Source organism: Pseudemcibacter aquimaris (assembly GCF_028869115.1).
GTDB classification, from domain to species: Bacteria; Pseudomonadota; Alphaproteobacteria; order Sphingomonadales; family Emcibacteraceae; genus Pseudemcibacter; species Pseudemcibacter aquimaris.
The window spans coordinates 1,498,275-1,555,945 of the sequence record NZ_CP079800.1 but is presented as its reverse complement, the minus strand read 5'-3'; the positions used below and the strand labels follow the sequence as shown (position 1 = coordinate 1,555,945).

Sequence of the window (57,671 nt, the reverse complement as noted above, 5' to 3'; positions counted from 1 at the left end):
TTGCATCATCTGGTGTAAAGCCAAGTACAACGACATCTGCATCCGTATTAATCATGTTCCGCATAGTATCAACGGATACGAGTGGCACATCCCCATAAAGAACAAGTACACGCCCCGTAAAACCACTTAGGGCCTCGCGGCTCATTTGAACCGCGTGTCCAGTTCCAAGCTGCGGTTCCTGAACAACCACTTCAGCCTGATCACCAACAGAATTTTCAACTTGTTCCTTATCGGCGCCAACAACAATCACTTTTTTATCTGGATTAAGCACATCAACATTATCCAATAAATGATGCAGCATTGGTCTGCCGCCGATTGGATGAAGTACTTTATGCTTACTTGATTTCATTCGTGTTCCTTTGCCTGCGGCAAGGATCACAACAGCGATGTCATTATTGGACATTGGTTCTTATTATCCCCGTATTTTTTATTCTATGGCTTTTCATTTTGGCAACATAGTGCCATAACATTAACCAAGACTGAATATAATATAAAAATAATGGATTTAGTAATAAAAATGCTTAATAAAAAACCAAGTGCCATTCTTTTCGATCTTGATGGAACAGTTGCTGACACTGCACTTGATCTATCGGCCACATTAAATCACATTCTGAAGAAAAACAGCCGCGATGAAATCGAAGATCACCTAATCAGAAACATGGTTGGTCAAGGGGCAAAAGCATTGATCATGAAAGGCTTTAGCCATACCGGCGACGCGCCAGATGAAAATTGGCTTGAAGAATTATTTCATGAATATCTTGATTATTACTTAAATCACATTTCTGATAAAACAGTATTGTTCCCCGGTATTTTGGAAATGCTTGATATTTTAAAAGGGCAGAATATACCACTTGCGATCTGCACAAATAAAAACATCCAGCTAACCCATGCCTTACTCGATGATTTTAACATCAAACATTATTTTGATGCCGTGACGTGCGGTGATAGCTTTTCTTATAAAAAACCGGATCCAAGACATCTATTTTCCACATGCGAATTAATGAATGCTGATCCGAATGAAGCGATTATGGTTGGCGATAGCATTAATGACATATTAGCCGGTAACTCTGCAGGCATGCTTACCGTTGGTGTTACATTTGGTTATACTGAAACGCCGGTTACAGAGCTGGGGCCTGATATTGTTATCGAGCATTTTGATGAAATGATTGATGCAATCAATGCTCATAAAAGATAATATTTAGGCAAATATGAAACTTATGTTACAAACTCGACATTGGCATAGTCATTATATAGCATGTGCCAGTTTTTGAGATTAAAGAATGATGTTAACTAGAAAAATTAAAGCACTTCCCTATCTTATTCCGTTTTTTGTTGCGATATCCTATTTACATTATGATGGCAGCATAGATCTTCTTTCGGTGATTATACTTGTTGCAACAGCTTTATTTTCTCTTTTCTTTTTAAGTAAGAGTTCTTCCAGAAGAAATCCGGAAACATTGATCGAATATGAAAATTCACCATCAATTTTCGTTGATATTCTTGAAAACCTGGCCGATCCATTTTTAATTCTTGATGAAAATAAACTGATTATCATGGCGAATAAATCCGCGACCGAAGTTTTTGGTGCAGATATATTAAGGCAGGATGTATCCGATTACTTAAAAGATGCAGAAGCCCTAAATGCTATTACTAAAGCCATCGAAACCGGCAGCTCCAACACCATTGAGTATGCAACGCCAGGGCCAAAATCGAAAACATTCCTGTTAAGAATTCACGTACTGGAAAATGAATCTGATGATGATATGGATCCAATCAGAACATTATTCCTTGGAATTTATGACATCACAAGCGTACGAGAAGCAGAAAGAATGCGTGTCGACTTTGTTGCAAACGTAAGCCATGAATTAAGAACACCACTTGCCTCTATTCTTGGGTTTGTTGAAACATTGATGGGACCAGCAAAAGAAGATCCTGTTGCAGCAGAACGCTTCCTTACCATCATGCGCAATGAAGCCAATAGGATGACACGACTGATTGAAGACTTGTTATCCCTTAGCCATATTGAACGTGACGTTCATATTCCACCAGAAGAAAAAGTATCCCTGGTAAAAACCATTGAAAATGTGATCGAGACGCTCAACATCCGTCTTGATAAACGAGAAATTACAACCGTTTTTAATTTTGACCCTGACCTTGATGTAATTATTGCTGATCGCGATCAACTGACACAAGTGTTTCAAAACCTGATTGATAATGCCATTAAATATGGCAGTGAAAAATCAACTATAACTGTTGGCATCGCAAAAGTGGTCGATGTAAAAGACCAAAAAGAATACGCACAAATTGAAATCACAAACGAAGGACAAGGTATCGCCCCTGAACATATCGAACGTTTAACTGAACGCTTTTACCGTGTTGATACAGCAAGATCACGCAGTCTTGGCGGCACTGGTCTTGGCCTTGCAATTGTTAAACATATCATCCAACGACACGAAGGAAACCTTCACTTCCGCAGCAAAGTTGGTGAATATACGACGGCCATCGTTAACCTACCTGTTCAAAGAAATTAAACAAAACTGTCATATATCTGTAACAATGAAATGCCATATTCCGCTCAAGGTAACTTATAGTATTATAACTAATTTTGGTATATATTGAACGTAATGACAGCTAAAATACTTATTATTGAAGATGATCCTAGCATCACTGAACTTATCAGATACAACCTTGAGCAAGAAGGATATTCTGCTCATATTGAAATGGATGGTGAAGAAGGATTACTCAGTGCAACAGCAGAACTTCCTGATCTAATTTTATTGGACTGGATGCTTCCTAACCTTTCAGGCATTGAAATTTGCCGCCGTTTAAGACGCGACAAAAACACGCAAAATATTCCGATTATCATGCTTACGGCAAGAAGCGAAGAAACAGATAAAATTCGCGGACTTGATACTGGTGCGGATGATTATGTATCCAAACCATTTTCCCCGAAAGAATTAATCGCACGCGTTAAGGCAATCCTCCGTCGCATAAGACCTGCTTTAAGTGAACAGACGCTTGAATATGCAGGTATTATTATGGATCTTTCCTATAGAAAGATTATGCGTGATGGTGAACCGATTCATCTGGGCCCTACAGAATTTAATATTTTAAAGTTTTTCATGGAAAACCCACGCCGCGTGTTTTCACGTGAACAGCTGCTTGATATGGTTTGGGGTAATGATATTTATGTAGAATCAAGAACGGTTGACGTGCATATCAGACGCCTTAGAAAAGCATTGAACGTTAATGGAAAACAAAACATTATCAGAACGGTTCGTTCTGCTGGATACTCTCTAGACGAAGATACTTAAAAATTCAAAAAAAATGTTTAAACACTAAACTGAAGCCGGACTTTTCAACAGAAGAGTCCGGTTTTTCTATATCTACTAACTGACAACAATTTTCGGGAAAAGATAAGTTGGCTGGGGTGGCAGGGATCGAACCTGCGATCACGGGATCAAAACCCGGTGCCTTACCGCTTGGCTACACCCCAGCAATCAACTGTTTGCCTTAAGGTGGTGCGAACATAGTGATTTTCTTCACAACATGCAATACGTTTTTCACTAAAAATCACTTTTTTTTACTTTTAATTATTTTTGATTAAATTTGCCATTCCATCAGAAGAAATATCAAGGGAAACTCAACACCTTATGCACGGGATAAGCAGATCGTCAGCTTTACTTTTCGACCAAAGCGCTATTCGATAAATTTCTGCCAATCCCGGCGTACTTTATATTCCTGACCATATGTAATCGTTTCAAATAATGGATTATTGCGATCAAGTTTTTGCCCGCCGTTTTTACCAAGTCTTCTGAAATTAAACCTTGTTTTTTCACGGCTTTGCTTGAACCAGAAGAAATCAAATGGAACAACCATATATAACCCTTTATCAAAACTGCCTTCGCCAAAATCCTGCTCTGACATATCGGTTACAGTTGCAAAAGCACCAATGGTAATTCCATTATCAAACTCTCTCGCGACATCTAGTGTCGCACCCCAGTCTTTTGCAAGGTAACGCCCCGCACTTAGTTTTGTCGTAATATCATATTTCTTATTGATATAATAAAGGTTCGCGTGCCCAGTGACCGTTTCATAATTTCTCATCGAAAATAACTGGTCATAATCACGCTGTTTTACATAATTAATATCTATACCTAAAGAAATGCTGGCATTATAGGGACTATATAAAAACTCTCCACTGATACCACTATACATATCTTCCAAATGACCCGCTGTTACACGAGCATAAATATTCTTTAATGGATTAGATGTATATTCAACATTCAATCGCCTGATGGCTGTTGTTGCCTCTGCTGAATATTTGCCAATGTCACTGCGAACGTGCGGGACATTCGTGCTCTGCGTATCAGGAATTAGATCTAGATCACCGATTAAATGCTGCTTTCCTTCTGCATATAATTTTAATGACTGCGTTACATTAAAGCCAATAAAGGCTCTAAGATTTACGTCTGCTTTAAAATGATCATCTTTTGTTGAGCCGAAATGGGAAATAACTTCTGGAAAAATTCCATATTCAATGCTTTTGACTTGCTTAGCAGAAACATGGTTTGGCTCTTTAAAGCGAGCGTTTGCTAACGCCTCTTCTGGGCTTCCATTATATCCAGCAAGATTTTCGATATCTTTTCTTAATACAGAAACATTGGAAACCGTTACCCCGTCATTTTGAGTTACGATATTATATCTTTCGATATTATCTGGCATTGATATCGTTAGATAACGCCCTACGCGGCCAATATTTTTCGGAAGTTCAGTATATGGCCCCACACCTTTTACAATTGTAGCTTCATTACCAATAATTTCTACCGAGTGGGGTTTTAAATTGCGTTTAGAAAGTCCCGCTAAAACTTCATTATTTAAGAGGGTAGCATTTTCTGAACCAGCATTCTGCTCTCTTTGATAAAGGCTGCTGTTCTTAAATGTTTCTAGTGAACGCTGTCCAGGTGTGTCACTTCTATAAATCGTCACTCTATTTTCTGAACGATCACTAAACCTTAATGTGATGGCAGGATATTTTTCCAAGAGAGCGCCAAATAGCATTAGTTTGGAAACTTGCTCTTCACCGGATTTAAACAACGTTAAATATAAATGATCTTGATTAACTTCAAGCTTTTCAACCGTAAACCCAAGGCGGTTTAAGCGTTCAAAAATAATATCCTGATCATTATAATCTTTAAAATCTCTTGATGACGTTGGTGAATTGCTAATTTCACGTGTGCGGATTTCATCTGGGCGTTGTCCCTCAGCAAAACCCAATTTCATTGGTTTATGAAGATTTTGTTTTAAGGTCAGATTTAAGGAAAGCTGATTTCCATGTAATAAACCGCCACCGATTTCAAGCCATTCTTTCGCCTTATAATTAAAGCCGAAATTAAAGGCCGTTTTGCTAATATAATCTTCGAAACCATCTGTTTTGGATTTATCAAACGTGGAATATTCAACTTTTGCAGTTAATTTTTTTATCGGTGTATTATATTCTACCCCCCAGAAAAAACCCATCCGGTCACCGGAAAAATAATCATCGAACCGCAGTTTTTCTGAACCATTATCCACAAACTCTCTGTTATTAAACCTGTCACCGAATATTTTAAAAATATTATTTATTTTTGCCCGGTGCGCGAGATTTCCAAAACCAAATCCGGCGGTAATATCAAAATTTGAAATTCTTTTGCTAGCAACAATATATTCACCACTACTTAATCCATTGCCAAGTAAGTCTTGTAGGCCAATGGCTATTGCCGGTCTAATATCACCTTCATCAAGAATTCTAAGCTTAATATCAAGTGCTTTATCAATGTGAGCATTATCAAGATCGGTGTATCGTAACGTTGTTTCAAACCATGGGGTTGCCTGCCAATTTGCATAATAGGTTTTGTCACTATCAATTAACCCTGCACCAATGGAAATTTCACCATCAGACGCAAAGCGCGCATTTCTCATTTCAAGCAAACCTGCACCGCCATAAACACCACGTGTTCCATCATCTTCTGCATATGCATAATTTGAAAGAGAGGGTAAAAAGCATGAGCTCAAAAGGGCATATTTAAGTGTTTTATGCAAAATATGCCCCTTTAAAAGTTAAGCTATTAATTTCTGACAAGTACGGCAATGGATGCGGCAGAAACGGCAAGATTTCTGAAAATATCACCAATTTCACTAATCAATGTAATACCGTCATACGGACTTAGGTCCGTCGGAACGACAATAGCAGACCCCGGCGGCAGACTTAGATTTCTATCACCGCCCCAAGAAGCAAGGCTAATTGGCTTGGAAACGCCATTCGGATATACGACAAAGACGCGGTCTTCGTCAGCCGATTGTGTAAAGCCACCAACTTCCTGAAGGTAACTTTCTAATCCTTTACCAGGAATAAACTGAAGCGCACTTGGGTTTAATACGTCGCCAACCGTCACAATAAAGTTTGGACGCTTCGGCATATAAAGAGAATCTCCAGCCTCAAGAACAATATCCTTTACTGGATCTAATGAGAGAATAACAGGATCGGCTTCAATCACCACACGGCCAAGAAAATCTTGTTCGGCCATTTCCGCGACCATACGCTGCACCGCAACAACACCGTTAGCATCAATATTCTTTTTTACGAATGCAGAAACCATCGCAGATTGAAGTCTGTCCGCTGTTTGTTTCATTTCTGCGCGTTGCATATTTTTCACACGTTCACGGGTAAATATTGCGCCATATGGATATGCTTGTGCTGTAAGCCCACCTGCACGGCGGATAAGAGAAGATAATTTTTCACCTTTTCTAATGGTGTAAACTCCCGGTTCCATCACTTCACCGGTTAAAAGTACTGCGCCATCTTCAAAATTGGTATAAAGACTACTAACACGCATACCGCCGCCTGGGTTTAATTTGACCGTGCTTAAATCATTAATCGAGGCATCAACATAATCCCAATCAAGACGCCTGCTGTTATCAACTTCGTCAATTGAAAGTCTGCTGATTTCAATTTTGGAAAGATCCGCGTCATTTGATGGCCCGCCAACCGTGGACATCACCAGGTCAACACGTGTATCTGGGCTAATCGGTAAAACACCAGGAAGTCTGATCGCGCCTTCTACAGAGATAATATGTTCTAAAACAAACGGTAGTAGATTTTCTTCATCCACATATATTGCTGGACAAAAATTATTTACTCTAAAACGGCGATCTTCTTCCATCTGCGCTTCGAGTTCAGCATTACGAATAATATCCGCATTGGTGAAATCCGAAATTCCGGAAATGGTTTCAATTCTTCTATCCTGAAGACTTTCAAGTTCCATATTGTTAAGAACATCTGTTCTTGAGAGGGAATTATTATCAACGCCCAAACCGTTAGAAACACCTTCGCTTCCAACATAAACCGCTCTTGTGGCAGTTGCGAAACGATTAGATTTTGAAGAAGCTATCAGCCTAGCTAAACGGTCAACCGGTTTACAATAATAATTATTTACAGCACCATCTTGCAAGAACTCAAACTGATCATATTCATTATTATAAATTACAGAGCGAACAATATCCGAAGACAGGAATTCAATTTCATTTCGGCCAAAGATTATCACCTTATCTTCATCAACAAGATCGACATTTTCCTGATTATAAAGAACCCCATGCACATTAAACGATAGGAATTGTCGTGTATTGGTAACTTGATCAGTGCGAATAATTACGCCAAATAAAAGATGCGGGTTTTCGCCAAGATTTTTAACAGACCCTAGTAAATCTTTAACATTTGAATATTCTGATACTGAGCGAATACCAGGCGTTTTAACATGTCCTAGAAGCGTCACCCGCCCTTCTTCTGAATTATCAAACAGGTTGACAATAACCATCTCACCATTTGAAATGTTACCATTCAGATCCATTTTTTCATAAAGTTGGCGTCCGCTATCGTTATACCTGATATGAGTATATGCATTGCCTTTTGGTCTGATTGGACCACCCGCAAGATCAAGAGCTTCACTAGATGAAATAATTTTTTTTCCGTCCGGAAGTTCATAAATCGCCGGACGAATTACATTACCGCCAATTGCGACTGTCGAGCCAATTGTCGGCACAATAATGCGGTCGCCATCCTTAAGGTTTATGATAGAAGGATTAATACCATCAAGTATATCATATAAATCAATTGGTATTCTTTCATCACCGCGCTGCAAGGTAATATTTCTTAATGATCCTGTCTTTTTAACACCACCAACATGTAATAACACTTCAATTGGACTAGAAAGACTGGTTGTTCTGACAATCGACGGGTTATATACCTCGCCAACAACAAGAACAGAAATCTGTCTTAATGTTGCCAGTGACAAATATACTTCTGTGCCAATAAGACTTTCAGAAACTTGCTTTTTAATTTCATCTTTTAAGGCACCAAAAGTCATATTAGCAGCCAACAATGGCTGCAAGGTTGGAATAATCAAACGACCTTCACGGTCAACCTGCGTTTGGACTACCTCTTCTTTTGAACCTTTAAAACTGATAACAAACTGATCACCAACGCCAATAACATAACTATCTGGCACGGCACCAGTTATCATTTCATCCGGCATTGGAAGTCTGTCAAAAATATTATAACCAAATTGGGAAACAGTTGCATTCTCGCCACCTAAATTAGTTTGGCGAGCATTATACCCTTGTTCAATAACAGAAGGGCCTTGTGCCCGGCGCTCCATCAATTGCTGATTAAGTTTATCCATATAATCTTGCGCACGTAACTGGTCTAACGGCGATTGAATTCTAGTCGTCTGATTGCTGGCACCTGTTTGCTGTCTAATCTGATCAAATATATTTTGATCTAAAGATTGTGCAAAAACATTGCTTAAAAGCAACAAATAGCCAATTAAAATGAGAGCGATATTTCTTCCATATGCAAGAATATTGGACATATTGAATGTATTCCTGTTTTCCTTATTTTTCCGCGACGTTAGCAGAATTTATTCAAATCGTAAAATAAGATTTATTATTAAATAACCTTAGTCGATTTAACCCACCAATTATTTTTTTCTTTTATAATCAATTCATACGCATTGTGACAGTCTTTTTCTGAAGAATATATACCGAAGCAAGTTGCCCCGCTTCCGCTCATTCTACTTAGTAGCAATCCTTCGGTTGTATCAATCGCTGAAATCACATCTTGAATGACAGACTTTTTACTAACCGCAGCGCTTTGCAATGAATTATGGCTGTTATTTAATGCATCTAATATGAATGGTAAATGAACCTCATTTTTCGAAAAATGTCTTTCTTTATCAAATTCATGATTTTCAATTTTGTATTCTTTAAAAATTTCAGGCGTAGAAACCGATATACTTGGATTAACAAGCAATAAATAAAGATCATCTTTAATATCAAAGGGCACCAATTTTTCACCAATGCCACTCATGTGTGACGTTTGTCCCAATAAACAAACCGGTATATCCGCACCAAGTTTTAATCCAATTTCATTCAATCGTTCATCTGAAATCTCGAGATTAAATAATTCAATTATGAGTTTGATCGCGGCCGCAGCATCACTAGAACCGCCGCCGATCCCTGATGAAACCGGAAGATTTTTAACAAGATGGAATTTAAAATTCGGTTGAATTTTTGCTTCTTCGGCAATCAATTTCGCTGCCCTTAAAACAAGATTATCTTCATTTACTGTTAACCCATTTGAAAAAGGTCCTGTTATGTCTAATGAAAGACTATCCGACTTTTCAATATATAACTCATCACCAAATTCCGTAAAAACCACAAGACTATCCAAAAGATGATAGCCATCTTCCCGTCTTCCGGTGATTAACAAGTCTAAATTGATTTTTGCGGGTGCCAGCACAGTTTTCTCTTAAAAGTCCGGTTTTACATAACCATTTTCAATTTTGGACTTAATAACTTCCGCATCACTTTCATCGGGAGACAACGAAAGCGCGTGTCGCCATTGAAAACGAGCCTCGTTTTTACGGCCAACTGTCCAATATGCATCGCCTAAATGATCATTAATTGCCCAATCCTGCGTTTGAAGTTGCGCCGCACGTTCTAAAACTTCAACGGCTTCCTCCTCATCACCCATTTTATAAAGCGCCCAACCAAGACTATCCACGATATATCCATCATTGGGGCGAAGCTCCACGGCCCGGATTAGCATTTTTTTGGCAAGTTCATAATTAACGCCCTGATCCACCCATGAATAAGCAAGGTAATTTAATACCATTGGCTGTTCGGGCCTTAACTGAAGCGCTTTTTTAAAATCACTCTCCGCTTCCGGCCAACGTTTTTCCTGATCAAAAACAATACCGCGCGTATAATAAACAATCCAATCACGTTCAGTTTCATTTTCAATTGTTTCTATCACTTTTGTATAGGCAGGAATGGCTTCTGCAAATCGTTCATGAAGGCGGTAAAACTCTGCTATTGAATTTAACACTTCGCGATTGTTTGGATATTCTTTTTCAATTTCACGAAGCGCAGCAATCGTTTCTTCAGAACGGTCCATTTCATCAAATAGCCACGCACGCTGTAACTTTGATTGAAAATAAAGCGGGCTATCATTTTTAATACGAGCGAGCTGATCCGCCGCCCCATTATAATATTCATCGCTTTCAAAAATCTGCGCCTGCATAAAATGAGCAAGCGGAAATTCCGTTTTAAATACAAGTGCATATTGCAAGAAGTTCGTAGCTATTCCTTTTACATTATCCTGCATTAGAATTGTCGCGACGGTATAAAATAATTCAGCATAACCTTCTTCTAATGAACTAACCAAAGGTGTGGAAGCTTCATTGTTGTGCAAGGCATCAAGTTCTGATTTTAGATTTTCATTACCTGGCGCTGTTTCAATATATTGATTAAGGGCTAGTTCTGCCTCTTCCAATTTACCAAGTTTTCTTAAGATTTTTGAGTATGCCTCAACCGCACGAAGGTTCGTTAACCCTCGTTCCGCTAGGCCACGTGAATAATAGCTTTCCGCTTTTTCCAGTTCACCGATATATTCATAAATTAAGCCCATCTGAAAGAAATTAAAGAAGTTAAAACTGCCATCTTCTCCTTCATAACTTTCGGCGATTTTCGAGATTTCTTCAAAATTGCCCTGCTCTGCATAAATCCAGCTTTTAAAAATTGGCTTCACCAAATTCATGATACCCGTACTTGCAAGACCATCAATCGTTGGCAGCGCTTCCTCATAATTTTTATTTCTAACAAGATCAAAAAAATGAATTAAATTCGAAACATCGTTTTCTTCGTTTAATTCACGTAATTTATTGGCATTATCAAGCGCATCTTCAAACCTACCCGCAGCAACAAACACATTCATAGAAAATTGAAGTAGCTCAACATTTTCCGGATCAAGCCTTACCGCATGCAAGTAATTTTCCGCGGCAACATCATATTGATGATTAAAAAGTGCATGACGCGCGGTTAAATATTCACCAAACGGACGATCAGAATCATCAATTTGAAATTCCTGTGCAGTTAAGTATGTCGGAATAATAGCGATCAGAGCCGCTAAAAATATGGCAATTTTATTTTTCATTAAGTAACCAAATACCCTTGAGATTATTTCATTTTCGATATTATCGTAGTTTTTCTTAAAACCCAATAATGAAAAAAAGATTTACATATTCGGATAATTTGGTCCGCCGCCACCTTCCGGTGTGACCCAGTTAATATTCTGGCTTGGGTCTTTAATATCACAGGTTTTACAATGGACGCAGTTTTGCGAATTAATTTGTAATTTTACACCTTCGCCTTCGTCAAGAAATTCATATACGCCCGCAGGACAAAAACGTGCTTCCGGCCCATCATAAATTTTATGATTTACATTTACCGGAACACTGTCATCTTTCAAGGTCAAATGACACCGCTGGTCTTCTTCGTGATTTGTATTGGATAAAAAGACCGATGAAAGTTTATCAAATGTAATTTTACCATCGGGCTTTGGATAATCTATTTTTTCACATTCTGCCGCTGGCTTTAAACATTCGTGATCATTATCATGGCTAAACGTCCATGGAAGCAAGAAACCAAGACCGATATTATTCATCCACATATCAAATCCGGCGTACATTGTTCCCCAAAAGGCACCAAACTTATGAATAGCCGGTTTTGCGTTTCTAACACGTTTAAGGTCTTTATGTATCCAACTGTTATTAAAGGCTTCTTCGTAACCAGAAAGTTCGTTTCCACTTTCATTTTCCAACGCCTTAAAAGCTTCTTCAGCCGCTAACATGCCACTTTTCATAGCATTGTGGCTTCCTTTAATGCGCGGCACATTCACGAACCCTGCAGAACATCCAATTAATGCACCACCGGGGAATGATAACTTTGGTACTGATTGAAGCCCGCCTTCATTTATCGCGCGTGCGCCATATGAAATACGTTTACCGCCATCAAACATATCTTTTAATGCGGGATGGGTTTTATAGCGCTGCATTTCTTCAAATGGCGAAAGATACGGATTTGCATAGTCAAGTCCCACAACAAAACCAATAGCCACCTGATTATTATCTAGATGATAACAAAAACCACCACCAACAGTATCTGAATTAAGCGGCCAACCTTGCGTATGGATAACAAGACCTTGTTTGTGTTTTTCTGGATCAATTTCCCATAATTCTTTAATGCCTATGCCATATGTTTGTGGTTCACGTCCATTTCTAAGGTCATATTTATTGATAACTTCTTTGGACAATGATCCACGAACACCTTCTGCAAAAAATGTGTATTTCGCATGTAATTCCATGCCCGGCATATAGCTATCTTTTTGTGAACCATCGGCCGAAACCCCCATATCACCTGTTGCGATCCCCTTTACGGAACCATCATCATGATAAAGAACCTCTGCAGCGGCAAAGCCAGGAAAAATTTCAATCCCCATATTTTCCGCCTGTTCCGCAAGCCAGCGGCTTAAATTGCCAAGACTAACGATATAATTCCCTTTGTTGCTTAATAATGGCGGCATTAGAATATGCGGAAGTGATGTTTTGCCCGTCTCGCTCAATGCCCAATGTTGGTTATCGGTCACGGGAACTTCAAGCGGTGCGCCCTTTTCTTTCCAATCCGGGATTAATTCATTTAATGCAATCGGATCAATTACCGCGCCCGATAGAATATGTGCGCCAATTTCGGAACCTTTTTCAAGCACGCAAATAGAATAATCCTTGCCCTCTTTCTCGCATAACTGTTTGAAACGTATTGCAGATGACAAGCCCGCTGGTCCCCCACCCACAATAACGATGTCATATTCCATAAATTCACGTTCCATTTTTATGCTCCCGAAAATGAATGTTACTTATTGGTAACTTATTTTTATATGTATGGTCAATTAATCTATTTAAATTTACAAAATAAGTGGCTACTATTCTATAAAAAAATAATGAGGAATACATGAAATTCGAAGAAGCACAACGCCTGCCCTTAACGTCATTACCAACATCGTTTTATAAAATGGCGAATTTAACCAAACATCTTGGTGGTCCAGATATTTATGTTAAACGTGATGATGTCATGGACCTTGCCCATGGCGGCAATAAAACAAGAAAGCTCGAATATGTATTCGCGAATATGCTCGCGCAAGGATATGACACCGTAATTACGATGGGCGGCATTCAATCAAATCATGTCCGTCAAACCATTTCAGGTGCGGCGCGTCTTGGCATCGAAAGCCATGCGATCCTTAATATACCCGTTCCGGAATTAAAAGATGAGCTGGCCGCATCCGGTAATTATTTAATGGATGTTATTATGGACGGGAAAATCCATATTGTTGATGGCGATGATGATGCCTGTGTGCAAAAAATGCAGGATGTAAAGGATGCATTAACCGCAGATGGCAAAAAACCTTATCTTGTGCCCATGGGCGCGTCTGACGGGGTTGGAAGCCTTGGATATATGGCATGCGCCCGTGAAATGATGATCCAGTGGGAAAATATGGAAATCAATCCAAGCCACATTTTCGTTGGCACCGGAAGCTGCGGCACACATGGCGGTTTGCTCGCGGGACTACGGTATTTCGGTAACAAATCCACCAAAGTCGTCGGCGTATCCGTCAGCCAGCCAGAAGAACGAAAAATCGCCGATGTAAAAGATATTTTAAATCAAATTCATGATGTTATCGAATTGCCTGACGATTTAATCGCTGATGATGATATCATTGTTAAGGACGCCTATTATGGTAAGGCATATGCCTATCCCACCGATGAAGCCAATGATGCGGTTAAATTAATCGCGAAATTAGAAGGTATATTGCTTGACCCGGTATACACAGGAAAAACAATGGCAGGCATGATTGATTTAATTGAAAAAGGGGAACTTAAGGACGCAAAAGACATGGTCTTCCTCCATACCGGGGGTGCACCAGCATTACATCCATACGCAAAATATTTTTTATAAGGGATAATTAAATGAAACAAAATCGACGTGATATGCTTAAAACAGCAGGTCTTGCAACACTTGCCGCAACAACATTTTCCGCTAAGGCATTCGCAGAAACCAGCAAAAACTTTAATCAAATCCCGCGTATCAAGTTAACCACCCTGCCCACAGCGTGCAATAAAATGGAAAACTTGACCCAATTAATGGGTGGTCCTGATTTATATATTAAACGTGATGATGTCATGGAACTGGCGCATGGCGGCAATAAAACAAGAAAACTTGAATTTTCCCTCGCTGAAGCCGTTAAAAATGGTGCTAAGGCCGTAGTGACACAAGGCGGATTACAATCAAACCATGTGCGTCAAACCGTATCAGGGGCAAAAAAAATCGGCCTAGAAGTTCACGTCATTCTATCGAACCCAGTACCAGAAATGGAAGACAGACTAAAAGATAGTGGTAATTACCTTATGGACCGCTTAATGGGTGCGCATATTCATCTAGCGGGCGCAGAAGGTCGCGGTCCCGTCGTTGAAAAGGTTATTGCTGACCTAACTGCACAAGGTAAAAATCCATATAACATCCCATCCGGCGCATCAAACGCAATTGGTTCCATGGGGTATGTGGATGCTGCACGTGAACTTATTTCCCAGTGGAACGAGATGGGCATTTCCCCAAGTCATATTTTCACAGCAACAGGAAGCTGCGGGACCGCAGCAGGCCTATTAACCGGACTGCGATATTTTGGGAACAGAACAACGAAAGTGATCGCCATTTCCGTTGCCGCCCCTGCTGCACCACTTAAAAACCGCATTAGACAAATTGTCGACGAAGGATGCGAAATGCTTGGAACACCTGGGCTTGTTAAGGATGATGAAATTATCGTCGAAGATAAATATTACGGACAGGCTTACGGATACCCAACAGATGCAGGCATAGCCGCCCTTAAAATGATCGCTGAAAGCGAAGGCATCATCCTTGACCCGGTTTATACAAGCAAGGGCATGTCAGGCATGATTGATATGCTAAGAATGGAAAGATTGGAAAACGCACGCGATCTTGTATTCTTACACACTGGCGGCGCACCAGCAATTCACCCTTACAGGGATTATTTTAATGCTTAAATCATTTCTTACGGTTCTGGTTACTTTTTTCATTTCCCAACATGCAATTGCTGAAGGATTGAAAGTCGTTATTCTGGGTACAGGCACCCCAGTTATGAAACCAGAAAGATCAGGACCAGGCGTCGCAGTATTATCAGGCGGCAAAGCATATATCGTGGATAGTGGCGCCGGTATGGTTAGAAAAGCCATCGAAGCATCAAAAACACATCCGGAATTAAAAGCATCAAACCTTGATATGCTTTTTCTTACTCATCTTCATTCGGATCATACGGCTGGTCTATCCAATATGATTTTGGCACCGTGGGTATTAAGGCGTGAGCACCCCCTTAAACTATTCGGCCCGCCCGGTTCAAAACATATGGCAGATACCATAATTAGCGCCTATTCCGAAGACATTGATATGCGTATTAATGGTTCACAGCCAGCAAATCTTAATGGCTATAAAGTAGAAACAACTGAATTTTCGGCGTCCGGAACAATATTTGAGGACGACAATGTCATCGTTGAAGCCATCAAAGTCCCCCACGGTTCATGGGAACATGCATACGGTTACAAATTTACTGAAAAAAGCACAGGAAAAACAGCAGTGATATCCGGTGACACCGCATATAGCGAGGCAATCATTGATGCTGCCACCGACGCTGATATTCTTGTTCATGAAATTATATCAGAACGCGCTTTAAGCAAAAGATCAGAAGAATGGCAAATTTATCATAAATCTTTTCATACATTACCGTCGGAAATCGCGGATATTGCCAATAAAGCAAAGCCACGCGTTCTAGTGCTTTATCACCAACTTTACTGGGATGAGGAAGACAACCGCCTTGCCGAAGAAGTTATGGAAGCAGGCTATAATGGAAAAATCGTATCAGCAAATGATCTGGATGTATTTCAATGACCCATATCCGTGAAGCAACAGATGATGATTGGGAAAAAATTTGGCCAATATTTTTCGAAGTGGTGAATAAGGGCGATACTTATGCCTATAACCCCGACACACCAAAGCAAGAAGCTTTCTTCATCTGGTTAAAGCGCACAAAAAAGACTTATGTCTTTGAAGAAAATGGTGAAATACTCGGCACCTATTATATCACCACCAATTACACAAGACATGTGTGTAATTGTGGTTATATGGTGTCATCAGCGGCACGCGGTAAAGGGGTCGCCACCAAAATGTGCATCCATTCCCAAAACGAAGCCAGACGATTAGGTTATAAAGCCATGCAATTTAATTTTGTCATTTCCACCAATGTTGGTGCGATAAAATTATGGGAAAAACTGGGTTTTGATACAGTCGGCCGTGTGCCTAAGGCATTTAAACATCCCCGCGAAGGATTTGTGGACGCCCTTGTTATGTATAAATGGCTTGCGGATTAATGATTACCCAATAATAACAGATGCGGTTGTGCCCTTACCAAAATCACTTTTTAAATCAAACGTATGACCATGAAGCTCAACAATCTGTTTTACAATCGGTAAACCAAGCCCCGTTCCTGCCTTATTTTTCTGATTGATATCATGAACCTGACCAAATGGCGTAAGCACAGTTTCAATATCTTCTTTCTTAATACCCACCCCGTCATCAATGACAGATAGCATTACTTGCCCGGAAGGCGTTTTTTCAATGCGGCAAATGATTAAGCCATCTTTATTTGTAAATTTCACCGCATTGGAAAGCAGATTAATAAGCACGCGTTTATATGTGTTTTTATCACCATTAATTCTAACGTCATCTTCGTCCGTTAAATTTTCAAGTTTTAAAGTTATCCCTTTGCTTTCTGCCTGAATTTCCAGCATCATAATTGCCGTTTCTGCACATTCCGTTAGTGAAAATTCAGTATTGTTAAGCTCCCATTTCCCAGCCTCGATTTTCGACAAATCAAGAATATCATCAATCACTTTTTCAAGGTGTTTACCGCTATCTCTAATATCTGACAGATATTCAATATATTTGGGTTCTTTGATTTCACCATATACGCCACCGGACATTGTTTCTGAAAAACCGATAATCGCATTTAATGGTGTCCTTAATTCATGGGACATATTCGCAAGGAAGTTTGATTTGGCATTGTTCGCTTTTTCCGCATCCAATCTTGCGATTGTTTCTTTTTCACGCGAAAGCGCCAATTCAGACTGCGCCGCTTTACGCATGCGAATTTCTTGTTGCAAACTGTAATTACGATATAATATCGCCAATATAATGATTAAAACAAATGGCCCCCAGCGAACAACATAATCCCAACCATCGGTAATATTGTAATTTAGTGATAACCATTTGCGGGAAATTTCCGCCTTTTCAATTGGCGTAATGCTGCTCATTGCTTTTTGTAATGAACTTGCAAGTAATGGCAGATCTTTTCTCGCGGCCATTGCATTGGCACCACTATAAGGCGCACCGCCAACAACAACCAATTCATGAAGACCCGCTTCAGAAATATAATAAGCGGCGACAGATATATTCCCCACATAGGCATCGACATCACCATCAGCAACCATTTGTAAAGCTTCAACGGTTGTTTCTGCCTCAATAATATTGATTTCTGGATATTCTTGCCTGATTAATCTGGAAAGGGAAAAGCCCTTAACTTGGGAAATGGTACGCCCCGACAAGGCATCCATATTACCAAAAGATTCCCTGTCAATACGTGAGAAAATCACGATCGACACTTTAAAATAACTGTCTGTGAAAGAAAGAAATTCACGTCTATCCGGGGTATTATTGGCGCCGGAAACCATATGGGCTTCGCCCGCATGGATTTTTTCTAATCCCTCGGCCCAATTATTATTGCCAGCCCATTTGAATTGAACCCCAAGTCGTTCACCCATTAGTTTTAAATAATCACCCGCAATACCGCTGATTTCCCCGTTGGGGCCAATAAATTCCATTGGCTGCATGGTTGGGTCAGTTGCAACAAGAATTTCCGGGTTATCGCGTAACCAGTTTCTTTCTTCTTGAGTAAGGCTTAATGGAGTATCTTGTGCGTGTGTGGATAGGCTGCTTATGAAAAGCAGAAACAGAAAATATTTTACTATCTTAATATAACTAATCACACATACTCCTTACACTGTGCGAGAGCCTATCATTGAAAATACCAAAATGTCAAATGGCATACTTTCTCTTAGTTTTTATCCATAAATTCCATAAAGAAACACACCAACAAAATTCGCTGTTGCGTAACCAAATGTACCACAAAGAACCGCCGGCGTAACGAGGGTTTTCCACCCCATGGCCCCTGCCATTGCTGCCGCTGTCGGTGGGCCAAGAATACAGGCGTTTGACCCAACCAATGCTTCTGGCAATCCCAGCTTGAAAATTTTGGAAAGCGTTAAAATAACAATTAAATGCGTTGATAAAATGATAAATGCAAATAGCGCAAGCAACATTCCACTTTCAATCATAGTCATTATGTCAACGCTCGCCCCAACGGCGCCAAGGAACAAATACATAATCGCAATACCAATTGGGAAAGCTTCCGATAATTTCGCAATTTTTTCATGGGCCAATGTCGCCATTGCGACCGTAAGTGCCGTCAGAATTAAAAGCCTTATCGGAGGATAGCCAATAAAACCGGAAATAATATCACTTAATACAACGATAAAAAATGCAATCCCAAGTGAAAAGACAGCACGTTCAATGGCAAATGGCGGCTCTTCGGCGGCGGCGATTTCATCATCGTCATCATATTCCGTGCCCGCAGGATCATAATTAAATTTCTTTGCCATGAATTGCATGCTCGGGATCGCGATAAGCAATGCCATAAACGATACCCCCACAACATTATCCGCAGCAATACTGGCGGCCATAATGCTTTCTTCTTTAAAATCGATTGCATTAGCAACCCCAACGAAATTGGCGGAACCACCAATGAATGTTGCGCTAAAGATTCCGGCTAGTTCCGCTTCAAATTCACCAAGTGGCAACAACATCACCCCAATAACGGTGCCAAGCGTTGTACCAATCGCACCGAATATAAAGGCAATCAATGTCGGGCCGGATTCTTTAAATATTTTCTTTAGGTTCGCATTAAAGAGCAGCAGCACAATCGCAATTGGAACACCCACTGAATTTATGCTGTTAAATACACCGTTGCTCGCAGGAATGATTTTAAAATTGGCAAGCACTGCACCAAATGTAATAACCATGATCGTGCCGGAAATTTTTTGCCCAATGGTTGTTTTTTCAAGCCTAAATGCAAGTGCAACCATCAACAACATCACAGCCCAAAGTGCAAAATTATTATCAGCGGATATCAATGTCATTTTTTATTATTCCTCCCGAATTTTTATGTTGAAACCCTACTCAATATGATTACCATTTGCCAAGTAATTTATTTAGGAATGTATAAAAATGCTTATTGATATTAAAACTCACCAATTCCCCCTTAAATACCCATTTGTCATTACGGGATATACATTTAACACGGCTGACACGATACGCGTTACCCTTGAACAGGACGGCGTAAAAGGCCACGGTGAATCGTTAGGCATCTATTACGAAGATGAAACACCAGAAAGCATGACAAAGCAGATTGAAGACATCATTTTTGATAATATCACGCATGAACAAGTCAATGAATTTTTGCCACGTGGCGGCGCTAGAAACGCCATTGACTGCGCATTTTGGGATTTAAAATGCAAGCTTGCTGGTAAGAGTATTTTTGATCTGCTGAATATTAATCCGATAAAACCATTATCCACTGTTGCCACCGTTGGTATTGACACACCGGAAAATATGGCCGCACGTGCCGCTGAATATTCAAAATATCCAAATTTAAAAATCAAATTATCCGGTGATGCCCCGATTGAAAGATTAGAAGCCATCCGCGCGGCACGTCCAGATGCCACGCTCATTACCGATGTCAATCAGGGTTGGACATTCGAAGAATTAAAAGAATATATCCCGCATTGTAAAAAACTGGGACTGGCCATGATTGAACAACCCCTGGCCCGTGGTAAGGACGAAGAATTAGAAGGTTTTAAATCAGAAGTCCCCCTTGGCGCAGATGAAAGCTGCCTTGATAGCAGTGAATATGAGGTTAACGCCAGACGCTATGATGTGATTAACATCAAACTTGATAAATGTGGTGGCTTAACCGATGCGCTTGAAATTATCCGCCTTGCTAATCGTGACGGTAAAGGATTAATGGTTGGCAATATGACTGGATCATCGCTTTCCATGGCACCGAGTTTTGTTGTCGGTCAGCATTGCGACTTCATTGATCTGGACGGTCCATTATTCCTTAAAGATGATGTTGAAAATGGCCTTGAATATGCCGAAGGCGGGATCGTAAGCACCCCGACCCCGGCATTATGGGGATAGATTAAGAATAAGTTTTTACAATCTTATCAACTAGTTCCTGATAATAAGCCGGGCTGCCATGAATCCAGTCCGGTTCACCATCCTTAAAAATATGGATATCTTTGCTTAATCCTTTTGTTTTCTCACGCCATTCTCGGACATTGAATATTTTAACGCCAATTTTTTCCAGGAATTTATCATAGACGCTCTCATACAAGAACATATATGAATCCCTCTTTTCCATACCGGAAATATTCTTAAAAATTGGTGGATCAGGTAACGCAATCACTTTAAAGCCAGCCTCCACCAAATTTTGCAAAAATTGAATATGTTTATCATAACGCCCGGAAAAATATTTCAATGTTTCCTCCAGGTTAAACTCATCCCCTAAATTATTGGTTTTAAACCATCTAATGAGTTTTGCCATTGACCTATGTGTTTGATAGCCAACATTGGTAACGATGATTGGTTTTTTACCGGTTTGTTTTTCGGTATTTTTTACTGTTTCAATTGCATTTTCCCAAAAATGGCGCGCGCCCTTGTTTTCTAACATCACAATGTAGTCTTCATCGGTAAGGTGAAACAAACCATCTTCCCATGCAGAACCATTCATCAATGCACCACCACAGTGGCTGATATTTCTTTTGGCAAAACATTTCGACAAGAACCCCATATGACTATCGCCAATAAGGAAAAATTTCACAGGATCACTTGATACCGCACTATTTCTTTGGCCTTCAAGGGTTTCTTCTTCACAAACCGCATCGCCATTTAATTGAGAGCCACCGACATTTGGAGAGCCAAAAAATTCTGCTTCTTTTTGTTGTTTCTTTAGTGCCTTTTTGAATTCATATGGTGATATTCCGGCTTCAAAATGTGACATCACATATGAAACACCGTTTGGCGTTACACTACGTAAATTCTCTTCAAAGAAAATACCCTTGTTTGCAACCGAATTTATGATCTCATAAGACGGGAAATAATCAACATTCGAATGTTTTTCTTTCATTCTTTCTGCAACGCTTCGTAAAATGGACTTTGAATATGTAGTCGCACTTAGCACATGATTTTGCGATGCCGTCGCGGTAAGTGGAACCGGCGAAACGGTGAGCAGCACATTAATTTTACTGTTAACGGATTTTATAAGCTCAAGAACCTGTTCTAGTTCATCAATATTTTCTTCAAATGAATAATTTTTAAAAGAATATTTTTTCTTATCGAATTCACCACAAAGCGTACCCGGACACATTGGATAAACAACACCATCATTGTCAATCCAGCTTTCCGTTAAACCAAGTGTAAAAATAAAAACTTCTGCATTTTTTATGCTTTCAAGCATTTCACCAAATGCTTCTTCTCTGGATGCAACTAATGCATCTTTGCTCTCGTAGCCATCCTCGTTAAATACTGGACGAAGCAGATCAAACCACCGTCCATTTTCTTGATGCACTATATTAGAAAGGTCACATTTTCCAAGGGCCGCTTCCAATAATTCACGTAACAACGCACACGTATAAATATTTCCAAATGCAAATGAAAAGTTATGAAGACTATCCAACGAGGATGCATAAAATGAATACCCCTTATCACTTAACCATTTCCCCACGTGCTGTGCAAAACATGATCCGGCTGCAACAATATTAGATTGTTTTTTAATCTTGAATTTTGGCTTCCAGAGATCCTCGTAAAATTGTTGTGGTTGACGCTCTTTTACACCCGTTTTCCAAAATCTGTTGTCTGGTAAATTTGAGTAAGGGTTTTTCTTTTCTTTATTCTTATTTTTGCTCATTCTTTTTCCCGGATGGATATCTTTTATCCGGTTAATCTAATGCAAGAATATGACAAGAACAATTACGAATTGATGATAAAGAAATATTTTTACCACCCAAATAAAAAGGGGTGATTATCAACATAACCACCCCTAAATACATGTCATAAAAGAAAAATTAATCTTCCGTCTGTTTTCTCAAGCCATCAACAATGTCTTTAAGATCTGTGTTTAAGACATCAGATTGCGTTGATATATTTGAAACAACCCCTTCAATTTCATTACTGACTGTACTGTTTCTTCCGGTTAGTTCCTGAATTTTTTCAATGTTATTGGTTGTTTCAATCATACTGGTCGATGCGTTTTGCGCGCTTCTGGAAATTTCGCCAGCAACTGTATTTTGTTCCTGAATGGAATTTGAAATATTTACGGTGCTTTCGTTACTCTTGTTAATCAGGTTCGCAATTTCTTCGATTGATGTAACGGATTCTTTCACTGCATCCTGCATCGCCGTGATTTGTTTCGCAATATCTTCAGTCGCAGCAGCTGATTGTGTCGCAAGGTTTTTAACCTCACTCGCCACAACAGCAAACCCTTTACCTGCGTCACCCGCTCTTGCGGCCTCGATTGTTGCGTTAAGGGCTAACAAATTGGTTTGTTCCGATAGATCGGAAATAATCCCAAGAACATCATTAATTTTTGCTGCCTGATCTGACAGGTTTTGAATTGTCTGACTTGTTTTTTGCGCGAATTCAACGGCCTCCGATGAAAATTGGGTTGTTGTATCAACCTGACGGGTAATTTCCTGAATGGATGATGACAGTTCTTCAACCGCGGATGCAACAGATTGAATTTCGCCGGAACTTGCAGTTACAGCACGCACGGCTTCTTCTGAATGTTTTTGTTCAATGGTTGAAAGTTCGGAAAGCTCACCCGCACTTGTTTGCAAGCTTTGTGAATATTGCACCAAATTGTCCGACGCCGTTTGCAATGTTTTTTCAAGCTCATTCGCCATTGTGACAAGCTGTTCCTTGCGGTTTCTTTTCGCGCTATCCTGCATTTTATCTTGTTCAGACATCAAGCTGTCTGCTTGCGCTTGCGTTTCTTCAAGCTCAGTTAATGTCTGACTAATTTTTTGGCTTTGTTCTTCTGCAAGCTGCATTGCTTCTGTTGCTTTTTCCGCTTCTTCCTGCGCTGATTTAACGGCTTGTTCTGATAATCCGAAGGCTGCCTCTAACTGCATTGCCATATAATAAAGGAAACCTGTTTCAATAACGACAATCACCGCGTGAAGTACGACACGCAAGAAATCACCCCCATCGGGGAAAACCGCACTCGGCAAAATGAAATTAAGCAGTAAATGATGGACAGCAATTGTTCCTGCGGACACTAGAATTGCATCTTTATCACAATAAATCGCCGTCAGCGCCAGTGCCGCAAAAAATGACATATGAATATCAATTTGCCATGGATGACCGCTGTATAAATATAACCAGAATGCAATTAAAATTGGAAGCACAACCGCACTCATATAACGGTATGACCTTGACCCCGCCCCTTTTTTCCATGAAACATGTGTTGCGACAGATACAAGGATCGCCGCCACTGTAATGATTAACCAGTTTGACGCCCCAAGAATATAACCAGAAACAAAAATAACCCCCGTTAAAGCCCATATCGACATCAAAATATATTTTGAGACGGTTAATTGTAACTTCGTTAATTCATTCATGGAATTTCCTTTTTATTGTTAACGTTACGATTTTAAGAAAAGCATCCAGCCGACGCTATACCATCAATCACCACTAGGGCACCGAGGTCATATAAATTTTCAATTACCTGTTTCTGAGTATCCAGATCATCAACGATGAAGAGTGCAATGTTTTCAAACCCACCCTTGCCAGTGGCATAGCCGCCAGCTTCAATGGTTTTTAAAAAGACAGTTTCCGAAGATGTACCAGGTGGGAAGATCACGGCTAATTCCGTTTTCCCGTTTGGCGTAAAATTCATGATCAGTAAAAATATAAAGGAAAGAACCAAGCACATGGCTGCTGGTAGAAATTCCTTTAAACCCTCAGATTGTAATTTCAATATACTCTCCAACATTACAATTAAGTAACAAGTAGTTTAGAAAAGTTATAAATAAAATTAGTTACGAAAATATAAACAATTATGTAGCGAAATTATAAAATGTTTTTCTATTATATAGTATTTTGCAGATATTTTCATTTAATTACTGAAAAAATGTTCTAATAATAGAAATAGAGAAAAACAGAAAGTTCAAGGATTATATCTAGTTATGAAATCAGCCTGCAAAAATGTATTAACGATAACATCAATTTTACTATTGCTTCAGGGCTGTTCGTATTGGCCGTTCGGCGGTGAAGAACCACATATTACAGATAATAAGCTTCCATACTGGGCTAACTTGAATGCCCGCACCACAGAAGAGCTTAATATGATTGTCATTCACGCAACAGAATTAACCGACCTTGCTGAGGCTCGTGAATATGGTGAACGTGTTTTATACGAAGAAAGCGGCACTGGCGCATCCGGACATTATTACATCGATCGCGACGGAACGATCGAACAATATGTTCCCGACAACCGTATCGCCCATCACACATCCGGCTGGAATAGCAAAACATTAAGTGTGGAACTTATAAACCTTGGTCGTTATCCAAACTGGTACCATAGCGATCATCAGGTTATGCAGGAACCCTATACGGATGCACAGATTGACGCGCTGATTGCCCTAACCAATCGTTTGAAGGCGGAATATCCATCCATCAAATACACACAAGGGCACGAAGATCTGGATACACGAATGGTTCCCGCCGATAATGATCCAAACAAACAAGTACCAAGGAAAATGGACCCTGGGGCCCATTTTCCGTGGGATCGTTTCATTCAGGAAACTGGGCTTCGTAAAGAAACGCCACCAAAAGAGATGTAATCAAAACGCATATCCTGCGGATAAGCCAACCTGCATATAATGATCAACATCACTGAAATCAGATAAAAACCCATATCTCGCGTTTAATCCGACGATCCACTGACTATCCTTGAATTGATGATAAACACCCGCGCGTAATGAAAAATGATCTTCATCACGGCTATTGCTGCTTTTATTGCTGCTGCCGTCAGCGAATGTTTGATTAAAATTGGTTTTAAAATCAATTTTTCCGTATTCCGGACCGACTAGCAATGCCGTCCTGCTGCCATTTGAATGGTCGAACACGCCACCAACGAGTGCCGAAATACTGTATTTTTGAAATGATCTTTTATTTTCATAATCGTATGCCGGATGGGTTACCGTACCGTTATCAAAGGCATCAACGGAACCGCTTCCCGATACGCTTGGAAGACCAAAATCAATATTTGCACCGGCACCAATGGCGAGCCCTCGCCATATTTTTCGCATATAAACACCCTCTACCCCAAGGGTAAGGTTTGATGTGTGTTGATCATAAATGCTGGTTGTTCCACCAAGAAATACAAAATTCTTGTTATTTTCCTGCGCGAATGATTGTGTCACTGAAAACATAAGAACAATAAAAAAAGAAAAGATGGTTTTGTTCATAATAACTCCTTAAAAATTTAAACCGATCTTTCCCTGCCCCATGTTCAAAATTATCCATAGACCATTGAATAGCAACCATGTTACAGTACGTAACCGTTACTTACCGTTACATGAAATTTTTGAAAGAGCTTATTTTATGAAACAGAATAGAAACTCATTACTGATCATTCTTGTATCCCTCGTATTCGCGGGGCTTATAATTTTCGCGGATTATATGTTGGACGGCACCACATATAACGAAACAGTAAAATATATGCTTATTGCAGTATGGTTTGTTCCGTTTTCATGGCTTAGTTATAAATCAGGAAGCCAAAAAGAATAAAACTGGCAGGTTGAAATTACCCCTGCCAGTTCCTATAATTAATAAACCAAAGGATGGTTCATTGAACCGTTCGGGCGTTTATCACCGTGCAGGGTGATAAGCGCCTTTTTTATGAACAGTTGCAATCTTTGCAACATTTACAGTCACAACCATCACAATTACAGTTATCACAATCACAACAATTGTTATCGCAATTACAATTGCATTTTTTTTTGTCTTCTGTTGTCATTAATTTCTCCTATTGTTTGAACAACATGGTTTTTCAAGTCTGTCCGCAATATCACGCAAAAGCGCTGCGACATCAGACCTGTTTACGTGGTAAAAAACTTCTTTACCTCGTTTTTCAGCGGTTATAATCCCCGCATTCTTTAATGTGCTTAAATGACGGCTGACCACGGACATATCCACGGTACAACAACATGCGACCTCACCGACACTGCATGGACAGTCCCGGTCACACAACGTATTTAAAATTTTCATTCGGTTAGGATCGCCAAGCGCCTTAAACACTAATTCTTCATTCATGATATTACCTCAAATGCATATTTGCACAATAATGCAAATGAATAAATAAGTCAATACTAGATTCATCGTTAAATGAAAAATTCTATTCCAACTGGGAATTCATGAAATGGCCGCGTCTTGATTGGGCTTCGATGAAGATGCGTTTGATATCCGGATGCATTTCTTTGATTTGAATTTCGAAATCGGTGATGATTTGTTCCACATCGCCAGCGGAAATCTCGTCCCTGAAATCGATACTTAGGTTCAAAAGAATATCTGTCGGGCCAAAATGCATGGTCAGGACTTCGTTAACAGATTCAACGGCTGCGTGCTTTTCCATAAGATTTTCAATACTATCAATCACTTGTTGGTCGGCGGCCTCCCCAATCAGTAAGCCTTTACATTCAATGGCAAGGACCGCTGCCGTCGCCGCAAGGATAAGACCAATTACGATTGATGCAGCGCCGTCGGCCTCTGGAATACCGAAGAAATCACCGATAAACAGGCCGATAAGTGCAGTGAAAAGGCCAAGCATTGCAGCAGTATCTTCAAAAAGAATAGCAAACAAACTCGGGTCTTTACTGCGGATTACGGCATCAACCAAGCCGCGTTTACCGCGTCTTGCGTTAAATTCATCGTAAGCCATTTTCCATGGGTATGCTTCGAAACAGATCGCAACCGTCAGAACGATATAGTTGATGTGGATACTGCGGATTTCTTCGGGTTCCATAATTTTATGAAACCCTTCATATAATGACACGCCCGCGCCAACCGCGAAAATGAGCATCGCGACAACAAATGACCAGAAATAAAGTTCCTTGCCATAACCAAACGGGTGATCACGGTCTGCCTTACGGCTTGCTTTTTTAATACCGTAAAGCAAAAGAACCTGATTACCACAGTCAACAATACTGTGGATCGCTTCTGAAAACATTGCAGATGAATTGGTGTAAAGTGCCGCCCCAAGTTTTGTGACGAAGATCATGAAATTGCCGATAAGCGCGGCAAGAATGACCGTTTTCGACGAGTGTTTAGATGCCATTTAAAAAATAAATCCTTTAATTGCCGTAATTATAGCAACAAAAAAACATAATTATAGAAATAATATAATTAATTTTTAAATTCTCTGCTATATAATTACGTCATGAATAATTTGAATACATCTGAAGACCAAATTGATCCTGTTTCACTGCTGAAATGCTATGTGGAATGGGGGGTTGATGAAACCATTACGGAAGAACCGATTAACTGGTTCACTGAAACAGATAAAATTCAAATAAAACAACAAACTGCACAAGTTTCTTCACAAGTCAAAACACCCCAAAATGCGGCCGCGCAATCAGCACCGCTTGCATCACAAACGGAAACAATCGCCCTTGCGACTGAGGTCGCGAAAGCGTGCAATTCACTTGATGAATTAAAGAGTGCGATTCTTGAATTTGATGGATGCAGCCTTAAAAAAACGGCAACAAATACCGTCTTTTGCGATGGAAATGCCGAAAGTAAGGTAATGGTAATTGGTGAAGCACCCGGCGCAGACGAAGACCGCATTGGAAAACCATTCCTTGGTGAAGCCGGAAAGTTACTTGATAAAATGTTTGCGGCCATTGAAATGAGCCGTGAAAATGATTTTTACATCACCAATGTAGTACCGTGGCGCCCACCCGGCAACCGCAAACCAACGGACGCGGAATGTGATTTATGTTTACCGTTTTTAAAAAGACATATTGAATTGTTGCAGCCAAAAATCATCATTTCAATTGGTGGCACGTCCGCAAATGCGCTTTTGGGCACACAAACAGGCATCACAAAATTACGCGGCAAATGGCAGGAATATGATGTTTCCGGTACCAAGGTTCCAATCGTACCGATTTATCATCCGGCATACCTTATCCGTCAGCCACAGTTTAAAAAACAAACTTGGCATGACTTGCTCGATATTAAAGCAAAACTCAGGGAATTATAATATTGATAAAAAAGCTTCTCATTATTCTATTCACGCTGAATTTTAGTCACGTTTTCGCGCAAGACATGGACCTTTCGCCATTAAGCGCCGACGATGTTGAAAATTACGAAACGATTTTTTATGAACAAAATCGCGGTAATTGGAAAAAAGCGGACCGCGCCATAAAACGCGTGGAAAATAAAATACTGATGGGCCATGTTTATTATCAACGTTATATGCATGCGACCGCCTATATATCCAAATATTCTGAACTTAAAGAATGGATGTCCAATTATGGCGATCATCCTGGTGCGCAGCGCATTTATGACCTTGGTGTACGTAAAAACAAGGGCCGCCCGGGCGGCATGATGCGCCCCATGACCGGCAAGGCATACGCATTCCCGGCGGAAAAACCAACGCCCCCTTCCCGCGCCGATATTGAACGCGCAAAAATAGAAGCCGAAAAGAAAAAAGCCGCCATCCCGACCGAGGAACAAGAAAGAAAAAGACAAGAACGCCGTGATGTTGCCGAACTTAACCGTGTTATTGCACGTTATCTGCGTCAACAAAATCCGGAACGTGCGGAAAAGCGTCTTTGGGCCTTTAGCGAACGCGGCATATTAAGCGAGCGTGAAATTGATAATCATCTATCGAAAATTGCTAATACATATTTTCTATCGGGCCGTGATAGTAAGGCACTGGCGCTGGCACAAATCGGTTCTAGGTCACGACAATATATTTCACAGAATGACTGGATTGCGGGGCTTGCCGCATGGCGCCTTGGTGAATGTTCCATTGCCGCCGAACATTTTGAACATGTGGCAAAATCAAATGTTGCTGGTGACTGGACGGCGGCAGCTGGTGGTTTCTGGGCGGCGCGTTCTTACCTTGCATGCAGAAGACCCGCTGAAGTATCACGCATGTTAAAAATTGCGGCAGGTTTTGATAAAACATTTTACGGTATCCTTGCTGCACGTCAGCTTGGTGTTGATCCAAACTTTGATTGGTCCGCACCGGAATTTACAAACAGCGATTACCGCGAAATTGACGGTCTTTCCAGTGTTCACCGCGCCATTGCCCTTGCGCAAGTTGGTGAAAACACGCTTGCTGATCAGGAATTAAGCGTCGCCATGGAACAAACCCGCGATAGCCAGCATGGTGCGTTACTTGGCCTTGCGGCGCGTCTTGGGCTTGCAGCAACACAATTAAACATTGGCCGCATTGAAACGCAAAAACGCATCGCATCACTGGACAGTTCATTATACCCCATTCCATACATCACACCGGAAGGTGGCTACACGCTCGACCGTGCGCTTTTATTCGGCATGATCAGACAGGAAAGCGCCTTTAACAGCTGGGCGAAAAGCCGTGTTGGCGCACGTGGATTGATGCAGCTTATGATGGGTGCCGCGGGCGATATGTCACAGGATAGAAGATTACAGCGTATCAAGCTTGATGACCCGCGCTATAACATGTTCCTTGGGCAAAAATATATGAAAACGATGATGAGCAAACAATTCGCCGATGGTGATTTGTTTAAGGCCTTATCCGCATATAACGCTGGCCCGGGTAACATGCAAAAATGGGACAAAAACATTAATTTCCAGAATGACCCGCTTTTATATATTGAAAGCATCCCGTTCCGTGAAACCCGTCTTTATATTGAACGGGTATTATCAAACATGTGGATTTACCGCATGCGTATGGGGCAAGATATCCCATCCCTTGATGCCGTGGCATCGGGCGAATGGCCGAAATATTTGGGTCAGGATAATATTCAAACCGCGCAAAACAATAATTAATGCATAATCATAAAAAGATATAATCATGGCCATTGATGAAACAATTGAATTTCTTCCGTTAAATATTGCGATTTTGACATTATCTGACACCCGCACATTTGAAACTGATAAATCAGGTCAGGTGCTCGTGGATAAATTAACTGCAGCGGGCCACACATTAATCGACCGCGCGATTATTAAGGACGATAAAGACGATCTGCGCACGCAGCTTTCTGATTGGCTGGAAAATGATGATGTTCAGGTGATCATTTCAACGGGCGGCACCGGATTAACCGGCCGTGACATCACCCCGGAAATTTTCCATGAATTTTATGAAAAAGAAATCGAAGGGTTCGGCGAATATTTCCGCCATATCAGCATGGGGATCATCGGCACATCCACAATCCAAAGCCGCGCCACGGGCGGCGTTGCCAATGGAACATACATGTTTGCCGTTCCCGGTTCCCCCGGCGCCTGTAAAGACGCATGGAACCACATCTTTTCCGAACAATTAGACATCCGCTTCCGCCCCTGCAATTTCGCAGAAATGATGCCGAGACTTAAAGAAAGGTGATTTTGGCCATGAAAACGCGTTCCATTAATTCACCAAAAGCACAATTACCAGAAGGCGGATATTCACAAGCCGTAGAGGTCGTTGATGCGAAAAGAACACTTTATATAAGCGGGCAAATTCCTGTTAATGCGGATGGTAACGTACCGACGGATTTTGCGGGTCAAGCGCGCCTGACGTGGCAGAATATTGAACATCAATTAAATGAGGCGGGGATGACGTTCGATAATATCGTCAAACACACGACATTTCTGTCTTCCCGGGAATATCGCGATGAAAACAGCCGTGTTAGAAACGAAATGCTTGGGGACCGCACCCCTGCGCTGACTGTCATCATCGCTGATATTTATGACGAAGCATGGCTTCTTGAGGTTGAAGTGATTGCGTGTAAATAGTACTAATAATTTTCAATTCCGTAGAATTTTCCTATACTTAATTCTTTACTCAAATCAAGAATTACCTGAATTTGAGGTTCAACATCTTCATTGTTGCATAAATATAACTCCTCTAATGCTTCTGCACATGCCACTGCAGCACAAATACTTGAGTGAATGAAAGTGTTTTTTGCTTCATCTTCTTTCTTTTTTATATCCTTTCCTTCAGCAGAAATATACTTATTTAGTTGATCCAAAGCGACTCCTTCTTCGACTCTCATTTTAGCGTAAGCGTGTATCAATGATGATGAAACTTTGCTATTAAAAACGGGAATCTGTGAGGCATTAGATTGATATATTAAATCAGAAGAAATTTTGGTAGGAACATGCATTGTTTCTTTAGCATTCCTAAGAATAATATCAGGAGATAAATACGCTGCATAAAAACTTTGTGCATTTATTTTTAACTCTTGTCCAATTGCACTAATGAGATTTTGCTCAAATGCTTCTTGTTTGGCTCTATCCTCTTTTCTTGCAATTTTATGTTCGAAGATACTCCAAAACAATCCTAGCAATGCTATAACAACACCGTAAATTGCAATATTTTCCGACTCTTCTATTTCTAAAATCTTATGAATGACATCTAAATCCATGCCCCCTCCTGACATTAAATATCTATTTTATTAATGATGAATTCCCACTTTCGCGGGAATGACCATTCTATACTAATCATTCATATAAATGCTATCCATCAATTCATGACGGCCGCCGTTTTCATCACAGACGGCAAAAAAGCGTCCTTCGCCGCCACGCATGGCAACGCCGGCGTATCTTCCTTTTTTATCCAGCACATAAAATTGCAGGTTAAATCTGATCTCGCCTTTATCATTCATGTAACGTTCGTTGCCCATGCAGAAATCTTTAATGCGGTTCAGGGCATACATACCCGCATCTTTTGGATGCATTCCTTCACGCATTTTTTCGACGATCAGGAATGAACATAGGTGATAAAGGTTCATTTCCCCTAGTCCCGTTGAACCGGCGGCGCCGACCTCGTTATCAACATAAAGCCCTGCGCCAAGGATCGGGCTATCGCCAACACGGCCGGGAACCTTGAAACTACGGCCGGATGTGGTTGTGTTACCGCAAATTTCGCCCTTATGATTCATGGCGTTTGTGTTGATGGTGCCGTGGATATGTTCAATATCAATGCGCCCCTCTTCCGCCATTTGATAGGCAACATCGAAACCTTTCTTTTCAATAAAATCCAGATCAAGTTCGGCGAATGTTCTTGTGTCCCCCTCTTCTTCAACACGTTTTTTCCATTCAAGATAACGTTTGAATGAACGTTCACTGTTAAGGTCACCTTCGATTTTATGGCCATGTTCGCGGGCGAAATCCAATGCACCTTGCCCCGCGAGCAAATGATGGTTCGTTTTCATCATCACATCTTTGGCGACCCAGGATGGTGTGCGTACTCCTTGTATATAAGCAACACCACCGGCACGTTTTAACGGCCCATGCATACAGCAGGCATCAAGCGTCACATCACCATTAGCATCCGGAAGACCGCCATACCCCACCGATGTGTCCTCTTCTGAAATTTCGGGTAAGTTATTACAATGAATTGTCGCGTCCAGTACGTCCGCACCTTCCCCCATCATGCGAAATGCGATTTCAACCCCGGTTTCACCATTTTCATTTTTCAATCGGTGACCGTTATGCGCTCCGACCACAAGCGGTTTATAACTGCTCATGACCGCGGGGGCTTGTGCCTTGGCGGCGCTGGCGACAGTACCAACCGCAGCAACGGTTGCTGCAGCACCCAGTAGTTCTCTTCTATTCATTTCTGACATGATATTCTCTCCCGATTGTTATTTTGATCTAAACAGATTGTACCAAACGCATTCCCCTGTCAAATTTCACAATAAACCTTGCCCTGATCTTGAATCCCTGCTATGGCCTCTTTCATAAATTCAACTGTAATTTTTTACTCTAGGAAAGATACAATGATTCCACGTTATTCCCGCCAGGTAATGGCAGATATTTGGGAACCACAATCACGTTTTCAAATCTGGTTCGAAATCGAAGCACACGCCTGTGATGCCCTTGCTGAACTTGGTGTAATTCCAAAAGAAAGTGCAAAAACCATTTGGGAAAAGGGTAACTTCGACATCGACCGCATCGATGAAATTGAAAAAGAAGTAAAGCATGACGTGATTGCTTTCCTAACATCCCTTGCTGAATATATCGGCCCGGAAGCCCGCTTCGTTCACCAGGGCATGACATCATCAGACGTACTTGACACATGTCTTAATATTCAGCTTGTAAAAGCAGCGGACATTCTGATTGATGACGTTGAAAAATTACTTGAGGTTCTAAAGCGCCGCGCATACGAACACAAAATGGATGTTTGTATCGGCCGTTCACACGGTATCCACGCGGAACCGGTAACATTTGGCCTTAAAATGGCGGAAGCATACGCGGAATTTGACCGTAACTTAACCCGTCTTAAAAATGCCCGCGAAGAGATCGCAACATGTGCCATTTCCGGTGCGGTTGGTACATTCGCAAACATCGACCCACGTGTTGAAGAACATGTGGCAAAAGCAATGGGCCTTGCGGCTGAGCCGGTATCAACACAAGTTATCCCACGTGACCGTCATGCAATGTTCTTCTGCACACTTGGTGTTGTGGCATCATCCATTGAACGCCTTGCGGTTGAAGTGCGTCACTTACAACGTACAGAAGTTCTTGAAGCGGAAGAGTTTTTCTCAAAAGGTCAAAAGGGTTCAAGCGCAATGCCACATAAACGTAACCCGATCCTTACGGAAAACCTTACCGGTCTTGCCCGTCTTGTACGCGGTATGGCGATGCCTGCGATGGAAAACGTTGCCCTTTGGCATGAGCGTGACATTTCACATTCATCCGTTGAACGTATGATCGGCCCTGATGCAACAGTAACACTTGATTTCGCGCTTGCGCGTCTAACGGGTGTGATGGACAAACTTGTTGTTTATCCTGAAAACATGCAAGCCAACATGGATAAGCTTGGCGGCCTTCATAATTCGCAACGCGTACTGCTTGCATTAACACAGGCTGGCGTTAGCCGCGAAGACAGTTACCGTCTTGTGCAGCGCAACGCGATGAAGGTTTGGGAACAAGGCGCAGATTTCGCAGCCGAACTTAAAGCCGACCCAGAAGTTTCAGCGAAGCTATCCGACGCCGAAATCGACGACAAGTTTGACATGGGTTACCATACGAAGCACGTTGACACGATTTTCCGTCGCGTGTTTGGTGAGTAATACTTAATTATTCTGTCATTGCCCGACTTGATCGGGGTATGACAAAAGAGAGAATTAAAAGCGTGGCCATTCCGGTCACGCTTTTTTTCATTATCGAACCGTCACCCTCGGACTTGTTCCGAGGGTCTCGAGATACTCGGAACAAGTCCGAGTATGACAGTAAAGAACAACAAAAAAAACCGCCCTCAAATAAATGAGAGCGGCTTCTAAAATTCTTCTAAAATTTAAATCTTAAACTTCAGATTTAATCTGTTCGATTGCTTTTGACATCAGGTCTTCCATTTCGCGGCGAATTTGGTGTTCTGATTGTTCAACTTCGGCAGTTTCGAAATCGCCGGCGATTTTGCGGTATACGTCTTCTTCGCCTGCTTCTTCGAAATCACTTTCTACAACTTGTTTGGCGTATGCGTCGATTGCTTCGCCTTCCATTCCCATAAGCTTCGCAGCCCATTGGCCAAGAAGTTTATTGCGTCTTGCTGTTGCTTTGAACTCAAGCTCTTTATCATGGGAGAATTTATTTTCTGCGGCTTTTTCACGATCATCAAACTGTGACATCGATTTGTGCTCCTATAATGGCAAAATAATTTATTAATACATCATGCCTTTTACGGCATTTCGCGAATGATTTCCACGTTTTTTATATAATATAAAAAAAAATATTTTAAAGCCTCCTATCTGATTGTTTTTAAGCGCCACATGGGATAGATTGTCCTCGCTTGATTCTGCGTAAATTTAAAGCCTTAAGGACGAACATGTCACAAAAAGAAATGCTCTATGAAGGCAAGGCCAAAATTCTTTATAAAGGCCCGAAGCCAAACACCATCATTCAATATTTTAAAGACGATGCAACCGCATTCAACAATGTGAAAAAAGGAACAATTGCCGGTAAAGGTATCATCAATAATAAGGTTACTGAACTTATTATGATCCGCCTGTCGCAACTTGGAATTCCAACACATTTCATCGAACGTATGTCTGACCGCGAACAACTTTGTCATTCAGTGGATATTATTCCGCTTGAAGTCATCGTGCGTAACACGGTTGCCGGTTCAATGGCCAAAACATTTGGCATCGAAGAAGGCACGCGCCTTCCGAACCCGATTATTGAATTCTCGCTTAAAGATGATGATCTTGGCGATCCACTGATCCCGGAAAATCATATTCTTGCGCTTGAGCTTGCCCAAGAAGACGAGCTTATTGAAATCATGGATATGACAGCGAAAATCAACGTGTTCCTGCGTGGTTTGTTTGCTGCGATCGGTCTTGAACTGATTGATTTCAAACTTGAATTTGGCCGCTTGACCGACGGTGAAGATGGACATTTCATCGTTCTTGCTGATGAATTTAGCCCGGATAACTGCCGTCTTTGGGATTATGAGACTGGCGAAAAAATGGATAAAGACCGCTTCCGCCGTGATCTTGGCGGTGTTGAAGAAGCATACCAGGAAGTGGCACGCCGCCTTGGTATCTCTCTTGAAGTCGAAGACGAAGAATAAATTTTATTACTTATAGATAATTTGAAAAGGAAAAACCGTGAAAGCACGAGTTCATATTACCCTAAAAAATGGTGTTCTTGACCCACAAGGGAAAGCCATTCAACACGCACTCGATTCATTAGGATTTGATGGCGTAGATGATGTCCGTCAGGGCAAATACATCGAACTTGACCTTGCCGAAACTGATAAAGCCACAGCAGAAGCAAACGTTGAAGAGATGTGCAAAAAACTTCTCGCCAATATGGTTATTGAAAATTATTCAATTGATATTGAGTAATCGGGTCCACAAACAAGGATTTATAAAATGAAATCAGCTGTTGTTACCTTCCCTGCTTCCAACTGTAATCGGGATATGTTTGACGCGCTTGAAAAAATCACGGGCGAGCGCCCACACGAGATTTGGCACCAAGATACTGAAATTCCAAATGTTGATTTAATCGCCCTTCCAGGCGGTTTTTCTTTTGGTGATTACTTACGTTGTGGTGCAATGGCCGCACGTTCACCGGCGATCAAGGCCGTTGCCGCCCACGCGGAACGCGGCGGTAATGTTATCGGTGTTTGTAACGGTTTTCAGGTTTTAACTGAAATGGGTCTTCTTCCGGGTGCGCTTATGCGTAACCGTTCACTGAAATTCGTTTGTAAAACGGTTCAGTTAAAAGTGGAAAATGCCGACACAACATTCACAAATGCATATTCTAACGGTCAGGTGATTAACATTCCAGTTGCCCATCATGACGGAAACTATTTCGCCGATGATGAAACATTGGCCCGCCTTGAAGATAACGGCCAGATCGCATTTCGTTATGTGAATAAAGCGGGCGAAGCGACAGCGGACGCCAACCCGAACGGTTCACAGCACAACATCGCCGGTATTATGAATGAACGCGGTAATGTGCTTGGCATGATGCCTCACCCTGAAAGATTAATCGAAGACGAACAAGGTGGCCGTGACGGTCGCGGTTTCTTCGAAAGCATCATCAATTCATTAAATTAAGGGTAAGACTATGACTGAAATTATTTGGGAAAATAACCCTGAAATTACCGAAGATCTGGTGAAAGAACACGGTCTATCGGAAGATGAGCACCAATTGATGATCAAAATCCTTGACCGTGAGCCAACACTTACGGAACTTGGGATTTTCTCTGTTATGTGGAGTGAGCATTGCTCATACAAATCATCAAAACTGCATCTTAAAACATTACCGACCAAGGCCCCATGGGTTATTCATGGTCCTGGTGAAAATGCGGGTGTGATTGATATTGGTGATAACCAAGCGGCCATTTTCAAAATGGAAAGCCACAACCATCCATCATATATTGAACCATACCAAGGTGCAGCAACCGGTGTTGGCGGTATCCTTCGTGACGTATTCACAATGGGTGCACGTCCGATCGCCAATATGAATGCGCTTCGTTTTGGTCGTCCGGAACACCATAAAACACGCCATCTATTAAGTGGTGTTGTTGAAGGTATCGGCGGATACGGTAACTGTGTTGGTGTACCGACCGTTGGCGGTGAAACAAATTTCCATCCATCATATGATGGTAACATCCTTGTAAACGCGATGGCTGTTGGTCTTGCGGATCAGGATAAAATCTTCCTATCTGCGGCGGCGGGTGTTGGTAACCCTGTTATTTATGTGGGTTCAAAAACTGGTCGTGACGGTATTCACGGTGCGACAATGGCGTCTGCTGAATTCACAGAAGACAGTGAAGAAAAACGCCCTACAGTGCAAGTGGGTGACCCATTCACAGAAAAACTTCTGATCGAAGCCTGTCTTGAATTAATGTCAACAGACATGGTTGTTGCTATTCAGGATATGGGTGCAGCTGGTCTTACATCATCATCCGTTGAAATGGCATCTGGTGGCGGCGTTGGTTTCACCATTAACCTTGACGAGGTTCCACAACGCGAAGAAGGCATGACACCATACGAAATGATGCTTTCGGAAAGTCAGGAACGTATGCTTGTGGTTCTAAAACCTGATCGCGTTGAAGAAGCAAAAGCGATCTTCGTAAAATGGGATCTTGATTTTGCTGTGATTGGTGAAATTACGGATACGGGTAACCTTACGCTAAATTGGCAGGGTAAAACTGTTGCGGATATTCCGACACAGCCACTTGCTGATAATTCACCAGAATATGACCGCCCATGGGTTAAAACAGAACCTGCGGAAACAATTGACCCGGCATCTGTTGATGCCCCTGCGGATATGGGTGAAGCGCTTCTTAAAATTCTCGGGTCGGCGAATATGTCATCACGTGCATGGATTTGGGAACAATATGACCATCAGGTGATGGCGGATACAATCCAACTTCCGGGTGGTGATGCGGCGGTTGTTCGTGTTCACGAAACCCAAAAGGCACTTGCCATTTCAACTGACTGTACACCGCGTTATGTATATGCCGATCCGTTCGAGGGCGGCAAACAAGCGGTTGCGGAAACATGGCGTAATGTAACGGCCGTTGGTGCAACACCAATGGCGATTACAGATTGTCTTAACTTCGGTAATCCGGAACGTCCGGATATCATGGGCCAATTCGTTGGTGCCATTGATGGCCTGCGTGAAGCATGTACCGTTCTTGATTACCCAGTGATCAGTGGTAACGTTTCACTTTATAACGAAACCAATGGTAAGGGCATTCACCCGACACCGGCAATTGGTGGTGTTGGCCTGCTTAAAGATTTGAGCAAAATGGTAACAATCGCACCGAAAAATGATGGCGATCAAATCATGCTTGTGGGTGACAGCAACGGTCATATCGGCTGTTCACAGTATCTTACAATCATCGAAGGCCGCGAAGAAGGTGCACCACCACCTGTTGATCTTGAACTTGAAAAGAAGAACGGCGATTTCGTCCGTTCACAAATTCAAGACGAGAATGTAACAGCGTGTCATGATATTTCTGACGGTGGTCTTTTCGTTGCCCTTGCTGAAATGGCAATTTCATCTGGCAAAGGTATGTCTGTTGCAATTAACAACGGTGACATCCCTGCCCACGCATATGGTTTTGGTGAAGATCAGGCCCGTTATGTTCTTTCTGTACCTGCTGATAAAGCGGATGCAGTTAAGGCTGCAGCAGCAAATGCAGGCGTTTCAATTGAAACTCTTGGTACTGTTGGTGGTGATGCCCTTGATATTCAGGGCCAAATGACTATATCAGTAAGTGACATGCTTGACGTTCATGATGCATGGATGCCAAACTATATGTCCAAAGAAAATTAGGAGAAATTTATAATGGCGCTAACGTCACCAGAAATTGAAACAATGATTTTGGAAATTCTTCCTGATGCAAAGGTACAGGTACAAGATATGCGCGGTGACGGTAGTCAATTTGCCGCGCACGTCGTTTCAAAAGAGTTTGAAGGCAAAAACAGGGTACAACAACACCAAATGGTTTATAAGGCCTTAAAAGGTAAAGTTGGTGAAGAACTGCATGCATTATCATTGCAGACTTCTGTACCAGAATAATTACAGGGTATAAAAAGATGACAAATCCAGTATTTGACAGAATTAAAAATGATATCGAAAATAATGACGTTGTTCTTTATATGAAGGGCGATGCCATGTTCCCACAATGCGGATTTTCAGCAACAGTTGTTGAAATTCTGAATTACTTTAATGTGGAATATACAACACATAACGTTCTTCAGGACGAAAGTCTTCGTGAAGGTATTAAACAATTTTCCGATTGGCCAACAATCCCGCAACTTTATGTGAAGGGTGAATTTGTTGGCGGTTGCGACATCGTTCGTGAAATGGCCGCAAATGGTGAATTGGTTGCTCATTTCGAAAGCAACGGTATCGAGCCAAAAAATTAATTGATTTTATTAAATCAAAAATCAAGGCGCCCTACCCGGCGCCTTTTTTATGTTCAATTTAAAAACATCGATCGATGCGAGCAATGCGCCACCGACAATTAGCAGGCATGACGTCATCAAGCCCCACGTGAACACTGCATGTCCGGTTACGGTTAATATGATGGTGCTTAACAGTGGTGCCGCATATGAAAAAACACCAAGTAACCTGATATTTCCGTGTTTGGTGCCATAATCCCACGCGTAAAATGCAGCGCCCACAGGCCCCACACCAAGCGCAGCAATGGCAAGCCATTGATAAACATCCGGCGAAACCCATGTTTCCAATATCACATGACATATTCCACCAAGAAGTGCTGTCCCAAGACAAAAAAACGCCACCATTTCCGTGCCGACTTTATTGATCGTGCGGTTTAAGATGGAATAAACAGACCAAATTAATGCACTAAAAAAGGCCATTAAATACCCAACCGCAAAATCAGATGAAAATAAAAACTCACCCTTTGATATAAGCAGATAGGCAGCACCGGAAAATGCAAGCATCGCGCCACCAAGATGATACCAGCGTAGCTTGTCTTTAAGCACCAACGGCGACAAAAGCACGATTAACAGCGGCCACAGATACGCAATCAAGCTAGCATCCGCAACCGGTGCTTTACCAAGTGCGGTAAAATAGAAAAAATGATAGCCAAAAAGCCCACCAATACTGATCAGCCATACTTTCATTGGATGGGATTTAATATCATCAAGTACCACGCCTTTTTTAATAAGAAAGCCTAGTCCAACCAAACCGCCAATCAGAAATGTTAAAAACAATAACTGAAACGCGGGAATTGCACCGGTAATTGATGTAAATAACGCGAGCACCGACCATAAAAAAATCGCGATACTGCCGATTAATGTTGCCTTTAATTGCATGAAATATCCTTAATCAAAATTATGATTAAGTATTTCATTGATTTGGCATTATATCTTTACCCAAATTCCGGACTTTTTAACGCAAGCTCTTGTTTTCGCCATGCACCGGGTGAAATACCATGGTGCTGTTTGAAAGCACGACTAAATGATCCTTGATCAGCAAAGCCCACCTCATCCGCAATATGCGCGAGTGACATCCCCTTTAACATTAATTGCTTTGCCGCAGAAAGTTTGCGTTCCGTTACATATTTTTGTGGCGATGTTCCAAGTGTACTTTGAAAAACATGATGAAGCTGTGATGATGAAAGACAGGCCACATCCGCGAGATCCTTATTTGAAATCTGGGTCGCATAATTCATTTCGATATAATGGAGAACTTTTTTTAAACGCTCTGGAATATGATCAATACCATTATCAATTTCACTGGATAATGATTGAATAAAAAGCGACTGCCATAATCGTAATAATTTATCAGATTTCGCAACATGTGAATTAAACCTGGCATAATTCGTAAGGCTTAATGATGCTTCCGATAATTTTAAAAATGGTTTATCAACCGCGATTTGCCAAAGACGCTCTATTTCAGGGTCAGCCTGATTTTCAATATCCAATACCAAAAACCGATTATCATCATCCGCACGAAAAGAATGACGCTCCCCCTGCACCACGATACCAATCTCACGGCCAGCGATAATGCCTTGCCTACCTTCGATATCGATTTCAAGCCCACCCGTAAACGGAATAACCACTTGATGAAAATCATCATGTGTGTGGGTTTCAATCGTATCTTGATACTCTCTTATCGCGCAGGTCATGCAAAATTGCCTTAATTACTTCTTCAAAAGGTTGATACGCCCTGTTCCGTCAACATTAATTTTAAATATGGAATAATCATCTATTATCTGATGATATAGTAACCCGCTATCATCCGGTAGCCAAGCAGAACCGCCTATTCCATTACCTTCGGCTAGTTGATAGCTTTTTTGTGTGTTCACGTCCATGATCCATAATGATCTATCTTCCTGCGACCCATCAAGTGGGTAACGTTCATAAACCAGTTTACTATCATCATTGGAAAATGACGGCACACCAACACCCCAGCCAGTCGTTGCAGGAACCATCACCACACTTTCACCGCTATTCACATCAATTCTGTTGATGGTGCGCATATCATTTGGTCCTGTATCATATACAAGATAGTTGCCATCGTGGCTCCATTTCGGGTGAAATTCATTTTCAACTGTTTCTGTAATCCGTGTCAGGTCAGTTCCATCGCGTCTTATCATCCAGATATCAGTACCTTCATCGGTATTCAATATGAATGAAATTTTTTGGCCATCCGGTGACCAATATGTGTGCATAACGCGGTCACTGCTTTTAAATATTGTTTCTTGTTTTCCCGTAATCACATCACCAATAACAATTTTTGAACCATCTGGCACGCGAGCCGCAAATGCCAAACCCTTTCCATCGGGCGAATATGCCGGATTACTTCCCTCAAAATCATGAAACTGATTTAAGTCATTGGTTTCAAAGTCAATTTTTCTAATCTCTCGTACGGTAAAATCCGCATTAATATAATAATAAGCTGCGCTTTTACCATCCGGGGAAACTTGAGGGTGGATATGGTAATCTGTTGCATATGAGATGCTGATTTGAATTGTAAGAACCGCAATCCAAATTAAAAATATGCTTATCAGTTTGGAAATGGTTTTCATTGCCATTGCCCCTAACAAATGAATTCATTACGATTATAGCATCATAATCAAATCTGTATCTTAAAAACTTGAACGTGTTATTAAAACAAAATAAAACAGTTTTGATTTAACAATAATTATAAGGACTTAAAAATGATCGGTTACACAATGGTTGGTGTCAGCAGCATTGAAAAATCAAGCCAGTTTTACGACACACTTTTTGCTGAAATTGGTGCAAAACGACAGGTGGAACTTGATGATTTCGTTCTTTGGACAACGGGACAAGGAAAACCATCATTTGCAATCGGTGTTCCCTATAATGGAAACCCTGCGACCGTTGGCAATGGCGTTATGTTTGCCTTTCCCGTTGCAGCACGTGATGATGTTCACCGCATTTATGATTTGATGCTTGAAAATGGTGCCACTTGTGATGGCGGCCCTGGTGAGCGCGGCGGTAAATTTTATATGGCGTATTTCCGTGATCCGGATGGTAATAAACTTGCCATTTATAAATATGAGGGCGAAAATAAAGAAGCCTACGAATTCTTTTAAATCGCAAGGGAATAAAGACATAAAATGGATTTTAACATTACAACTGTTACCGATATTTTTTTCCGCGTCGCGGCGGTCGGTCAGTTATTTATGTTTTTTACCATTTTGATTAGGCCAAATAGCTTTAGCCGATATAAGAACATATTATTATTGGGTCTTTGTATTGCATCCTATTTATTGTTATCCGCACCAATTGCCGATGAACAATATGGTTTTTTACGTAATATCTTACTGATCTTTACTGATTACATGGCATTTGCCTTTTGGCTCGTTATATATCCATTGTTTAATCAGTTTCCCGCTAAGAAAATAATGAAATATTTATTCGCGGGGATCTTTGCCGGAAACATTATTTTCTTTGGTTTTACCGATGGTGATGGTTTTTATCATGTGATGGTTCACTGGATATCGTTATTTCTATTATTCCACTGTATTTACATGGCAATCAGCGGATTAAACGATGATCTTATGGATCAACGCAGAAAGTTTAGGGTTTGGTTCACTGGCATCACATGCTTAATCTTTTCAATCATTGCTTATAGCGAAATATTTGACGACAGCATACGTCATACACCAGCCTTTAGTGCATTGATTTCAATTGGTTTCTTTATTCTTATTGCCTATATGGGGCGGATATTGATTTCCCCGTCCCTTTCGGACATTCTTATTGTTCCAGATAGTAATAAGAACCCAAATATAAATGACATCCCCAATAAATATAAGGCGCACTATAACGCGTTAAATAAATTTATGAGTGAAGGCGGTTACCGCCAAGAAAACCTAAGCATTAAAAATCTTTCTTACACATTATCTATACCAGAACACCAGCTTCGTTATTTAATTAACAGTTGCCTTGGATACCGCAATTTTTCCACATATTTAAATGAATACCGCATTAAAGAAGCTTGCGAACGCTTAAAAGATGAAAATGAAGCATCAACACAAATTCTTACTATTGCGATGGATTTGGGGTATGGCTCTGTCGGATCATTTAACCGTGCCTTCCGTAATGAAACCGGAAAATCCCCTAGAGAATTCAAAGCAAAAGAATAATCATCCACTGATTATTTTCAAAAATTCACATTGATTTTCAAAAATGGTGAATATTTTTTATTTCTGAAAAGACTAGAGCGCATGTTTTTCACAATCTGATCATTATTTTTAACAGATGGATGAAACATGAAACCAATTTTAATTTTAAAAAAACACCCCATTAAATCGATTAGTTTATTTATTGCATTGATTTTGATGTGGTTCTTATCACCATTTTATATGTATGCCGCATATAATGGGTTTTTACCGATGCCGCCGTCACTGCATTTCGAAATTCCCGAAAACGCACCCAAAATGGAAAAATTTTCAAATGAAATTACAGCCGAACTGGGGGAAAACTGGATAGATTTATTAGAAGAGCACCGCCAGTCGATCAATGCGCCTTCCCTATCCGCATCAATATTCCATAAAAATGAGGTCATATGGTCTGGTGCAACAGGATGGGCCGATGTAGAGGCAGAAATACCAGCAACACCGAATACCAAGTATAGGATCGGCAGCACCGCGAAAGCTATTACATCAGCAGGACTAGCAAGGCTTGTTGACGAAGGCATCATTCAATTGGACGCACCAATTTCAAAATATATGAAAAATTTACCAAATCCGGATTGGGAAAACATAACACCACGACAACTGGCTTCACACATGGCGGGGCTTCCTGGATATTCTGATAATGGTGATCTCATTGGACTTTATAAATCAACATCACTTTCAACAAGATACGAAGATGTGATTGAAGCACTCGAAATTTTTGATGGTTCAGATTTAATGTTCGAACCCGGCACAAATTTTCATTACACAACCTTTAGCACAGTTTTACTGAGCGCCGTTATGCAATCCGCAACAAATAAACCGTATCTTGATGTAATGAAAACTCAAGTTTTTTCAGAATTAGAAATGCATAATACAGAAGCAGAATATGCAATCTCATCAAAAAATAAAGCAAAATTTTACTGGAATAATGATGGTGCATCTAATCAAGTGACAGAATGGGGAGATGTGGATTTAAGCCATAGGCTTGCAGGTGGTGGCTTTTTATCAACATCAACAGATTTAGTAAGACTTGCTGGTGGCTTTATGAATGGTGACTTTATTCAGGAAAAAACGAGAAATACATTCTGGACACCACAAAAACTGCCAAACGGTGAAGTGAATAACGAAAAATATGCGCTCGGTTGGCGTGTTTATAATGCCGTTCATGATGACTTAAATGGAACAATCGGCATAAATCATGGCGGCATTTCAAGAGGCGCACAATCATGGCTCGTTATTTATCCAGAACACGACCTTGCCATAGCAGTAAATATTAATTCAAAAACTGATGAATTTTGGGATTTTAGAAAGATCGCAGAACAATTAGCCGCAGATGTCGTCAACCAATAATAATTTCAAAATAATCAAGGCGCTTAAAAAAGCGCCTTTTTATTGATTATGCAATTTGTGCAATACACCTTTTAATTCAGGATTATTTGCACAAATATCCAAATAGCTTAGTTTCGGTAACAAACAAAGTTTTACACATTTTTCTTTATTATTACTATATTTACAATCAGTTAGGTCATCGCATTCATCGTGAAATGCATCAATCGCTTCGTTAATTTTTCCATCATGAAGCAATTCAAGCGTATGCCCACCAATATCCTTCTTACGCATGACGTCCTCGAATTTGTTAGTTAATATATAAAATATCATAACAAATTACACCTGTCACGCGAATTTCTTTTAGCAATAACTATTTTAAATAATTATAATTTACTTAATTAGTTCTACAAATGACCTGCGCTACCTGTAGATTTTTACGTAAATCATCGCCCAAATCATCAAAATCAGACTGATTAAGCATGGATTTTGGTGGTGTTGATAACTGATTATTCAATGTAATATCATTCTGATCTAACAACTGATTAATCGTTCTGGGTAATGACGAGAATGAACGCCCTCTTCTGACCGACCCGGCGATGTGTACGCCCACAACGCTACCGTCACTATTTAAAATTGGTCCGCCACTAATCCCACCTAGGCTTTCATTGCTGTCGGGTACTCTTATTTTCTCTGCCCAGACAAGAACGGGTTCTTTACCACGGTTTATACCAGTTGTTTTAATGATGCGTCTTCCGATTAATTTTGAATATACATCACCCGGTTCACCACGTGGAAAGCCAAAATGAAATCCTTCCTGATCATATTCCGGGGTTTCATAATTCACAGGAAACGCCCCGTATCCACCATCGGTTCTTAAAATAGCAACATCGGCGCGGCGGTGTTCTGATAATGCTTCAACGTTAAGTGCTCTTCTATGCGGGCGCAATAACATTAATTGATCACAGCCATGGGTGACATGCTTCGCCGTTACCCAAAGTCCACGATTATCAATAGAAAAGGCTGTGCCGGTATATTGCGCACTCGGCCTTTTAACATCTTCTGCAATTTCAATGGTTGGATCAAATGCTGATGGCGGTTCAAGCTCACCTCGCCCTTCCGGGTTTATATCGGGCATTGGTGGTGCCGATGGACCACCCGCAGGTGGCGGCGCAACACGCGGTTTTTTATAATCAGGGTCTTTTGAAAATTCCCCGATAGCAACCACAATAAACAATATAAGAAACGATAAAAAACTTCTCATTCAATTACCCGAAATCATAGCCCCCAGGAATATGTTCCATCATCGCGGCATATGATGGTCTTTGTTTCATCATGTCATACCAACGACAAATATTTTCATATTCGCTAATATCCAGGCTCGTATATTCATGAACCATAACCATGCCAAAGGCCACACAATCCGCAATCGTAATGTTATCGCCACAGATAAATTCAGTACTACCAAGTTTTTCATCAATGAATGGTAATTGACCATCAAGAGTTTCTTTTGCTTTTGCGATACTGTCTTTATTAGGTTCTGCCTTATGAAATGCTTTTTTGACAATTTCCTGATAAAAATATGTCGTGATGGTGTGCCCGGCGTGATAGCCGATAAAATCAATCATTTCATCGATTTTGGCGGCAGCTAATGGATCATCTGAATATAATTTTTTACCCCCAATATTTGCCAGATAACGACAAATATTATTACTTTCAACAATAGCAGTACCATTATGTTCTATGGCTGGAACCTTACCAAATGGGTGAATTTTTAAATATTCCGGCGATTTCATTTCCCCAGTGGTAAAATCAATCATCTTATATTCATAATCAAGGCCGATCTCTTCTGCTGCCATCACGACCTTCACAACATTGAATGTTTTATTTCCATAAATTGTCAGCATGGTTTTTCCTTAAAATTTATCTGAAATTGCCGCAGCATTCAGTAGCGCAATTGAAATTTTACCAGCAAAAAGCAAAATCGCAGCGCCGATTTCATCACGTTCAATACGTCCTTTTAAATCATCAATTACAAGGTTTGCAAAAAAGAATGCTAGGATTTGCACAACAAGAATAACAACGCCCCATATTAATATATCCCAAAGACTGATACTACCCTTAAGACATTCTGCAAGCGGGATCGCAAGACCCAGTATGGCCGCAGCAAGGGAAATCGCCGCCGCTTTATTTCCTTCACGTACAAGTTCAAGTTCATGGTAAGGTGTTATTTTCTCATAAATATAAACACTAACCCCAAGCATAATCATCGTTAGACCGAAATGCGAAATAAAATACGGAAATCCAATTATTAATGTATCAATGACAGCTTCCATGTTTCCTCCTTGTTTTTAAAAGAGTTTACGTAAAAAACACACATAAGCAACCACTTATCGTGGTGAATAAATAATTTCATAAATGCACGTCTAATTCGTAAAGCTTACTTGCCCCGCTCAACATATACTGCTAGCTTCAAAATCAAAAAGGATCAATATGACCACAAAGGGGAAATTCAGCACGCCAACCGCCATGGCAATTGTTGTCGCCAATATGATTGGCACTGGCATATTCACAAGTCTTGGTTTCCAGCTCGCCGATATTAGATCAGGTTTTGTCATTATGTCGCTATGGGCGATCGGTGGCCTCATGTCGCTTTGTGGGGCGTTATGTTATGCGGAACTTGGCTCCCGCCTTCCTCGTTCCGGCGGTGAATATAATTTTTTAAGTGAAATTTATCATCCTGGTGCGGGATTTGTATCTGGCTGGATTTCCGTAACTGTTGGGTTTGCCGCACCAACGGCACTTGCGGCCATGACATTCGGCGAATATTTAAGTTCTGTTTTCCCGTCGTTAAATTCTTTATGGCTCGCTACCATTCTTATCATCAGCATGACCGCCGTTCATTCAACCACCCATAAAAACAGCGGCGGATTGCAGGATTTCTTCACAACTGGCAAAATCTTGCTGATCATCGTATTTTCGGTAACGGCCTTAATGTTCGTGGAAACGCCACAGAACGTTAGCTATATGCCAAAATCATCTGACTTATCACTATTTACCGGCGGCGCATTTGCAGTCAGTTTGATTTATGTCGGTTATGCTTATACCGGTTGGAATGCGGCAACATATCTGACCAGTGAAATTGAAAACCCAAATAAATCATTACCCAAAGTGCTTATCGTCGGGACTGGCATTGTGATGCTGTGTTATTTGCTGCTGAATTATGTGTTTTTGACTGTTGCACCGATGGATGCAATGGCAGGTGAACTTGAAATCGGTTTTATCGCGGCCAATCATGCCTTTGGGGATGTCGGTGGAACGGTAATGGGATTATCATTATCATTACTGCTTATTTCAACCGTAAGTGCCATGCTGGTCGCGGCACCAAGGGTACTTCAAATGCTTGGCGAAGATTATGACGCCGTTAAGTTTTTAGGAAAGAAAAACGGGCACGGCATTCCTGCAACGGCAATTTGGTTACAATCAATTTTGGCTCTTATATTTTTATGGAGCGCCACTTTCGAAACAATTCTACTCTTTTCCGGCGCTACAATGGCGATCAATTCATTATTTGTAATAATTGGTGTCTTTATTCTGCGAAAAAGAAATAATGATGATTATGACGGTTTTAAAATACCGCTCTATCCATTGCCACCTGTCATTTTTATCGCGATAACCGTGGTAACACTTTTTTATCTAACCATTCAAAACACAGAAGAAATTCTCTTTTCTGTGGGCATTATTACGGCTGGATTGTTGCTTTATAAATTGGCGAGTATTTTTCCAAAAAATAAATGGGCAAGCGTTAAAAAGCCACTCGCCCATTCATTTAGATATTATTTTGAACGTACTTCGCTAAGGAAGCTGTCTACTTCATTTCTTAGTACTTTGGTTTGTTCTGCAAAATCTTCTGATGCACCAAGTACAGTTTGTGCGGCCTCACCTGTTTCAGAGGCGGACTGACTCACATCATTGATGTTTCTGCCAACCTCATCTGCACCAGTTGCTGCCTGAATTGCATTTTGTGAAATTTCATTTGTTGCTGATGATTGTTCCTCAACGGATGATTCAATACTTAATGAAATATCATTAATTTGATTAATGATGCTTGTGATTTCGTTCACTGCTGTGACCGCCCCTTTGGTTGCATCCTGCATCTCGGTAATTTGCGTTCTAATTTCATCAGTCGCATTGCCTGTTTGGGTCGCTAATGATTTTACCTCATTTGCCACCACTGCGAACCCTTTACCCGCTTCACCGGCACGTGCAGATTCAATCGTTGCATTAAGCGCAAGCAAGTTGGTTTGTTCCGCGATATCATTAATAAGTTGCACCACTTCACCAATTCGTTCCGATGTTTCTGTCAACTTATTCACACGGGTTAATGCTGATTCAGCTGTTTTTACCGCATTATTAGCAATTCCGGTTGATTCAGAAACTTGCCTTGTAATTTCTGCGATGGATGCTGACATTTCTTCTGATGCGCTTGCCACTGCCTGCACATTTGCACCAGCCTGTCTTGTTGCGCTGCTCGCGGCCATCGATTTATCTTGTGTGTCATCCGCAACTTTCGTCATATTTTTAGAAATAACATTCAGATTTTCAGTTGAACCGGATAAGCTATCCAAAATGCCAACCACACGATCTTCAAAACTTTGTGCAAGCTCAAGACGGTTTTGATATTGGGCTTCTTGCGCTTGTCTTTCTTGTTCTTCTTTATCGCGCGCTTGTTGTTTTTCAAGCTCTTCTGCCTCTAATCTTCTTTTTTCTTTTTCTTCTGCCGCGCGACGTTCATTCTTTTCGGCCTCTTCTGTCATTCGAATATTTTCTAGTGCAGATTCTTTAAAATGATTAAGCGCATTGGCCATGTTGCCAATTTCATTTTTGAAATGCATATATGGAATATCCAGATCCAGTTCCCCTTTGGCCACTGCCTGCATCCGTTTTCTTAAATTTCTTAATGGCGAAACAATTGAGCTGGCAATAATTACTGAGAAAACAATTGAAATACCCACCAACACTATAAGCGCCACAACACCAAACCAAAATGATGTTGATGCATCTGCTGATGCAGAAGATGATTGTTCAATAAGGTCGGTTGAAATTTTATCTTCTACCACTTTGATTTTATTGATTTTTGCCGTCATTACGCTGAACCATTCGGTTGTGCCAGAAGCACCACTTCCTGAAAGGTCATCTGGTGACGATGTGGCGTATTCTCTTAATTCGTTGTGACGATCAAGTTCCTGACCAACCACTGTTTGTGCATAAAAATCCTTTACTTCTTGCGATGCAAATGAATTAAATGAAGTCATGAACGCATCTTGTTTGGCAATTAATGAAATTAGATTTGCCAGTGCCACATCATTGAACCTTCCGGCTGCATAACTGCCTGTTCCAGCTGCGCGCTCAAGTCCTGCTATTTCTTTAGCCTCAAGTAATGAGGTATAAACCACAATGCTATTTAACATTTCATAATCAGTAGTAAGCTGGGCGGCTTCTTTAATTACCGATAAGGCGCTATTGATCGTTCCTGTATAATAACGGGCCATTTCCGGGGTTGATGCGTTTAATTCCGACACATCATTTCGAACATCAGAAAGCTTATTCAGGTTCGCTTGAACATTATTTAACAATATTGATAAATTTTCATCGAACCGTTCCACTGGAAAATTTGCAGCCGCCGCTTTAAAGCCTTGAATAACCGTGTCAGTGCTGCCCTTTTGCGTATTTAGGTTAGTTGCGAATTGAGAGGCACCGGATGAACCGATATACCCTGCTGATGCACCACGTTCTTTTTGTAATTCATGAATGACACTACCGACATATGGTGTAAATTCAGCGAGTGTCGACAAATCTTCCATTTCTGTTTTAGTTGTACTTAACTGCATCAGCATTGCCGCAGCAAATGCAACTAATGAAATTAACAACACCCCCATTAAACTGTTAATTCTACTGCCGATTGTGAACCGATTTAGAAAATCTGTCATGTTGAATTACCTATCCCTATTACTTAAAAAAACAACCAAATAAAATCGTAAGAAGGTTATAAAATAGAAATATTAATCTTCTCTTAAATGATGCTGATTTTCGGCATAAAAAAAGGCCGCCTATAAAGGCAGCCTTAATTAATTCTTTTGTTGCTAATTTAAATATTAGCGAGAGTAGAATTCCACCACTAGGTTTGGTTCCATTTGAACCGGGTATGGAATTTCATCCAATGTCGGGATACGTAGGAAAGTCACTTTATGACCTTCTGATTGGATGTACTCAGGAACTTCGCGTTCTGTGCTCTCAAGTCCTTGGATCACTAGTTGACCTTGACGTGATTTTTCACGGATCTCGATCACATCGCCTTCTTTAACCATGTAACTTGGGATGTTTACTTTTTTACCGTTTACAAGAACGTGACCGTGGTTCACGAATTGACGTGCAGAGAAAATAGTCGGCACGAATTTTGAACGGTAAACAACAGCGTCAAGACGACACTCAAGAAGACCAACAAAGATTTGACCTGTATCACCACGACGGCGAACAGCTTCTTTATAGATACGCTTAAATTGTTTTTCTGTGATATCACCATAGTGACCTTTAAGCTTCTGTTTAGCCATTAGCTGGATACCATAGTCAGAAAGCTTGGCACGACGACCTTGGCCGTGTTGGCCAGGACGGTATTCGCGTGTGTTTACTGGTGATTTTGGACGACCCCAGATGTTTTCACCCATACGGCGGTCGATTTTATACTTAGCTTGTGTACGTTTTGTCATTTTTCTTCCAAATCGCTTGTTTAAATTAAAGTTTTCTCAGCGCCGTAAATCGCAATATGTGGCGAAATACGCAACCGGGACTCTCACCCGGTCATTCGAGATGCGCGGAATATAGCTATTCTGTTGGCTTTGTCAAACTTAATCGTCACTTTTACCGGACTTTTTGGCAAGTTCCGCTTTTTCGGCTTGCCAACCCGGGCCGCCGCCTGTGGCAAGGGCCTTAATAACACCGCGCATGGTGCTGACTTCTTCGTGGGTCATCTCTGATCGAGTGAAAATATTACGCAAGTTTCTGCGCATTAATGAACGTCGTTGATCAGAACGGAAATAGCCCGCCTCTTCCAGTTCATGTTCAATATGATCAAATAATTTTTGTAGCTCCCCTGCAGTCGCCGGTTTCGTATCAAGACTTGGCGTATAGCTATCCGGAATATCAGAACCCGTTTGAAACCATTCATACGACATTAACCCCACAGCCGTCGCCAGATTAATGGATGCAAAGCTCGGGTTTAATGGAACTGACACAATCGCGGTTGAAAGCGCGATATCATCATTTTTAAGCCCCGCTTTTTCAGGACCAAACAAAAGGCCAACCTTTTCACCAACATCAACAGCACTGCGCATTCGGGCGCAACATTCTTTTGGCGTCACGACTTCTTTAATCATGTCACGTGGACGTGCCGTTGTGGCGTAAACATAAGTCAGGTCAGCAATGGCTTCTGCCGTCGTGTCATAAACACGAGTTTTTTCCAAAACGATATCCGCACCCGCCGCTGGTGCAACTGCCGCTTCATTGGGCCAACCATCACGCGGCGCCACTAGTCGCAGATCAGTAAGCCCGAAATTATACATCGCGCGCACAGCCTTACCGATATTTTCACCAAGCTGCGGTACCACCAAAATGATCGCAGGGCCATTTTCCTGTAATTTCGAAGGCTTTTTATGATCTGTCCCGGCCATGGATTAATTCTTTTCCCATGTGGTGCCTTCCGGCCCATCAAGAAGTGTAATACCCTCAGCGGCCAATTCATCACGAATTTCATCGGCGCGTGCCCAATTTTTATTGGCTTTGGCGTCTGCGCGTTCCTGAATTAGCGCATCAATATCAAAGTCGACATCTTGTGCTGCAAACCAATCATCATTTTGAAGCAGGCCAAGGAGTGCTGCGGATGCTTTAAGCGCACCAGCATTACTTTCATCTTTTGCAAGCTGGTTTAATTCCATAATCGCTTTTGGCGTATTTAAATCATCACGCATCGCTTCAAGAACAGCTTCTGCTGGTTCTGTTGCCTTAACACCTTCAACAGCGCGGTACCAACGATCAAGCTGTTTCTTTGCCTGATTAATAGCGTCACGGCTAAAATCCGCGGGTTGTCTATAATGACTAGTCAGAAGCGCCATACGAACTGCTTCCCCTTTACCCGGGAATTCTTCCAAAAGTTCATGAACCGTGATGAAATTACCAAGTGATTTTGACATTTTTTCACCGTCAACGGTCAAATAACCATTATGCATCCAATAATTGGCAAGGTTTGCGCCGCCATGTGAACATTTGCTTTGGGCGATTTCATTTTCGTGATGTGGGAAGATCAAATCCTGACCGCCACCATGAATATCGATTGTTTCACCAAAGTTTTTATGGATCATCGCGGAACATTCCGTATGCCAACCCGGACGACCACGGCCCCATGGGCTTTCCCAGCCTGGCTGTTCGTCGGTGGACGGTTTCCAGAGAACGAAATCGGCCCCCTCGCGTTTATAATCCGCGACATTCACACGCGCACCTGCAATCAGGTCGTTTACATCTTTACCGGAAAGTTCGCCGTAATCGGCCATTGTCGATACTTCGAATAGCACATGACCGTCGACCTCGTAAGCATGACCCTTTTTAATCAGATCACTGATCAGGTCGATCATTTCCTGAATATATTCGGTTGCTTTTGGGCGGATATCCGGAAGAAAGGCATTTAACGCGCCCATGTCTTCTTCGTAAATACGAGTGTATTTTTCCGTAATAGTGGAAATTTCATCGCCGGTTTCAAGGCTCGCTTCAATGATTTTATCATCAATATCGGTGATATTGCGTGCATATGTCACATTCGGATAATCATGTTTAAGCAAGCGATAAAGCGTATCAAACACAACAACCGGGCGGGCATTTCCCACATGGGCATAATTATACACCGTCGGTCCACACACATACATTTTGACGTGGTTTGGATCGATTGGATTAAATTCTTCCTTAACATTGTTAAGGGTGTTGTATATTTTAAGCTTGTTCGCCATTTAAACGTGCCTTCACGCGTTCTGCCCCAATCAGCGGCAATAATGTTCCCATTTCCGGACCGTGGTTTTGTCCTGTAACCGCCTGACGTAAAGGCATAAATAACTGTTTACCTTTGGCGCCGGTTTCTTCTTTAACCGAAGTTGTCCATGCTTTCCATGTGGTCCCGTCCCAATCGCCAGATGGCAGTAATGCTGCCGCTTTAGCGATAAAATCAGCATCTTCGATCACTGGCGTAACCGGACCATTGATAATGGTAAGCCAATCACTTACATCACCAACTTTGGTGATATTCGCACGAGCCATATCCCAGATGTCTTTTGTGCATGTTTCCGGAAGGCGGTCTTTAACCACATCAAATTCCGTCACATGCAGAATTTTCGCGTTTAATAGCTCAAGGTCGCGTGGGTCAAATTTCGCAGTAGCGCGGCTGAATTTGGAAAATTCAAAACCGTCAATTAACGGCTGAATATCCGTAAATGGCTCAATCGCATCCGATGAACCAAGACGCGCGAGTAGCGAAACAATGCTCATGGCTTCTAGGCCGTCATCTTCACGGTATGATTTGATGGATGCGGAACCAAGGCGTTTTGATAGCCCCTCACCCTTTGCACCCGTTAATAGTGAAAAATGCGCCATTTCAGGTGCTTTTGCGCCTAAAGCTTCGAAAACTTGCGTTTGAACAGCACTGTTTGCACTGTGATCTTCACCGCGCATGATGTGCGTAATGCCGAAATCGATATCATCCACAACGGACGGCAGCGTATAAAGGTAAGTCCCATCACCACGCACAAGGATCGGATCGGATAGCGCGCCGATATCAAAATTTTGATGACCTTTAACGCAATCTTCCCATTCTACTCTGCCCGGCACATTTAATTTAAAGCGCCAGTGTGGAGTGCGCCCTTCGGCCTCGTACTTCTCAATTTCTTCTGCGGTCAGCTTCAGCGCCGCACGATCATAAAGTGGTGGTTTACCTTGACCTAGTTGAATTTTACGTTTTAATTCAAGCTCTTGTGCTGTCTCGTAACATGGATAAAGACGTCCGTCAGCCTTTAATTTCTCAACGGCGGCGTCATATCGGTCAAAACGTTCTGATTGTTTTGCTGTCTCATCCCAATCAAGACCAAGCCATTTAAGATCATCATAAATGCCGTCTTCATATTCTTTTGTTGAACGTTCAAGATCGGTATCATCGATACGCAGAAAGAACACGCCACCCATTTTACGAGCATAAAGCCAGTTTGCGATCGCAGTACGAACGTTTCCTACGTGAAGTTTCCCTGTTGGACTTGGGGCAAATCTTACTTTTACGGACATTATTAGTTTACCTTCTTATCTCTGTAGCCATTTGTAATCGGATATCTGCGATCACGGCCAAAATTCTTATCTGATATTTTTACACCTGGTGGTGACTGTCTGCGTTTATATTCCGCGATATAAAGGAGATGCTGAATACGTGCAACTGTTTCCTGATCGTGACCGCGTTTAACAATATCTTTCTTGGTCATTTCTTTTTCAATCAGGCATTCCAGAATATCGTCTAAAACCTCATATGGCGGAAGACTGTCTTCATCCTTTTGATCCGGACGAAGTTCTGCTGTTGGTGGTTTTTCAATAATATTTGTCGGCATAATCTGACCACGCGGACCTAAACCACCATTTGGATGATTTTCATTACGCCAATGACAAAGTTTGAATACATCAAGCTTATAGATATCTTTTAACGCATTATATCCGCCACACATATCACCATAAAGGGTTGCGTAACCCACTGACATTTCAGATTTATTTCCGGTTGTTAGCACCATTTTACCGTGTTTATTACTAATCCCCATCAGGATGATTGCTCTGATCCTTGATTGAAGATTTTCTTCGGTCAAATCTGCTTCTGTTCCTGCAAATGATGCTTCTAATGTCTTATCGAATGCTTCAACCGCATCATTAATCGGAATATTATCAATTGAGCACCCCATCATGCGTGCTGCATCCGATGCATCAATCAGGCTTTCTTCGGATGTATATTTACTCGGCATCATCACAAGATGCACACGGTCCGCGCCCAACGCATCAACCGCGACAATGGCACTTAACGCGCTATCCACACCGCCAGACATCCCGATAATCACACCCGGAAAACGGTTTTTATTCACATAATCACGCACACCAATCATCATCGCCTGATAAATATCGGTTAAACGATCGTTCTTTTCTGCAACATCCATCGGTGAACATGCCCACTTGCCATTTTCACCTTTAAACCAATTGGTTACAGTCGTTTCTTCAACAAATGATTGTTGTCGCATTACGATGTTACCTGCTGTGTCCATGATGAAAGCCTCACCATCAAACACCAGTTCATCCTGACCACCAACCTGATTGGTATATATCAGCGGTAAACCAGATTGTGTGACACGATCTTTACCATTTGTAAGGCGGTCACCCGCTTTCGGTAAGTCATATGGGGAACCATTGAGAGAAACCAAAATATCGCTATGTTTATTGGTAAGATATTCCGTGACCTCTTCCCACCACAGATCTTCGCAAGTGAGAACGCCAAGCTTTACACCCTTAAATTCAACCGGTTCCGGGCATGGGCCGCGTGAAAAGACGCGCTTTTCATCAAAGACACCATAATTGGGCAGATCACGTTTATGACGGATCGCCGCAATGGTGCCATTATCAAGCATGATAGATGAATTATAAAGCTTGCCACCCTCAACCCATAATGAACTGATCAGCATCGCAGGGCCACCATCTTTGGTGACCTGCGCAAGTTCGA

The 57,671-nt window shown here is 41.3% G+C and carries 54 protein-coding genes, 1 tRNA gene and 1 pseudogene (2 of these 56 cut by a window edge); 25 read left to right on the top strand and 31 right to left on the bottom strand.

The genetic code is table 11. The annotated features are described in order from the left end of the window. Window positions 1–403, bottom strand: partial view of a bifunctional UDP-N-acetylglucosamine diphosphorylase/glucosamine-1-phosphate N-acetyltransferase GlmU gene (gene glmU, locus KW060_RS07475; RefSeq protein ID WP_249034188.1) — the beginning only. 932 nt of this gene lie to the left of the window's left edge; the window shows 403 of its 1,335 coding nt (coding positions 1–403); it begins with the start codon at window positions 401–403; its stop codon lies off the left edge, out of view. Between the two features lie 114 nt (window positions 404–517). Between glmU and KW060_RS07470 the strand changes: the two genes are divergently transcribed. The 3 genes from KW060_RS07470 (at window position 518) to phoB (ending at window position 3,314) form a co-directional block, all read left to right on the top strand. Beyond that, complete coding sequence (locus KW060_RS07470) at window positions 518–1,195, top strand: HAD family hydrolase (RefSeq protein ID WP_249034187.1); 678 nt, start codon at window positions 518–520, stop codon at window positions 1,193–1,195. Window positions 1,196–1,280: 85 nt separating this feature from the next. Then, the gene (locus KW060_RS07465) at window positions 1,281–2,531 is read left to right on the top strand and encodes a sensor histidine kinase (RefSeq protein WP_249034186.1); all 1,251 of its coding nucleotides are present in this window, start codon (window positions 1,281–1,283) and stop codon (window positions 2,529–2,531) included. Window positions 2,532–2,624: 93 nt separating this feature from the next. Further along, on the top strand, window positions 2,625–3,314 hold the full coding sequence (gene phoB, locus KW060_RS07460; RefSeq protein ID WP_249034185.1) for a phosphate regulon transcriptional regulator PhoB: 690 nt from the start codon (window positions 2,625–2,627) through the stop codon (window positions 3,312–3,314). Between the two features lie 108 nt (window positions 3,315–3,422). Here phoB and KW060_RS07455 read toward each other — a convergent pair. The 6 genes from KW060_RS07455 to KW060_RS07430 form a co-directional block, all read right to left on the bottom strand. Further along, a tRNA-Gln gene (locus KW060_RS07455) sits at window positions 3,423–3,496 on the bottom strand. Window positions 3,497–3,699: 203 nt separating this feature from the next. After that, complete coding sequence (locus KW060_RS07450; protein ID WP_249034184.1) at window positions 3,700–6,081, bottom strand: YjbH domain-containing protein; 2,382 nt, start codon at window positions 6,079–6,081, stop codon at window positions 3,700–3,702. 26 nt (window positions 6,082–6,107) lie between these two features. Then, window positions 6,108–8,906 carry an SLBB domain-containing protein gene (locus KW060_RS07445; RefSeq protein ID WP_249034183.1) on the bottom strand — a complete coding sequence of 933 codons (2,799 nt, stop codon included), beginning with the start codon at window positions 8,904–8,906 and terminating at the stop codon, window positions 6,108–6,110. A gap of 77 nt (window positions 8,907–8,983) precedes the next feature. Beyond that, entirely contained in the window at window positions 8,984–9,835 is an 852-nt protein-coding gene (locus KW060_RS07440) for a 4-(cytidine 5'-diphospho)-2-C-methyl-D-erythritol kinase (RefSeq protein ID WP_249034182.1), read from the bottom strand. 9 nt (window positions 9,836–9,844) lie between these two features. Then, window positions 9,845–11,530 carry a tetratricopeptide repeat protein gene (locus tag KW060_RS07435; RefSeq protein WP_249034181.1) on the bottom strand — a complete coding sequence of 562 codons (1,686 nt, stop codon included), beginning with the start codon at window positions 11,528–11,530 and terminating at the stop codon, window positions 9,845–9,847. A gap of 81 nt (window positions 11,531–11,611) precedes the next feature. Then, complete coding sequence (locus KW060_RS07430; RefSeq protein WP_249034180.1) at window positions 11,612–13,261, bottom strand: electron transfer flavoprotein-ubiquinone oxidoreductase; 1,650 nt, start codon at window positions 13,259–13,261, stop codon at window positions 11,612–11,614. Between the two features lie 122 nt (window positions 13,262–13,383). On the opposite strand from KW060_RS07430, the gene KW060_RS07425 reads away from it, so the two are divergent. From KW060_RS07425 to KW060_RS07410, 4 genes are read left to right on the top strand one after another with little or no spacing between them, the layout of a single operon-like run. Further along, entirely contained in the window at window positions 13,384–14,388 is a 1,005-nt protein-coding gene (locus tag KW060_RS07425; RefSeq protein ID WP_249034179.1) for a D-cysteine desulfhydrase family protein, read from the top strand. Between the two features lie 11 nt (window positions 14,389–14,399). Next, window positions 14,400–15,491 (top strand): D-cysteine desulfhydrase family protein, encoded by a 1,092-nt coding sequence (locus tag KW060_RS07420; RefSeq protein ID WP_249034178.1) that lies wholly within the window; start codon window positions 14,400–14,402, stop codon window positions 15,489–15,491. After that, window positions 15,484–16,389 (top strand): MBL fold metallo-hydrolase, encoded by a 906-nt coding sequence (locus KW060_RS07415; protein ID WP_249034177.1) that lies wholly within the window; start codon window positions 15,484–15,486, stop codon window positions 16,387–16,389. Before KW060_RS07420 ends, KW060_RS07415 begins: the two co-directional genes overlap by 8 nt. Continuing rightward, window positions 16,386–16,868 (top strand): GNAT family N-acetyltransferase, encoded by a 483-nt coding sequence (locus KW060_RS07410; RefSeq protein ID WP_249034176.1) that lies wholly within the window; start codon window positions 16,386–16,388, stop codon window positions 16,866–16,868. Before KW060_RS07415 ends, KW060_RS07410 begins: the two co-directional genes overlap by 4 nt. A 3-nt stretch (window positions 16,869–16,871) precedes the next feature. On the opposite strand, the gene KW060_RS07405 is transcribed toward KW060_RS07410, so the two are convergent. Together KW060_RS07405 and KW060_RS07400 are read right to left on the bottom strand one after the other, a co-directional pair. Continuing rightward, window positions 16,872–18,542, bottom strand: a complete 1,671-nt coding sequence (locus KW060_RS07405; RefSeq protein WP_249034175.1) for an ATP-binding protein — start codon at window positions 18,540–18,542, stop codon at window positions 16,872–16,874. 75 nt (window positions 18,543–18,617) lie between these two features. Then, window positions 18,618–19,751 carry a DUF819 family protein gene (locus KW060_RS07400; protein ID WP_249034174.1) on the bottom strand — a complete coding sequence of 378 codons (1,134 nt, stop codon included), beginning with the start codon at window positions 19,749–19,751 and terminating at the stop codon, window positions 18,618–18,620. Window positions 19,752–19,839: 88 nt separating this feature from the next. On the opposite strand from KW060_RS07400, the gene KW060_RS07395 reads away from it, so the two are divergent. After that, window positions 19,840–20,811, top strand: coding sequence for a dipeptide epimerase (locus tag KW060_RS07395; protein WP_249034173.1), 972 nt, complete (start codon window positions 19,840–19,842; stop codon window positions 20,809–20,811). A gap of 1 nt (window position 20,812) precedes the next feature. Here the strand turns inward: KW060_RS07395 and KW060_RS07390 are convergent, their stop codons facing one another. From KW060_RS07390 to KW060_RS07380, 3 genes are all read right to left on the bottom strand, one after another. Next, complete coding sequence (locus KW060_RS07390) at window positions 20,813–22,579, bottom strand: GSCFA domain-containing protein (protein WP_249034172.1); 1,767 nt, start codon at window positions 22,577–22,579, stop codon at window positions 20,813–20,815. Window positions 22,580–22,736: 157 nt separating this feature from the next. Further along, window positions 22,737–24,290: a methyl-accepting chemotaxis protein gene (locus tag KW060_RS07385; RefSeq protein WP_249034171.1), complete on the bottom strand. Its 1,554-nt coding sequence runs from the start codon at window positions 24,288–24,290 to the stop codon at window positions 22,737–22,739. Window positions 24,291–24,322: 32 nt separating this feature from the next. Next, window positions 24,323–24,649: a hypothetical protein gene (locus tag KW060_RS07380; protein WP_249034170.1), complete on the bottom strand. Its 327-nt coding sequence runs from the start codon at window positions 24,647–24,649 to the stop codon at window positions 24,323–24,325. Window positions 24,650–24,857: 208 nt separating this feature from the next. On the opposite strand from KW060_RS07380, the gene KW060_RS07375 reads away from it, so the two are divergent. Further along, on the top strand, window positions 24,858–25,514 hold the full coding sequence (locus tag KW060_RS07375; RefSeq protein ID WP_249034169.1) for an N-acetylmuramoyl-L-alanine amidase: 657 nt from the start codon (window positions 24,858–24,860) through the stop codon (window positions 25,512–25,514). Here the strand turns inward: KW060_RS07375 and KW060_RS07370 are convergent, their stop codons facing one another. Further along, window positions 25,515–26,141: a porin family protein gene (locus KW060_RS07370; protein WP_249034168.1), complete on the bottom strand. Its 627-nt coding sequence runs from the start codon at window positions 26,139–26,141 to the stop codon at window positions 25,515–25,517. Between the two features lie 136 nt (window positions 26,142–26,277). On the opposite strand from KW060_RS07370, the gene KW060_RS07365 reads away from it, so the two are divergent. After that, the gene (locus KW060_RS07365) at window positions 26,278–26,463 is read left to right on the top strand and encodes a hypothetical protein (protein WP_249034167.1); all 186 of its coding nucleotides are present in this window, start codon (window positions 26,278–26,280) and stop codon (window positions 26,461–26,463) included. Window positions 26,464–26,691: 228 nt separating this feature from the next. Here the strand turns inward: KW060_RS07365 and KW060_RS07360 are convergent, their stop codons facing one another. Continuing rightward, complete coding sequence (locus tag KW060_RS07360; protein ID WP_249034166.1) at window positions 26,692–26,988, bottom strand: ArsR/SmtB family transcription factor; 297 nt, start codon at window positions 26,986–26,988, stop codon at window positions 26,692–26,694. A gap of 82 nt (window positions 26,989–27,070) precedes the next feature. Continuing rightward, complete coding sequence (locus KW060_RS07355) at window positions 27,071–28,009, bottom strand: cation diffusion facilitator family transporter (protein ID WP_249034165.1); 939 nt, start codon at window positions 28,007–28,009, stop codon at window positions 27,071–27,073. 102 nt (window positions 28,010–28,111) lie between these two features. Here KW060_RS07355 and KW060_RS07350 point away from each other — a divergent pair, with 102 nt between their 5' ends. The 4 genes from KW060_RS07350 to KW060_RS07335 are packed head-to-tail and all read left to right on the top strand — an operon-like array spanning window position 28,112 to window position 31,659. Continuing rightward, entirely contained in the window at window positions 28,112–28,933 is an 822-nt protein-coding gene (locus KW060_RS07350) for a uracil-DNA glycosylase (RefSeq protein WP_249034164.1), read from the top strand. Between the two features lie 2 nt (window positions 28,934–28,935). Beyond that, window positions 28,936–30,714 carry a lytic transglycosylase domain-containing protein gene (locus KW060_RS07345; protein WP_249034163.1) on the top strand — a complete coding sequence of 593 codons (1,779 nt, stop codon included), beginning with the start codon at window positions 28,936–28,938 and terminating at the stop codon, window positions 30,712–30,714. A gap of 22 nt (window positions 30,715–30,736) precedes the next feature. Then, window positions 30,737–31,267: a molybdenum cofactor biosynthesis protein B gene (moaB, locus tag KW060_RS07340; RefSeq protein WP_420833182.1), complete on the top strand. Its 531-nt coding sequence runs from the start codon at window positions 30,737–30,739 to the stop codon at window positions 31,265–31,267. 8 nt (window positions 31,268–31,275) lie between these two features. Further along, entirely contained in the window at window positions 31,276–31,659 is a 384-nt protein-coding gene (locus KW060_RS07335; RefSeq protein ID WP_249034161.1) for a RidA family protein, read from the top strand. Window positions 31,660–31,661: 2 nt separating this feature from the next. Here KW060_RS07335 and KW060_RS07330 read toward each other — a convergent pair whose 3' ends face one another. Further along, window positions 31,662–32,291, bottom strand: a complete 630-nt coding sequence (locus KW060_RS07330; protein WP_249034160.1) for a hypothetical protein — start codon at window positions 32,289–32,291, stop codon at window positions 31,662–31,664. Window positions 32,292–32,363: 72 nt separating this feature from the next. Beyond that, window positions 32,364–33,494, bottom strand: a complete 1,131-nt coding sequence (locus KW060_RS07325) for a glycosylasparaginase (RefSeq protein WP_249034159.1) — start codon at window positions 33,492–33,494, stop codon at window positions 32,364–32,366. 153 nt (window positions 33,495–33,647) lie between these two features. On the opposite strand from KW060_RS07325, the gene purB reads away from it, so the two are divergent. Further along, window positions 33,648–34,943: an adenylosuccinate lyase gene (gene purB, locus KW060_RS07320; protein WP_249034158.1), complete on the top strand. Its 1,296-nt coding sequence runs from the start codon at window positions 33,648–33,650 to the stop codon at window positions 34,941–34,943. 231 nt (window positions 34,944–35,174) lie between these two features. On the opposite strand, the gene KW060_RS07315 is transcribed toward purB, so the two are convergent. Next, a complete protein-coding gene (locus tag KW060_RS07315; protein ID WP_249034157.1) occupies window positions 35,175–35,498 on the bottom strand; it encodes a DUF1476 domain-containing protein in 324 nt (107 codons plus the stop codon). Between the two features lie 197 nt (window positions 35,499–35,695). Between KW060_RS07315 and purC the strand changes: the two genes are divergently transcribed. The 6 genes from purC to grxD are packed head-to-tail and all read left to right on the top strand — an operon-like array spanning window position 35,696 to window position 40,262. Continuing rightward, window positions 35,696–36,439 carry a phosphoribosylaminoimidazolesuccinocarboxamide synthase gene (gene purC / locus KW060_RS07310; protein WP_249034156.1) on the top strand — a complete coding sequence of 248 codons (744 nt, stop codon included), beginning with the start codon at window positions 35,696–35,698 and terminating at the stop codon, window positions 36,437–36,439. 37 nt (window positions 36,440–36,476) lie between these two features. Further along, window positions 36,477–36,716, top strand: a complete 240-nt coding sequence (gene purS, locus KW060_RS07305) for a phosphoribosylformylglycinamidine synthase subunit PurS (protein ID WP_249034155.1) — start codon at window positions 36,477–36,479, stop codon at window positions 36,714–36,716. A gap of 27 nt (window positions 36,717–36,743) precedes the next feature. Continuing rightward, the gene (purQ, locus tag KW060_RS07300) at window positions 36,744–37,433 is read left to right on the top strand and encodes a phosphoribosylformylglycinamidine synthase subunit PurQ (RefSeq protein WP_249034154.1); all 690 of its coding nucleotides are present in this window, start codon (window positions 36,744–36,746) and stop codon (window positions 37,431–37,433) included. Window positions 37,434–37,443: 10 nt separating this feature from the next. Next, a complete protein-coding gene (gene purL, locus KW060_RS07295) occupies window positions 37,444–39,666 on the top strand; it encodes a phosphoribosylformylglycinamidine synthase subunit PurL (RefSeq protein WP_249034153.1) in 2,223 nt (740 codons plus the stop codon). A 12-nt stretch (window positions 39,667–39,678) separates the two neighbouring features. Next, window positions 39,679–39,912 (top strand): BolA/IbaG family iron-sulfur metabolism protein, encoded by a 234-nt coding sequence (locus KW060_RS07290; protein WP_249034152.1) that lies wholly within the window; start codon window positions 39,679–39,681, stop codon window positions 39,910–39,912. Window positions 39,913–39,929: 17 nt separating this feature from the next. Then, on the top strand, window positions 39,930–40,262 hold the full coding sequence (gene grxD, locus KW060_RS07285; RefSeq protein ID WP_249034151.1) for a Grx4 family monothiol glutaredoxin: 333 nt from the start codon (window positions 39,930–39,932) through the stop codon (window positions 40,260–40,262). A 21-nt stretch (window positions 40,263–40,283) separates the two neighbouring features. Here grxD and yddG read toward each other — a convergent pair whose 3' ends face one another. From yddG to KW060_RS07270, 3 genes are read right to left on the bottom strand one after another with little or no spacing between them, the layout of a single operon-like run. Continuing rightward, window positions 40,284–41,177 carry an aromatic amino acid exporter YddG gene (yddG, locus tag KW060_RS07280; RefSeq protein ID WP_249034150.1) on the bottom strand — a complete coding sequence of 298 codons (894 nt, stop codon included), beginning with the start codon at window positions 41,175–41,177 and terminating at the stop codon, window positions 40,284–40,286. 56 nt (window positions 41,178–41,233) lie between these two features. After that, window positions 41,234–41,992, bottom strand: a complete 759-nt coding sequence (locus KW060_RS07275; protein WP_249034149.1) for an AraC family transcriptional regulator — start codon at window positions 41,990–41,992, stop codon at window positions 41,234–41,236. A gap of 15 nt (window positions 41,993–42,007) precedes the next feature. Then, window positions 42,008–42,895 (bottom strand): TolB-like translocation protein, encoded by an 888-nt coding sequence (locus KW060_RS07270; protein WP_249034148.1) that lies wholly within the window; start codon window positions 42,893–42,895, stop codon window positions 42,008–42,010. A 132-nt stretch (window positions 42,896–43,027) separates the two neighbouring features. On the opposite strand from KW060_RS07270, the gene KW060_RS07265 reads away from it, so the two are divergent. The 3 genes from KW060_RS07265 (at window position 43,028) to KW060_RS07255 (ending at window position 45,862) form a co-directional block, all read left to right on the top strand. Next, a complete protein-coding gene (locus tag KW060_RS07265) occupies window positions 43,028–43,426 on the top strand; it encodes a VOC family protein (RefSeq protein ID WP_249034147.1) in 399 nt (132 codons plus the stop codon). A 24-nt stretch (window positions 43,427–43,450) separates the two neighbouring features. After that, window positions 43,451–44,479, top strand: a complete 1,029-nt coding sequence (locus KW060_RS07260; protein ID WP_249034146.1) for a helix-turn-helix domain-containing protein — start codon at window positions 43,451–43,453, stop codon at window positions 44,477–44,479. A gap of 126 nt (window positions 44,480–44,605) precedes the next feature. After that, the gene (locus tag KW060_RS07255) at window positions 44,606–45,862 is read left to right on the top strand and encodes a serine hydrolase domain-containing protein (RefSeq protein ID WP_249034145.1); all 1,257 of its coding nucleotides are present in this window, start codon (window positions 44,606–44,608) and stop codon (window positions 45,860–45,862) included. A gap of 39 nt (window positions 45,863–45,901) precedes the next feature. Here the strand turns inward: KW060_RS07255 and KW060_RS07250 are convergent, their stop codons facing one another. From KW060_RS07250 to KW060_RS07235, 4 genes are all read right to left on the bottom strand, one after another. Next, the gene (locus KW060_RS07250) at window positions 45,902–46,132 is read right to left on the bottom strand and encodes a hypothetical protein (RefSeq protein WP_249034144.1); all 231 of its coding nucleotides are present in this window, start codon (window positions 46,130–46,132) and stop codon (window positions 45,902–45,904) included. Window positions 46,133–46,235: 103 nt separating this feature from the next. Next, window positions 46,236–47,102 carry a S1 family peptidase gene (locus tag KW060_RS07245; RefSeq protein ID WP_249034143.1) on the bottom strand — a complete coding sequence of 289 codons (867 nt, stop codon included), beginning with the start codon at window positions 47,100–47,102 and terminating at the stop codon, window positions 46,236–46,238. A gap of 4 nt (window positions 47,103–47,106) precedes the next feature. Beyond that, window positions 47,107–47,745 carry a glutathione S-transferase family protein gene (locus KW060_RS07240; RefSeq protein WP_249034142.1) on the bottom strand — a complete coding sequence of 213 codons (639 nt, stop codon included), beginning with the start codon at window positions 47,743–47,745 and terminating at the stop codon, window positions 47,107–47,109. 9 nt (window positions 47,746–47,754) lie between these two features. Next, window positions 47,755–48,174, bottom strand: coding sequence for a DUF350 domain-containing protein (locus tag KW060_RS07235; RefSeq protein ID WP_249034141.1), 420 nt, complete (start codon window positions 48,172–48,174; stop codon window positions 47,755–47,757). 157 nt (window positions 48,175–48,331) lie between these two features. Between KW060_RS07235 and KW060_RS07230 the strand changes: the two genes are divergently transcribed. Next, on the top strand, window positions 48,332–49,801 hold the full coding sequence (locus KW060_RS07230; RefSeq protein WP_249034140.1) for an APC family permease: 1,470 nt from the start codon (window positions 48,332–48,334) through the stop codon (window positions 49,799–49,801). Between the two features lie 44 nt (window positions 49,802–49,845). Here the strand turns inward: KW060_RS07230 and KW060_RS07225 are convergent. The 6 genes and pseudogenes from KW060_RS07225 to KW060_RS07200 form a co-directional block, all read right to left on the bottom strand. Further along, a pseudogene (locus KW060_RS07225) lies at window positions 49,846–51,702 on the bottom strand (nitrate- and nitrite sensing domain-containing protein); the annotation flags it as partial. A 291-nt stretch (window positions 51,703–51,993) separates the two neighbouring features. Beyond that, complete coding sequence (rpsD, locus tag KW060_RS07220; RefSeq protein WP_249034139.1) at window positions 51,994–52,605, bottom strand: 30S ribosomal protein S4; 612 nt, start codon at window positions 52,603–52,605, stop codon at window positions 51,994–51,996. A gap of 138 nt (window positions 52,606–52,743) precedes the next feature. Further along, window positions 52,744–53,565, bottom strand: a complete 822-nt coding sequence (locus KW060_RS07215; RefSeq protein ID WP_249034138.1) for an RNA methyltransferase — start codon at window positions 53,563–53,565, stop codon at window positions 52,744–52,746. Window positions 53,566–53,568: 3 nt separating this feature from the next. Beyond that, the gene (gene cysS, locus KW060_RS07210) at window positions 53,569–54,891 is read right to left on the bottom strand and encodes a cysteine--tRNA ligase (protein ID WP_249034137.1); all 1,323 of its coding nucleotides are present in this window, start codon (window positions 54,889–54,891) and stop codon (window positions 53,569–53,571) included. Continuing rightward, entirely contained in the window at window positions 54,875–56,209 is a 1,335-nt protein-coding gene (gltX, locus tag KW060_RS07205; protein WP_249034136.1) for a glutamate--tRNA ligase, read from the bottom strand. Before gltX ends, cysS begins: the two co-directional genes overlap by 17 nt. A 2-nt stretch (window positions 56,210–56,211) precedes the next feature. Beyond that, window positions 56,212–57,671: the 3' portion of an NAD+ synthase gene (locus tag KW060_RS07200; protein WP_249034135.1), read on the bottom strand. The gene runs 205 nt beyond the window's last position; the window shows 1,460 of its 1,665 coding nt (coding positions 206–1,665); the start codon falls outside the window, past its right edge; its stop codon occupies window positions 56,212–56,214.

Coding starts and splice junctions, on each gene's coding strand:
- KW060_RS07355 (WP_249034165.1), bottom strand. CDS start 28,009: ATGGCATCTAAACACTCGTCGAAAACGGTCATTCTTGCCGCGCTTATC.
- purB (WP_249034158.1), top strand. CDS start 33,648: ATGATTCCACGTTATTCCCGCCAGGTAATGGCAGATATTTGGGAACCA.
- phoB (WP_249034185.1), top strand. CDS start 2,625: ATGACAGCTAAAATACTTATTATTGAAGATGATCCTAGCATCACTGAA.
- KW060_RS07435 (WP_249034181.1), bottom strand. CDS start 11,530: ATGAAAAATAAAATTGCCATATTTTTAGCGGCTCTGATCGCTATTATT.
- rpsD (WP_249034139.1), bottom strand. CDS start 52,605: ATGACAAAACGTACACAAGCTAAGTATAAAATCGACCGCCGTATGGGT.
- KW060_RS07325 (WP_249034159.1), bottom strand. CDS start 33,494: ATGTCAGAAATGAATAGAAGAGAACTACTGGGTGCTGCAGCAACCGTT.
- KW060_RS07245 (WP_249034143.1), bottom strand. CDS start 47,102: ATGAGAAGTTTTTTATCGTTTCTTATATTGTTTATTGTGGTTGCTATC.
- purQ (WP_249034154.1), top strand. CDS start 36,744: ATGAAATCAGCTGTTGTTACCTTCCCTGCTTCCAACTGTAATCGGGAT.
- KW060_RS07255 (WP_249034145.1), top strand. CDS start 44,606: ATGAAACCAATTTTAATTTTAAAAAAACACCCCATTAAATCGATTAGT.
- KW060_RS07385 (WP_249034171.1), bottom strand. CDS start 24,290: ATGAATGAATTAACGAAGTTACAATTAACCGTCTCAAAATATATTTTG.
- KW060_RS07415 (WP_249034177.1), top strand. CDS start 15,484: ATGCTTAAATCATTTCTTACGGTTCTGGTTACTTTTTTCATTTCCCAA.
- KW060_RS07240 (WP_249034142.1), bottom strand. CDS start 47,745: ATGCTGACAATTTATGGAAATAAAACATTCAATGTTGTGAAGGTCGTG.
- KW060_RS07330 (WP_249034160.1), bottom strand. CDS start 32,291: ATGGATTTAGATGTCATTCATAAGATTTTAGAAATAGAAGAGTCGGAA.
- gltX (WP_249034136.1), bottom strand. CDS start 56,209: ATGTCCGTAAAAGTAAGATTTGCCCCAAGTCCAACAGGGAAACTTCAC.
- KW060_RS07400 (WP_249034174.1), bottom strand. CDS start 19,751: ATGACATTGATATCCGCTGATAATAATTTTGCACTTTGGGCTGTGATG.
- KW060_RS07395 (WP_249034173.1), top strand. CDS start 19,840: ATGCTTATTGATATTAAAACTCACCAATTCCCCCTTAAATACCCATTT.
- KW060_RS07370 (WP_249034168.1), bottom strand. CDS start 26,141: ATGAACAAAACCATCTTTTCTTTTTTTATTGTTCTTATGTTTTCAGTG.
- KW060_RS07315 (WP_249034157.1), bottom strand. CDS start 35,498: ATGTCACAGTTTGATGATCGTGAAAAAGCCGCAGAAAATAAATTCTCC.
- KW060_RS07390 (WP_249034172.1), bottom strand. CDS start 22,579: ATGAGCAAAAATAAGAATAAAGAAAAGAAAAACCCTTACTCAAATTTA.
- cysS (WP_249034137.1), bottom strand. CDS start 54,891: ATGGCGAACAAGCTTAAAATATACAACACCCTTAACAATGTTAAGGAA.
- KW060_RS07470 (WP_249034187.1), top strand. CDS start 518: ATGCTTAATAAAAAACCAAGTGCCATTCTTTTCGATCTTGATGGAACA.
- KW060_RS07420 (WP_249034178.1), top strand. CDS start 14,400: ATGAAACAAAATCGACGTGATATGCTTAAAACAGCAGGTCTTGCAACA.
- KW060_RS07425 (WP_249034179.1), top strand. CDS start 13,384: ATGAAATTCGAAGAAGCACAACGCCTGCCCTTAACGTCATTACCAACA.
- KW060_RS07275 (WP_249034149.1), bottom strand. CDS start 41,992: ATGACCTGCGCGATAAGAGAGTATCAAGATACGATTGAAACCCACACA.
- KW060_RS07365 (WP_249034167.1), top strand. CDS start 26,278: ATGAAACAGAATAGAAACTCATTACTGATCATTCTTGTATCCCTCGTA.
- KW060_RS07465 (WP_249034186.1), top strand. CDS start 1,281: ATGATGTTAACTAGAAAAATTAAAGCACTTCCCTATCTTATTCCGTTT.
- grxD (WP_249034151.1), top strand. CDS start 39,930: ATGACAAATCCAGTATTTGACAGAATTAAAAATGATATCGAAAATAAT.
- purL (WP_249034153.1), top strand. CDS start 37,444: ATGACTGAAATTATTTGGGAAAATAACCCTGAAATTACCGAAGATCTG.
- KW060_RS07265 (WP_249034147.1), top strand. CDS start 43,028: ATGATCGGTTACACAATGGTTGGTGTCAGCAGCATTGAAAAATCAAGC.
- KW060_RS07350 (WP_249034164.1), top strand. CDS start 28,112: ATGAATAATTTGAATACATCTGAAGACCAAATTGATCCTGTTTCACTG.
- KW060_RS07375 (WP_249034169.1), top strand. CDS start 24,858: ATGAAATCAGCCTGCAAAAATGTATTAACGATAACATCAATTTTACTA.
- KW060_RS07430 (WP_249034180.1), bottom strand. CDS start 13,261: ATGGAACGTGAATTTATGGAATATGACATCGTTATTGTGGGTGGGGGA.
- KW060_RS07445 (WP_249034183.1), bottom strand. CDS start 8,906: ATGTCCAATATTCTTGCATATGGAAGAAATATCGCTCTCATTTTAATT.
- KW060_RS07235 (WP_249034141.1), bottom strand. CDS start 48,174: ATGGAAGCTGTCATTGATACATTAATAATTGGATTTCCGTATTTTATT.
- yddG (WP_249034150.1), bottom strand. CDS start 41,177: ATGCAATTAAAGGCAACATTAATCGGCAGTATCGCGATTTTTTTATGG.
- KW060_RS07230 (WP_249034140.1), top strand. CDS start 48,332: ATGACCACAAAGGGGAAATTCAGCACGCCAACCGCCATGGCAATTGTT.
- KW060_RS07260 (WP_249034146.1), top strand. CDS start 43,451: ATGGATTTTAACATTACAACTGTTACCGATATTTTTTTCCGCGTCGCG.
- KW060_RS07270 (WP_249034148.1), bottom strand. CDS start 42,895: ATGAAAACCATTTCCAAACTGATAAGCATATTTTTAATTTGGATTGCG.
- KW060_RS07335 (WP_249034161.1), top strand. CDS start 31,276: ATGAAAACGCGTTCCATTAATTCACCAAAAGCACAATTACCAGAAGGC.
- KW060_RS07410 (WP_249034176.1), top strand. CDS start 16,386: ATGACCCATATCCGTGAAGCAACAGATGATGATTGGGAAAAAATTTGG.
- KW060_RS07215 (WP_249034138.1), bottom strand. CDS start 53,565: ATGGCCGGGACAGATCATAAAAAGCCTTCGAAATTACAGGAAAATGGC.
- KW060_RS07250 (WP_249034144.1), bottom strand. CDS start 46,132: ATGCGTAAGAAGGATATTGGTGGGCATACGCTTGAATTGCTTCATGAT.
- KW060_RS07290 (WP_249034152.1), top strand. CDS start 39,679: ATGGCGCTAACGTCACCAGAAATTGAAACAATGATTTTGGAAATTCTT.
- KW060_RS07360 (WP_249034166.1), bottom strand. CDS start 26,988: ATGAATGAAGAATTAGTGTTTAAGGCGCTTGGCGATCCTAACCGAATG.
- purC (WP_249034156.1), top strand. CDS start 35,696: ATGTCACAAAAAGAAATGCTCTATGAAGGCAAGGCCAAAATTCTTTAT.